This is a genomic window from Trichococcus ilyis (assembly GCF_900109135.1).
In the GTDB taxonomy this organism is placed as follows: Bacteria; Bacillota; Bacilli; order Lactobacillales; family Aerococcaceae; genus Trichococcus; species Trichococcus ilyis.
Map to the genome: position 1 here is coordinate 1 of NZ_FNYT01000022.1, position 52,292 is coordinate 52,292.

The following is a 52,292-nucleotide window of genomic DNA, read 5'->3' on the forward strand; positions in this document are numbered from 1 at the left end:
TGCAACCATTCTGCGCTTGTTCGCTCCAGTGGTCCGGAGCTAAACGCGTTCTGTCCCGCTCTCTTTTGCATTCATAGAGTCTTTTCTAAGCAGTTTGGGTTTCCAGAGCAGCCGATTTTTCCTCGTTCTCAAAATCTTCCTGCCGCAATGATTTCCGTTTGACCGTATAAAAGAGGACAATCAGCAGATTGAAGGCGATCAGGATCGTCAGCAGGATGGCCAGATCCGTGGAGATGCTGCCGCCGATGCCGAAGAGCTGCCGGTAAGCATCGATCGAATAAGTCATCGGCAGATAGGGATGGATCGCCTCGAAGAAACCGTTCGACAACTGGATCGGATAGGTGCCCCCGGATCCCGATAATTGCAGGATGAGGAAAATCAGCATCAGGAAGGAGCCGACTTTATCGAACAACAGGTTGAAGAGCATGACGATCGAGACTGACACTAGCGCAGTCAAAACGGTGACCAGCAATGTTTTGACGATCGAGGACGGCGCCAAGCCGTTCACGTTCACAAGCAGCGCGACCATGATGAGGGCTTGGCAGACGCCGACAGCCGCGAGAACGGAGATTTTGCTGGCCCACCAACTGCTGCCGTTCTTCGGATATTTCTGCGGAGTAAAGGTGTCGTACATCAGGTTCAGGCTGATGGCGCCGACAAAAAGGGCAACGGACATCATGTAGGGAGCCATCCCGGTACCGTTGTTGGCAACAGGCGCCGTTTCGATCTGGTTGGCGACGACCGGTTCGGCCATCATCGCGTAGGTATTTTCCGTCGCATCGACTTCGTTCAGGGCGGCGCTGCCTTCCAGCAGCTTGGCGCCGAGTTCGTTTGTGCCGTAGAGCAAAGTGGCAAGTCCGGCATCCAGTTGCGCTGATCCATCCGCCAATCGCCCGGAACCATCACCGATTTTTACGGCACCTTCAGCAAGCTGCTTGGTCCCGGTACTCAGCAGGCTGCCGTTTTCGACAAGCTGTGTGGTTCCGTCAGCCAGTGCCTGTGTTCCTTCTTTAAGATCCGCCGCGCCTGCTGCAAGGGTCCCAGTCCGTTCGTTCAGGGTCAGCAAGCCGGCGCTGACTTGTGTACTGCCTTCTGAAAGGCTCTGTCCGCCTGCAGCCAGTTGTTCAGACCCGGATGTGAGCTGACTCATGCCGCCAGCGAGCTTCTGGGCGCCGCTTTGTGCGCTTATGAGGGCGGTCTGCAAGGATTGGGAGCCGGCCAACAGCGTCTGGCTGGCTGCGCCGATTTGCCCAATCCGTGATACAAGCGTCGTTGCTCCCGTGTAGACATTCGCATAACCGGAAGACAGGCTACTGATGCTGTTCTGGAGTGCGGCCACTTGCTGCGTGACGGCAGAGGTATCGATTCCTCCCAATCCGGAAAGGGCGGTGAAGCCGTTAGCGATCGTTTCGATCGAACCGGCTTGTGCGCTTGAGACGGTTGCCATCTGTGAAGCAACGGCCTGGCTGACTGCAGCTTCCTGATCAGGGGTCAATTCGACGCCGCTTTGTGCGATCGCAGTCATGATGGCTGCGGCATTCACGGATGGATCCGCCGCTGCCGCAATATTGTTCAGCTCGGCTTGGGCAGCTGCTACTGTAGCTGAGAGACCTTCCAGTTGGGACAAAGCGGTCGTCAAATCCGCCGAAAGACTGGATTGCTGCAGTTGGCTGTCAAGCGTTTCGATGCCGGTTTTCATCTGGTCGAGTCCGCCTTGCAACGCAGCCAATTTTTCCTGCTGCTCCGTGCTTGTCAGGTTTGTGCTCAACTCGTTCAGTCCGGCGGTTAAAGCTGCGCTGCCTTCTGCCAATTGGCTCATTCCGCCGTTCAAGGCATCCATGCCTGCCGAAAGGGTACGGCTGTTGGTGGCTGCATTTGAGAGTCCGCTTCTCAGCGTTGCGCTGCCGGCAGCCGTGGCAGCCGCTCCGTCACTCAGTTGGCTGATGCCTTTCTGCATGGCCGGCATGGCAGCTGTCAGCTGAGCTGTGCCTTCGTTCAATGCCGTAGCTCCGGCATCCAACTGAGCGACACCGTCCAGATAGGTTTGCAGTCCGACCGCAAGTGTATCAGCACCGTCACTGAAGGCGAGGGAGCTGCCCGCAAGCGTTTCGAGATTTGCAGTTAAGCTTTCGCTGCCTTCCTTGATCTGGGCGGTCCCATCGCTGAGTTGCGCGCCGCCGTCAGCCGCTTGCGTCATCCCATCCGCTACGGTCCGCAATTGATCAAAGACGGTTTCCGCATAGATGGCGGTCACTTCATCGGAGATGGTATCCTTTATTTCGTTTGCGGCCGATGCCGTCAATTTGGAGGCGATGTAACTTCTGCCTGCGCTTGTCTGGTAGGTCAGTTGCATCTGCCGGGGTGTTTCCTCCAGCAAGGTTGTTGCGTTTTCCGAGAAATCCTCCGGGATGGTGAGGGCCATATAGTAGCTGCCATCCGCCAAACCTGCATCCGCTTCCTCCTGAGAGACAAAATCGAAGGACAAGGCATCGGATTCCTGCAAGCCGGCAACAAGCGAGTCTCCGATCGCCAAGGTTTCCTCATTATAAGAAACGGACTTGTCCTGGTTCACCACAGCCACGGGAAGGTCGGCCAGTTTGCCGTAGGGATCCCACAAGGAACTGAGGAACAGCACGGTGTAAAGGGAAGGGATCAGGCTGATCCCGAACAGGATGATCAACATTTTTTTCGTTCTGAAAATCGATTGCCATTCTTGCTTCAACAAAGTCTTGCACTTCCTTCTATTAATTTTCTGCGGCGAGGACGATGGCTTCCCAATCGGCAGCACCGATCCTCTCCGAACCTTCGGCCAAAAGCGATCCGAGCGTGTATTGCTGCAGGCGGGCTTTGAACTGCTGCTCCGCATCGAAGAATACCTCGAGGACTTCCTGTTTCTTGTCCCTGATTTTTTCCGCGCGCAGGAACACCTTTTCCGCCAGATTGGTCGGCCGGACAAAGCTGTGCGTCCCTTCGATTGCCTCGTAGATATGCAGCATCGTGATCTCATCCGGCGTCCGTCTTAATTTGAAGCCGCCGTCCTTGCCCGCTTCTGAATCGACCAAGCCGGATACGACAAGGGAGCGCATCACTTTCTTCAGGTATGAATCGGAAACGGACAGACGTTTGCTGAGGATGGCGCTCCGGATGGGGCGTTGATCGATCTGGGTCGCCAGCATGATCAGAATGCAGATGGCCTGTTCGACACCGCTTTTCATTTTCATCATTTTCGCCTTCTTCCGTAGATATATTTTATCCGTGGATATATTTTATCTCTTGATGGGCACCAAAGCAAGCTTTTTGTTTTTCAGAAACAAAAAAAGGACAAACCGATTGCTGGTTTGTCCGGCTGTTCCTAAAACAGTTTTGGTCAGAAAATTTCAATTTTGCGTTTGGCCGGAGGGGTAGGTTCTTTCTTAGGCAGCACGAGATTCAGGACACCGTCGGTCAAAGTGGCGGTGATGTCGGCTTCATTGATGCCCTTCAGATAAATTTCTCTGTGGACGGAGCCAGAAGAACGTTCTTGGCGGATGATATGGCCTTTTTCGTCTTTGTCGACCTTTTCCGATTGGCGTGTTGCTGAAATGGAGAGAATGTCGTTATCGTAATCCACAGTGATATCCTCTTTGGCATAGCCCGGCAGATCGGCTGTCACCTGATAGTTGTCCTCGGTTTCATGGACGTCCATCTTGATGTCCTGGAAGAAACGGTTTTGGAACATCGAGCCGGTGTCTGACAGCAGGTCGAAGAAACTGTTGCTTCTGCGTAACTCATTTGACATTTGAAAAATCCCCTTTCTTTTTGTTGAACCTTTCGTTCACACTCAGTATAAACCTATGGCTTCAAAATTTCCACAAAAATGAAGACGGTTCCAAAGTGGCGGGAGCGATGCTAAGGCTGAATCCGATCGGGTTGTGTGGTAAACTGTTAGGGGAGTTTTGAGACAGTGGATGCCTCGCGCCGGGTAAACGGAGAGGCCGAGAAAGGACAGTCATAAATGAAAAAAATTGAGGTGGGCAGTCTTTTTCTGCAGGAACATCGGAATCTTTTCCAGTGCCCTGTATGCAAAGGAGCTTTTGAAAAGCTGGATGGTCACAGCGTCGTCTGTGCGAATGGGCACCGGTTTGATGTATCGAAGAAAGGCACGCTGCATCTTCTGATGAAGGGCGGCCAAAACGAATACGATAAGGATATGCTGTCGAGCAGGAAAAATTTGGCTGATACCGGTTTTTTCCATCCTTTGTTGGATGCCGTATACGCCCATATCGATGATCCGGGGTCAGCAACGGTTCTCGATGTCGGCTGCGGGGAAGGGTCGCATCTGCATTATTTGACCGAAAAAGGGCTACGGGGAACAAAAATAGGCTTTGATATATCCAAAGATGCGATCCAGTTGGCAGCCGGCAATTTTTTCGCGGATGCTTTCTGGTGTGTGGCCGATCTGGCGCATTCGCCTTTTGGGGAAAATGCTTTTGATGCCATCCTGAACATCTTTTCACCATCGCATTATCTGGAATTCGATCGCGTTTTGAAACCGGGCGGGAAGGTCATCAAGGTTGTGCCGAATGCCCAATATCTGATCGAACTGCGGGAACAGTTGTATGCGTTGGATACCACAAAAAGGGAGTACGACAATCACCAGGTGGTGGACCGTTTCTGTGATATATATCCCGAGGCAATCAAGGAAGAACTCAATTATACCGTGGAACTCGATGCCAAAAGCTATGGCTGGCTGATGGAGATGACGCCGTTGTCGTGGGGTGCTTCGGAAGCAGCACTGGCGAACGCAAAGGCGAATCCTTTGAAGTCCGTCACTGTGGCCGTCACGATTTTGGTTGCCAGTAAAGAAAACTGATTTCCGCAGGGATAGAAATTTGATCAAATTCCGAAAAATGTTGACACAGCGGTGTGATGTGTTATAATACGTATATCATTTTGTAGCCATTATTATCGTTTTGTTTCACAAAATGAACCAGACCAACGTATCGCATTCGCCGTGCCTGACACCGAAACGATACGTTTTTTTGTGCGCATTTTCGCAATCTTCGGGACCGACGAATGCGCCGAGTGGTACAAAAAATACTGACTGTCAGGAGCAGGAGAAAATGGATTTTGCCGCATTGAAGGCTGAAATAATAGAAGAAAGCAAAAAGCTGGGCATCGATAAGCTGGGGTTCACGACCGCCGAACCTTTCGAATACATGCTGGAAAGCCTCAAGGAGCAGCATGCGAAGGGCCATACTGTCGGGTTTGAGCATCCGGATCTGGACGAACGGATCTATCCGGAGCGGATATTCGAAAATCCGCAGGCAATCCTTTCGATAGCGCTGGCCTACCCGAGCAAAATGACCGAAAAAGCGGAGCGGGCACGCGGGGAGCGCCGCGGCAATTTCTCGCGCGCTTCCTGGGGGACCGATTACCATGTCATCCTCCGCGACAGGATGGAGCGCTTGATTGCCTTCATCCAGGAAAAAATTCCGGATGCCCGTTTCAAGCCGATGGTGGATACCGGAGAATTGATCGATACCGTGGTGGCGCAGCGGGCCGGGCTGGGCTTCATCGGCCGCAACGGCCTGTTGATCACACGCGAATTCGGCTCCTATGTCTATCTGGGGGAAATCATCACGGATATCCCTTTCCCGGCGGACGAACCGGGTGTCAACGGATGCGGGGAGTGCAGGCGCTGTGTGGATTTCTGTCCGACCGGGGCGGTCCTCGGCAACGGCCAATTGAATCCGAATATCTGCCTGTCCTACCAGACGCAGACAAAAGGGTACATGCCGGAGGAATTCCGCAAAAAAATCGGCCATGTCATTTACGGATGCGATATCTGCCAGCAGGTCTGCCCGTATAACCGGGGCATGGATCATCATTTGCATCCGGAAATGGAGCCGGAACCGGCAAGCGTCACGCCTGTGCTGCAGCCGATGCTGACGATCTCGAACCGGGATTTCAAGGAGCAGTTCGGACATCTGGCAGGCTCGTGGCGCGGCAAGAAACCGCTGCAGCGCAACGCGGTCATCGCTTTGGCGAATTACCGCGACCGGACGGCGATTCCGGAACTGCTGCGGATGATTGAGCAGGATCCCCGGCCGGTGCTGCGCGGGACGGCGGCTTGGGCCATCGCGGAAATCGTGCGCGAGGCCAACCCGGAATTGTTGGCTTTTTTCTCCGAAAGCCTTAAAACCGAAACGGATGAAGAAACCAAAGCTGAACTGGAGAAAGCATATCTGAAAATGCTCGGAACCAAGGAAGCAGATTAATAGAAAATAATGAAGGAGTGTCACTAATGACCAACCACATCGTACTATTTGAACCGCAGATCCCTGCGAATACAGGCAATATCGCGCGCACTTGCGCCGCAACCAATACAACACTGCATCTGATCGAACCGTTGGGCTTTTCGACTGATGACAAACAATTGAAACGTGCCGGTCTTGACTACTGGCATGACGTGAACATCGTCCATCACGCGGATCTGGCGGCCTTCCTCGACTATCTGGGCGATCGCCAGCTGTATCTGATCACGAAGTTCGCCGACCGCATCTACAGCGAAGCTGATTTCACGAAGGACGAAGATATTTTCTTCATGTTCGGAAAAGAGACGACCGGTTTGCCTGAATCTTTCATGCAGGAAAATGCCGAAAAATGCCTGCGCATTCCGATGAATGATGAGCATGTGCGTTCCCTGAACCTTTCGAACACTGCTTGCATGGTCGTCTATGAAGCATTGCGTCAGCAAGGGTTCCCCAATCTGGAATTGACCCACACTTATGAGAACGATAAGCTGAAGGGATAAACGGACCTGTACGGTTTTTCTGATAAAGTAGCAAAGTATATTGTATTTTTAATGCAGAAGTGCATCAAAGTAGGTACTCCACTAGTTAGAAAAATGTTTTGTGCACCTAAAATGATGTCCAGCTTCACGGGTTAGCCCTTCGGAAATTAGATAAATCGGTCCTATTGCGCTCTTCGATGCTCAGTCGGACCGATTTCCTAAATTTCTTTCAGGGCTGAACGAACCCGTTCCGCTTTTCTTTATCGGCCGAAAGCAAAAAAAGCTTCGGTCGTCTTTTTTTATGCTCAGTGAATGGGTATAATGGAAGTACCGTAAAATCGAAAAGGGGATGGAATGATGGAAAAAGCTGCATTATTGGCCTTACAGAATGGATCGGATGTTCGCGGGATCGCGATTGCGACGGAAAAACATGAAGCGACATTGACGGCGGACAAAGTGACGCGCATCGGCTATGGTTTCGTGGACTGGTTGCAAAAAGGGAAAAACATCAGCTTGAACGGCGATAAGAAAGTCAAAATTGCGATCGGGCAGGACAGCCGTTTATCCGGAGGGGATATCAAAACGGCCCTGATGTCGGGCATGGCGCCTTATGCCATCGAAATCATTGATGTCGGCCTAGCCACTACGCCGGCGATGTTCATGTCTACACAGTATGATGAGTATGCGACGGATGCGGCGATCATGATCACAGCCAGCCATCTTCCGTTTGAATACAATGGACTTAAATTCTTCACCAAAACGGGTGGAGCGGAGCATGAAGATATCGAAGAAATTCTCGAGTACGCCTACGAAATGCCTGAAGGCTTTGCGGAAAAAGAACAAGCGGCCGTTGTGATCGAAAAGGACTTGCTTTCTGCTTATGCAGCCGATCTCCAGGACAAAATCCGCAAAGGGATCGACTCCAAAGAGAATTCTGAAAAACCGTTGAGCGGCCGCCATATCATCGTGGATGCCGGCAATGGGGCGGGCGGATTCTTTGTGGATCGGGTGCTGCAGCCTTTGGGAGCCGATACTTCCGGCAGTCAATTCCTTGATCCGGACGGTACGTTCCCGAACCATGTCCCGAATCCGGACAATAAAGCAGCAATGAAAAGCATCCAGGATGCCGTGATTGCGAACAAGGCCGACCTCGGGATCATTTTCGACACGGACGTGGACCGTTCCGCAATCGTCGACAGCGATGGGAAAGCATTCAACCGCAACAATCTGATTGCCTTGATTTCAGCCGTCCTTTTGAAGGAAGAACCAGGCGCTACGATCGTGACGAATTCGGCAACCTCCGCCCACTTGGAGAAGTTCATCACCGAACTTGGAGGCGTCCAGGACCGTTATCTGACCGGTTACCGGAATGTCATCAACCGCGGCATCGAATTGAATGAAGCGGGCACCAATGCGGTGTTGGCGATCGAAACGAGCGGACACGCTGCTCTGAAGGAGAATTATTTCCTGGATGACGGTGCCTATCTGATCGCCAAACTGCTGATTGCCGATGCGCAGCTGTCGACGGAAGGAAAACATTTAGGGGATCTGATCGCGACGCTGGGACAACCGGCGGAAACAATGGAATACCGCTTCACGATCATCGAGGAACCGATTTTTGAAGTGGGCAATGCCATCATCAAAGATTTCGCCGCTTTCATCGCAGCGACAGAGGACATGTACTTGGTAGCCGATCACCTTGAGGGGGTGCGTGTGAATCTGAGCGGACAGTACGGGGAAGGGTGGTTCATCCTGCGCTTGAGCTTGCATGAGCCGCTGCTTGTATGGACGATCGAGAGCGATGAGGTCGGCAAATTGCCGTTGATCGCGAAGACCGTGTTGCCGTTCTTCAAGGGCCGTCCGGAATTGGATACGGGCCATCTGCATTAAGCTTACCTGATGCACCCAAAAAAGACTTTGCGCTGAGCCGCAAAGTCTTTTTTTGGTTATTCGATTATTTTGATTTCTTCTTCGTCTTCTTCCGAGGCTTCATGGTTTTTCGGTTTCTTTGTCGTGAAGATGTCGATGACGATGATCGAATTTTTCTCTTTTTGGATGGCCTTGAAGAGGTAGCCGTGGTAGGTGATTTCTTCGCCTTCCTTGATGTCGTATTTTTGGTCAAGCATCCAGCCGCCCATCGTGTCCACATTTTCATTGTCGATGTCCAGGCCGAAAAGGTCGTTGACATCGTCGATCAGCATGCGGGCGCTGATGCGGTAATGGTTGTCCCCCAGCATGATGAATTCCGGACGTTCCTTTGTTTCGAAATCATCGCTGATGTCGCCGACGATCTCTTCCACGATGTCTTCCATCGAAACGAGGCCGCTTGTGCCGCCGTATTCATCGATCAGAATCGCGACTTGGTTACGTTCCTTCTGCATCTTGACCAGCAGTTCCTTGATCGGGATCGTCTCGATGACCGTGATGACAGGGCGGATGAAGTCGGTGACGGTGAATTTGCTTTCATCTTTCTTTTGGACAGCTTCAACGAAGGCGGCGAAAACTTCCTTCGTGTTGATGACCCCGACGATCGAATCCTTGTCCTCACGCATGACCGGATAGCGGGTGTACTTTTCCTGTTGGACGACATTGGCGATATCGCTCAGCGTCATGTCGAAATCGACGGCCACAATCTCTGTGCGCGGTATCATGATTTCGCGCGCCATCCGCTCATCGAAGTTGAAGACATTTTCCACGAATTGGTATTCCTCGCGGTTGATTTCCCCGCTCTTCAGGCTCTGGCTCATGATCAGGCGCAGCTCCTCCTCGGAAACGTTGTCATCCGATTCGCCGATCGTCTTCATGCCGATTGCTTTGGAAATGCCGTTGGCGGTTTTGTTCAGCACGAAAATGAGCGGATACATCACCCGGTACCAGATGTTCAATGGTTTTGCGATGCGCAAGCCCAATTTTTCGGTGCGGCTCAAGGCAACGTTTTTCGGGACGAGCTCTCCGATGATGACCTGGATGGATGTCAAGACAGCGAAGGAAACGACAAAGGAAAGAAGCGTCGCGATTGCATCCGGAATCGGCAAATTGCCGAAAAGCGTGTCGAACAGCCGCTTGAAGGTGGGATCCCCCAACCAACCAAGTCCAAGGGAAGTGATCGTGACGCCCAGCTGCGTCGCCGAAAGATAGCTGTCCAGTTTCACGGTCATCGATTTCAATAATTTGGCTTGCTTATTGCCGTCCTCCACCAAAAAATCCAGCCGAGAAGGGCGGATCCTGACCAGCACGTATTCCGACATGACGAAAAACGAAGCGATGAAAAGGATAAGGAAAAATAAAAATAACCCGGTTGTAATTGACATGATTGTTCGTCTGCATCCTGAAAAAGCAGACGTCACCTCCTGTGAAATAATGATCCTGAATAGGAAATTTCTTCACGAGATCTCTGGTTTCACGCTGAAACAAATGAATGCGACCAAAAGAATCCCTGAAAATGCGCGTTTTCGAAAATTCTTTTGGTCTACAGATGATTGCCATCTGATGTAATCTGTCCCACTGGTGCCACCTACCTTAATAATTATTTAAGCAAAATTCGGTTAATTCAAAACGATACTTATGCTAAAATTATAAATCAAAATAGAGAAATTGCAATAAGCGCGCATTTCTGCGACTTTAGGCGGTTTCTTATTTGGCTGATTGCTGTTACTATGGAACGGAAACCTCTTGCCGAGAGGCAAGATCAGTCCGTGGCCCTGGAGCCGCGCGTACAGTCAAAGCTTTTTCGACAGCCTGTGGGGGGATGGATTAAATGAAGAAGGATGAAAAAATGCAAAACAAACCAATCAAAGAAATACTGAAAGCCGGGTGGGTCCGTTTCAACGGGAAACGCAAAAACCTTTGGCGGAAATACCGCATCAACAAATTTATTGTGTTGTTCTTATTGATCGGTACGCTGATCAGCAGCACCTATCTTGTTTTCCTGGCCAAGACCGCCAATGTCGAAAATCTGAAGGCCGGCCTGGAACAGACGACCGTCATCTATGACCGCTACGGCAATGAAGCCGGGGAACTCTATTCGCAGAAAGGGACGTTCGTGTCGATCGATCAGGTTTCCCCGAACATCCAGACTGCCGTCGTATCGACGGAAGACAAGCGCTTCTATACGCACACCGGGGTCGACCCGATCGGAATCGGTCGCGCCGCTGTCGGCTTTGTTCTGAACGGCGGTAACATCGTCGGCGGGGGCTCGACGCTGACGCAACAGTTGGCGAAAAATGCCTATCTGACTTTGGATCAGACGCTCACCCGGAAAGCCAAGGAGTTGTTCCTGGCGTTCGAAATCGAAAACAAATACACGAAGGACGAAATCCTGGAGATGTATCTGAACAATGCCTACTTCGGTTCCGGTGTCTGGGGTGTCGAGGACGCTTCGCAGAAATATTTCGGAAAAGCGGCGAGTGAAGTCAGCCTTTCGGAAGCGGCTGTGTTGGCTGGTATCCTGAAGTCGCCGAGCTACTACAACCCGATCGACAATATGGAAGCAAGCACGGATCGAAGGAATACCGTCCTGCAATTGTTGGCGGACAATGGTTTCATCGACCAAGCGACGGCTGACGCCGCAATCGCCGAAGACATCATCGTTGTGGACGGTTATTATGCCGATAGCGGCTACAATTATCCTTATTATTTTGACGCAGTCATCAACGAGGCAATCAATACATACGGCCTGGATGAAGAGGATTTGCTGAACCGGGGCTACAAAATCTACACCGGTTTGGATCAGGACTATCAGAATCAGATGAGTAACGCCTATGCGAATGCCTATCTGCCGGCAGCTGAAGACGGAACCTTGCTGCAGAGCGCTTCCGTCGCATTGGAACCGACTACAGGCGATGTGCTTGCGGTCGTCGGCGGAACAGACTATGAAGGCTTCCGGACCTACAATCGCGCGACCCAGATGACCATGGCACCGGGTTCGACGATCAAGCCGTTGTCCGTCTACACCCCGGCTCTTGAGGCGGGATATGCAGTCGATGCGGCAGTCATGGATGATGATTCCTTGACGTACGGCGATGACGATTATGCCGTCTGGAATTATGATCAAGTCAGCCTGTACGATACTTTGCCGATGTATCAAGCGCTTGCCGAGAGCAAGAACACCGCTGCTGTCTGGCTGCTGGACAAATTGGGCATCCAGAAAGGGATCTCCAAATTGGAGGATTTCGGCATCCCCATCGGTGAAGCGGATGAGAATCTGGGCGCCATTGCGCTCGGCGGGATGAGCACCGGTGTTTCGCCGGTGCAACTGGCCAGTGCCTACACGACTTTCGTGAATGAAGGGGTGCGCACAAAAGCGCGCTTCATCACGAAAATCGTCGATGCGACCGGGGCGGTTATCGTCGACAACACGAAACCGAAGACGAATCGGGTCACGACTGCCGCAGTCGCGGAGGAAATGACGAGCATGCTGATGGGCGTATACGCAGAGGGCGGGACCGGAGCATCGGCGCAGCCAACGAACGGGATGTTGATCGCCGGAAAGACCGGAACGACGGAACTTGACAGGGAAACCGGCTACATCAAATCGCAATGGATGGTCGGGTATACCCCGGACATAGTCGTCGCCACTTGGCTGGGATATGACGAAACCAATGAAACCCACAACCTGAACAACGCCGGGAAGACGATGGCGAATCTGTACAGTGCCGAGATGGGCTCCTTGTTGTCGATCAGCCCGCAGACCGAATTTGCGGTCGCTGCCGCTGAGGATACCTATGACACAGGCATCATGGGCAGTCTGAAAAAAGGCATGGAGGAATGGCTCAACGGGATGGATTCCTTCGGCCAGACCGTCGGAGAAGGGTCGAAGAAGTTGTTCGACTGGGCCAATGAGGCATTCGGGCAGTAGAGAGTGAGTTGAGGAGAGAGGCTGGGACTAAACTCCCAGTCTCTTTTTGTATCCGAACATAGTGTGCGTAAACGCGGGACAGAACGCAGCCCCTGGCTCCACTTCACGAACAATGCTCGAATGGCCTGCAGCCATTCTGCGCTTGTTCGCTCCAGTGGTCCGGAGCTAAACGCGTTCTGTCCCGCTCTCTTTTTTTGACAGGCTTGTTGAGAAATGTCCGATAATTGTAGGGAATCGGACAACCAGAGCATATCGTTCTATGGGATCGCCCGGCCTAATAATGAGTTTGCGAAAGACCTCAAACGTCACAGTGCTAGTCCTCTTAGTGCTCATCCCCTGAGCGCGTATCATCACGCTCTGCGAAAACGCGTTCGAAAAGTCAGCTCCCGCTAACGTTTTGCTTCCCCCGTAGTGAACAAAAGAGGTTCCCTTCGTGGGATGCTCCAACGTACGGGGAGCTAAGCGACTTTTCTCACGCTCTGCGAAAACGCGTTCTGAATCCCAGAAATCTCCGCCTAAGTTGACTAGCACAAGCGGCCAAAAAGCGGCCGCTTTCTGCTAGTCCTCTTAGTGCTCGATTTCTAGAGCGGGATTCATCACGCTCTGATTTTTGCGAACGTATTTTCGGGTTTTTGATGGCTTTATTGTTCGGATAATGTTATAGTTTATATAATATGTGAATGGAAGGAATGGGATAATGAGTAATATTTATGATACAGCTTATGAGTTGGAAAAGAATCTGCGCGAGGCTGCTGTGTTCACAGAGTTGTCTGCTGCTTATACAGCTATGAGAGAAGATCAAGTCGCTTTTCAATTGTTTGAGGAGTTCCGTAATGTGCAGATCGGTCTGCAGCAAAAGCAAATGACCGGCGCGGCGATCACGGATGATGATGTGGCTTCTGCGCAAGCGGTCGCTGAGAAAGCATCCGGCAATGAAGTCATCCAATCTTTGATGGCTAAAGAGCAACAGTTGAGCCAATTGATGGAAGAAGTCAATGCCATCATCACGAAGCCGTTGCAGGAATTATACGCACCTGCACAAGATTAAGACTTAGTTATTGACGATAAGCTGTGACCATTTCCGAAAAAATGGCCGGATGATAGATAAGGACAGGGTTCAACGCATTGCCTATCAATGCCATCCGATGTCCTTCATCCGATCTTCGAAGGAAATGGCGCAGTTTTTTTTGATTTTTTATGGGTGTTCCAAAGCAAACTTGCTTTGTCAGATTGAGTATGAATGCAGAAAGAAGGACAGCTTGTGATCACATTTATCCATACAGCGGATCTCCATTTGGACAGCCCCTTCAAAGGGATCAAACAGCTGGAGCCGCAACTTTTTGAAGCCATTTACCAGTCCACTTTCGATTCTTTCCGTGAATTGGTGACGCAAGCCATAGCGGCTGCAGTGGATTTCTTCCTGATCAGCGGGGATATTTACGATGAAGAGAATCAGAGCGTCAAAGCCCAGGCCTTTTTGAGGGATGAACTGGGCAGGCTGGATCGTGCCGGTATTCCGGTTTATTTGTCGCACGGGAACCATGACTTTCTCGGTAGGGAAGCGCTGAAACTGCAGCTTCCGGAGAACGTGACGGTCTTCGAAAAGGAAGTCGCGACAGAAATCCTGACCACCAAAACCGGGGAGCGCGTGGCCATTACCGGCTTCAGTTATGCTTCCAGGTGGGTCGAGGAGCGGATGATCGTCGAATACCCGAACCGGAATCACACTGTGGATTACCACATCGGCATGCTGCATGGTTATCTTGAAGGATTGAACGCTTCAGAAGGCGTTTATGCGCCATTTTCTTTGGGCGAATTGAATGCGAAAAACTATGATTATTGGGCATTGGGGCACATCCACAAAAGACAGGAGCTGCAATCGGCTCCGCCAGTCGTCTATTGCGGAAATACGCAAGGCCGGAATCCGAATGAGACCGAAGCAAAAGGAGCCTATCTGGTGACTCTCCGGAAAGGAATGGCACCTGCGTTGGCTTTTCTCCCGACGGCGCCGATTGTATGGGAAAAAGAGACTTTGTCGCTGCTCGGATGCAAAAACCTGAATGATGTGTCTGCGCGCATCGAGGAGCGGATGGAACACTATTGCTCCCGGCATGGAGCGAGTGTGCTGTTGTCGCTGCTCTTCACGGATATCCAGGAGCTTCATCCGGATGTCGTCAAAAAAATCGAGGATGAAGAAATCCTGGATGGTGTCAGACAATGGCTGGACCGGCCTTTCGTATATTTGTACCAGACAAAAATTGCGGTCGATACGGAAAAGGAACTGTTTTCTTTTGATCAGGTCATGAAGGAGAGTTTTTCGAAAAGTTGGGCGGAAATCAGCGCCGATGACGTATTCTATCAACAGTTGGACAGTTTTTTCCAGCATCCGCTGGTCCGGACGACATTCCCTGATTTAAAAAAAGACCGGCGTTTCAAAGAGGAAGTGCTGGCAGCCGCAAAGACGATGCTGGTGCAGGCGGTCGCATTCGAGGAGGATGACAGTGAAGATACGGAAGATTGAAATATATGGCTACGGAAAATGGGTGGACCGGCCTTTTGATGATATGCAGGATCTTCAGGTGTTCCACGGCAAAAATGAAGCCGGGAAAAGCACCTTGTCGTCCTTCATCAACAGCGTCCTTTTCGGATTCCCCAGCGCCCGCAAGAAAGACCAGAATCTGTACGTCCCGAAACAAACGCAAGCATACGGAGGCCGGTTGTTTCTGGAAGGAACGCGCTTCGGGGATGTCATCGTTGAACGGGTGAAAGACCGCAACAAAGGGCAGGCCGTCGTCACGTTGCCGGATGGCGTGCAGCAGACGACAAAAAATCTCGGGCGTTTCTTGTTGGGGATGGACAGTGAGACATTCGAGTCGTTGTACACATTCAAAATTGACAGCCTGCTTTCCTTGAAAAAGACCCAGAAAGAGGATCTGAACCATTATCTGTTGAGCATCGGCACCAGCGGGAGTGAGCGCTTGCTGCAATTGGCGAAAGAATACCGGGACGAAGCCGCAAAACGCTTCAAACCAAGCGGCAGCGTCCCGCCTTTGAACAAGAAAATCCAGGCCGCCGAAAAACTGCAGCGGAAGCTTCAGCAAGCGAAAGCGAAAAATGCGACGTATGAAGCTTCGCTGCTCCAGTTATCGGACAGCCAAAAACAGCAGACTGAACTGCTGGCGCGACAGCAACACCTGGAGCAGGAACAAACCGCAATCACCGAAAGCCTGCGATTGGCGGACAGTTATCAGGAATGGAAACGGCTGAACAAAGAAATTACGGCTGTCGATTACAGCGAGGTGCCGGAAGATGCCCGCTATCAGTGGCAGAACCAGCAGGAAAAAATAGCCGCTTTGATCCAAGCGCAGACGCAACTGCAGGAAAGGTCAGCGCAACTTCAGAAACAGCTTGACGAATATGCCCATGTCGGTTGGTACAAGGAGCACCAATCAGAGTTTGCGGCTTTGCAGCACGGTGCGGCCAGAACCCAAGCACACCTGAACAAGATCACTTACCTGGAAAATGAAATCAGTACCAACAAAGCCGATTTGGCCAAACAAAAACTGGCCTATGGGCTGAATCTGGCCCTTCCGGCACCGGAGCCGCTGAAAGAGGACGAACGCGGCAAACTCCAGCAGCTGGGCCAAGACATCACGCAAGTAGAAGAGCAGCTGCTGCGGCTGGACCACAGCATCAGTTTTCATGAGGAACAGCTGGAAAGCCTCCAACAGGAGGAAGGAAGGCTCCGGCACGAGAAGCTGGCTGATGATGCCTATGCAGCGCTGCAGCGCGAAGTGCAACAACCGGATCAGCCAAGCAACGCAACGGCTCCGACTAAACCGAATCCGATCGGCACGGCATCATTGATCGCGGCCGCTGGATTCGTGGCCCTGTCCTTTCTTCTTCCCGGATTCCGGACGGTTGCCTGGGCGTTGGCGGCCATGCTGGCTGTCTTGGGGGTGTTCCTGGCGGCAAGGAAGCCGGCGAAAAACAAGGACGAAGCTGCTTCCCCGCAAAGATCCCGCGAACAAGCGATGGAGCAGTTTCTCAAGCAAGCCGCTGTCCGGGAAAGAATCGAAGCCGTATCCAAAGAGCTCGAGGCTTTGCAGGATAAGTTCCTGAAACTCCTGAACAGCCGGGAAGAGGCGGAAGAGCAAGGAAAAGTGCTTCAAACCGAATGGACATCCTTCCTCCAGAAGAAAGGCTACCCCGCCCGCATGACGGCCGCGGAACTATTGCAAGCCGATCCCGGGGCCATGTTGGCGGAAAAAGCCGACCTCATCCTGAAGCAGGAGGCCGAAATAAGCGAACTGAAACTCGCCGTCGATCGATGGAATGAACAGACGGCTTTCATCCGCAGCCGTTTCCATTTGGAGCATCTCGGGGCGGCGGAAATGGTCGCGCGTTTTTCCGAAATACAGACTGCTGTTGTTGTGGAGGAAAACATGGCTGGGCATGTTCAAGAAAAAATCAATGAACTCCAGCAAGAGTTGGGGCAGGTGCAGCGCGATTTGGCTGAATCCCATCAGCTGAGACAGCGGTTGTTGGATCAGGCCAACGCCAAAACCGAAGCCGATTTCTACCAGTTGTTGGCCCTGAAGGAAAAGCAGGAGCAGAACCTCAAACGCAAAGAATTTTTGGATGAGCAGGTCAGTGGGCGCGAGCAACTTTTGAACCGGTACGGAGACGTGAAGAAAAGTACGGCCCTTAAGGAAAAAAATGAACTGGAACTGCAGCGGATCAAGGCCGAACTGGCGAAACTGCAAAGGACCGAAGTGGAACTGAGGCACCAGTTGGAACAGCTGGAAGAAGGCGGCACCTACAGCGCTTTGCTGCAGGAGTTCGCTTTGGCCGAAACCGAACTGAGGGAGCTTGCCGTCGAGTGGGCCGGCTTGGTTACGGCGGGAGAATGGATCGAAGGGGCATTGCGTTACGGAAAAGAGGATCGCCTGCCATTGATGCTCGAGGATACGATCACCTACTTCAGCCGATTGACGGAGGGTGCCTACACCAGCATCGCGTTCCAAAAGAATGGCATGAAAGTGCAGCGGAAGGACGGAACGACCTTTTTCCCGAACGAATTGTCCCAAGGAACAGTGGAACAACTCTACATTGCGCTGCGGCTGGCTTTTGTGAAGAACACTGCCGACATCGTCAGCATGCCGATCTTGATCGATGATGGTTTTGTGAACTTCGATAACGACCGGAAGAACATCATGTTCACGTTGTTGGATGAGCTGAGCAAGGATGTCCAGGTGCTCTTTTTCACGTTCGATGATGCTTGCATGCAACGATTTCCACAGGAACAGGTATACATGTTAAAATAAGAGCGAAAGGGGCTGATAGGCGTGGCCAAAAAAATATATGAATACGAAATCGATGATAATTTTGAAATTTACGTCCTGATCAAGAGCGCGGACGTCCGGTTGGCAAAAAATGGAAAGAAATTCATCGCTTTTACGTTTCAGGACCGCAGCGGTCAAATCGACGGCAAGTATTGGGATGCAAAAGAGGAGGACATCCGGCAATTCCAAGCTGGCCAAGTCGTGGCGGTAACCGGCAAAAGGGAGCTTTATCAGAACAATCCCCAACTGCGCATCACCAAGCTAAGAGTGGCACGGGAAGGGGAGCCGAACCGGCCGGAGCTTTATATGGAGCGCGCTCCGCTGAAATCGGAAGAGATGGTGGAGGAAGTCAGCCAGATCCTTTTTGAAATCACGAGTGCACCTATCAACCGGATCGTCCGCTTTATCCTCAAAAAATATCAGCGCGAATTTTTCGAGTATCCCGCTGCGAAACGGCATCACCACGCGATCGTCGGCGGCTTGGGATTCCATACGGTCTCGATTTTGCGCTTGGCAAAAACGGTCATCCAGCATTATCCTACAGTCAATAAATCTTTGCTGTATGGAGGGGTGATCCTTCACGATATCGGTAAAACGATTGAATTGAGCGGCAGCATGTCTACCGAGTATACGCTGAAGGGGAATATGATCGGGCACATTGTATTGATCGATGAGGAAATCACGAAAGCTTGTCTGGCGCTCAACATCGACGAAGACAGCGAGGAAGTCATTCTGCTGAAACACATCGTTTTGGCGCACCACGGCAAACAAGAATTCGGATCACCCGTGACGCCGCATCTTTTGGAAGCCGAAATCATCCATCATCTGGATAATTTGGATGCTTCCATCAATATGATCGATACGGCATTGTTGCGCACGACGCCGGGAACGTTCAGCGAACGCATCTTTGGGTTGGAGAACCGCAGCTTTTATAAACCGCTCTTCACCCAAACATCCGAAGAAGGCCAATAACAAGAACACGCAAGTTACCAGGCGCTGATGCCGGTAGCTTGCGTGTTTCGTATTGTCTATCCTAGTTTGCTGATTCAGCAGTGGCAGATTCTGATGTTGCTGATGCTGCTTCTGAACTGGCTGCTTCGGAAGTCGCAGCCGATGAGCTTGTTTCTTCAGCAGGCAAGAATTGGTCGATTGCTGCTGCCAAGTCTTCATCCTTGATTTCTACATTTGCTGCCTGGACAATTTTGGACATGACGGAAGTCAAGTAATCATTGTCGGCAAGTTTTTCGTCCATCATCAATTTTTCGATGTTTTCACGTTCTTCTTCCAATGTTCCTTTTTCTGTCTTCTCGATCATCTTGATGACGTGGTAGCCGTATTCGGTAGCGACCGGAGTTTGCGTGATTTCGCCTTCTTCAAGCGCATAAGCGGCATCCTCGAATTCCTGGACCATGTCGCCTGCGCCGAACATGCCGGTTTCTCCGCCATTTTCAGCAGTAGCTGTATCCGTGGAGTTGGCCTTGGCCAATTCCGCGAAGTCCGCGCCTGCGTTCAGTTGGTTGATCAGATCTACAGCAGTAGCCTCATCCGCAACCAGAATATGCTGCACATTGATTTGCGGTTTGTAAGTTTCATAGTAGGCTTCCACTTCTTCGTCCGTGAAGGTTGTTTCCTGTTTGACGGCTGCTTCGATCAGTTTGTTCAAGTAAAGCACGTCTTGGTATTCGTCTTTATTTGCGAAGCCGGATTGTGACAAGATATAGTTGAATGTTTCTTCGCCGCCGTATTGTTCGATGGTCGTCAACAGTTCAGCTTCCGTCTCAGCTTCCAATTCATTTTTTCCGATTGCGTCATTCAATACGTCGATCAAGATCAGGCGTTGCAATACAGTTTCGCCGATTGATGCTTTCATCGCGTCATATAATTCATCTTTTGTGATATCGCCTGCCGGAGTCGTTGCGACCGTTTCGCTGGTCGAGCAGCCCGCCAGCGTGATGGCCGTCAGGAAAGCGACGGACGTCAATACTAATTTCTTTTTCATGAATGTGGCACTTCCTATCTAATTTCTATTTATGAATCCCATGAATAACCAGTTATAAATATATCATAAACGCCGGGATTATGGAAAATATTCCTTAAAAACGCTAGCAAACTTCTCAGAAAATTCATATCTGCGGCCCGAACCGGAAGCGGGCAAAAACCGCAACATCGAACAAAAAAAGACTGCCCTGCCCGTAATCGGTACAGCGTAGTCCTCTTTTTGCCGGATTGTTTTAAGCGGGGCGGATCGAAGTCCGGCTCAGGAATTCCTGGTCGTCGGGATGCCCGGAAAATCTTTCGCCGGTGTTGAGGGTCGCGATCTTGCCCATGTCCTCCGTGGTGAGGCCGAAGTCGAAAATAGCGCGGTTTTCCCGGATGCGGCTAGGGGTCACCGACTTCGGAATGACGACGATGCCGCGTTCGATGTGCCAGCGCAAAACGATCTGGGCCGGTGTTTTTCCGTATTTTTCGGCAAGTTCAAGCAAAACCGGTTGCGCCAACAAGTCATTTTTGCCTTGGCCCAGCGGACCCCAAGCTTCGTGGACGATGGCATGCTGCGCCATGAAAGCGCGCAGTTCATCCTGCGGAAAGGCGGGGTGCGTTTCGACCTGATTGATCATCGGGATGATTTCCGTGTGCGCCATCAGATCCTCAAGGTGATGGATCTGAAAATTGGAGACTCCGATGGCTTTGATTTTGCCTTCGTTGTAGAGGTCTTCCATCGCTTTCCAGGTTTCGATGTAGTTGGCGGAAGCCCAGTGGATCAGGTACAAGTCGAGATAGTCCGTACCCAAGCGGTCCAGACTGGCTTGGAAGGCGGCTTTGGTTTCCTCGTAGCCGTGGTCATAATTCCAGACTTTTGAAGTCAGGAAAAGCTCTTCCCGGGGAATGCCGTTCTCTTTCAAGGCTTTCCCCAAAAACGCTTCGTTTTCGTAAATCATTGCGGTGTCGAAGTGACGGTAGCCCGCCTCCAAGGCAACGCGGATCGCTTCACTCAATTCGTTTTCGTCTTTCATCTTGAAAACACCCAAGCCGAGCTGCGGGATGGTTACGCCGTTGCTGAAGGTGACCTTCGTGATTTCGTTTCCCAAATTGAACACTCCCATCTTGCTTGATATATGCGTGTGCATGCTTTCAGGGTAACACAGCTGATCAGGGCAAGCAAATCATCCGCGCCGCACCGTGACAGATTGCTCAAAATGCAAATGTTTGATATCATAGAGCAACGAATCGAAAGGAAAAGGGGAATCATTGTGAGGTGTGAAATGAGTTCTGCGTTTTGCCGATGGCTGGAGATCAACAATTTTCATCTGAAAGTCGAGACCGCATTGGAGAGAAGCCTGCAGACGAACCATAATCTTTCTTTGAAAGAGTTCTATGTCCTTTATTTCTTGTCGCAAGAGCCGGAACGGAAACTGAAACTCCAGGATCTGGAGGAGAAGGTCGGCTTAAGCCAAAGCGCTGTATCCAGATTGGTCAGCAAGTTTGAAGCAAAGGGGTGCGGAGCTTTGGAGCGAAACATCTGCGATGCAGATCGGCGGATCGTCTATACTTCCTTGACGGAAACAGGGGCGGCGAAGCTGGAGGCAGCGGCTGCGACCGTGGAGAAGGTGCTTGCGGAGTCTTTTTCGGAAATGCCGATACAGAAACTTATCGAAAAGGCCGATGACCAAAATAAGTAACCATTTTTTGATTCGGCTGTGCCCACCTATAACTAAAATAAGACGCTCCTAATGACCGGTCGTCCGGTGCGCATTTTGGAGCGTCTTTTTTTGTGGTTCGGCTATTGGTTCGGCTTATCGGCCGCAGCGGGCGGCTGCGTTTCCATGTTTGCTGTGGCTTTTTCGATATCTTCCGTCAATACGGCAAGCTTGTCGTTGATGCGGTTGATCCTGGGTTGGGCCTGTTGCGTGAAGCTTTCGATCGATCTTGTGATTTCCTCCGAGACGGCATTGACGGAAGCCAGACCTTCGTTGGTCAACGATTGGATCGCTTTGCGCAACCCTTGGACGCTTTCGTTCAGATCTTCGACAGCCAGGGTGTTGTCCGCAAGGTAGGCTTTCGCCTTTTCGCGATTTTCCTTGCCGCTGTGCGGAGCATTCAGCAATCCCAACAGACCACCTACTACTGTGCCGAATAATAATCCTTCCATGAATGAGCGCATATCTAGTCCTCCAGACTCTCTTTGATGGATGCAATCACTTTTGCCAATTCTTCCTGCGAATATTTTCCTTCATGCGTCTTCCACTTCAAGCCGAAACCATCCGTATCCGAATCTTCATAGCGCGGCAAGAAGTGGATATGCGAGTGGAAAACGGATTGGTAAGCGATGGAACGGTTGTTGTTCAGGATGTTCAAGCCCAAAATGTCGTCGCTGGAGCGTTCGATTGCGCGTGCGATTTTTGGGATGCGGGAAAAGACTGCTTTCGCCAATTCCTCATCGAATTCAAAAATGTCAGCGACATGTTTCTTGGGCACCAACAGCGTATGCCCTTTTGTGACTTGGGATAAATCCAGAAAAGCGATGACGACATCATCTTCGTAGACGATGTTGCTCGGGATTTCATGGTTCGCGATTTTGCAAAAAATACAATCTGTCATATTCTTGACCTCTTTCTGTCCGTAATCTGATTATTCTATGCCTTAACTTTATCATATTTGCGTTTCTTTTCATATCGCAAGGTCGAAATGCCGGACCTGTCAGGAAGATTTTTGGGATAAGCCAGGGCTATGCTATAATGTAAGGCACAAACGCATACGAAAGGGACGGTCGAATGTCACTATTACTTGAGAATGTCACGGGCGGCTATACGCAGCTGCCTGTCATCAAAAATATAAATTTTGAGGTCAAACCCGGCGAATTGACCGGATTGATCGGGCTGAACGGAGCGGGAAAGAGCACGACCATCAAGCACATCATCGGACTGATGCTGCCTTTCAGCGGCAAAATCGCGATCGCAGGCAGGACGTTGCGCGATGACACGGAACGCTATCGCCAGTCCTTCGCTTTTATCCCGGAAACGCCGGTGCTGTACGAGGAGCTCACTTTACGGGAGCATCTGGAGATCACCGCGATGGCTTACGGAATCGCGGAAACAGTCGCCTTGGAAAAGGCGATGCGCTACATTCGGGAGTTCCGCCTGGAGGACAAACTGGACTGGTTCCCGGCCTATTTTTCCAAGGGCATGAAACAAAAAGTGATGATCGTTTGCGCATTCATGCTGGATGTGCCGGTATACGTCATCGACGAACCGTTCCTGGGGCTGGATCCGCTGGGCATCCACTCCTTCCTCGAGATGGTCAGGGAGAAAAAAGCGCAGGGAGCAGCCATTTTGATGTCTACGCATGTATTGGCCTCCGCCGAGAAAGAGTGCGATAATTTCGTCCTGCTCCATCATGGCGAAGTCAAGGTGACGGGCACGCTGGCGGACTTGCAGCGCGAAATGGGGATGCCGGGAGCGAGTCTTGATGAGCTTTACATCAGCCTGACGAAAGAAGTGGCGCACCCATGAACCTGGACAGCATCTGGAAAAAAAGGCAGCACATGCATCTGAAGAAATTCAGCCGCTACAGCAAGTACATCTTCAACGACCATTTCGTCCTGGTGCTCCTGTTTCTGATGGGAGCATTGGCATACCAATATTCCGAATTCGTGAAAACCATTACCCCCGATTTCCTGTTGGGAAAACTGCTGATCGTAATCCTCTTTTCCGGCAGTATCTTCATCGGCAAACTGGCCACTTTCCTGGAACCGGCCGATCAAGTGTTCCTTTTGGCGAAGGAAAAAGAATGGGGGAGCTATTTCAGGAAAGCGAAAAAATACAGCCTGATCCTGCCGTCCGTGCTTTTGTTCTTTTTGGCAGCCGCAGCGATGCCGATGCTTTTTGCAGGGAGAACGATCGGAGCGATTGATTTCCTTCCCATTTATGCAACCTTGATTCTGTTGAAAAGCATCCATTTGGATCTGCAAGAATGGGGCCTGAAGATAGGCGAAAGGAAAGTTCAGCGAAAAAACAACCTTTACTTGTTCGGGGCCGCGATTTTTTCGTTCAGTATCGCGATATTTTTCAATCCATGGGTTGCGCCCGTTCTTGTAACGCTGTATACTATGTTTCTGCGTAAAAAAGTACAAGTGGCGTTTGAGGCGCGCTATCCGCTCTATCAATGGGAGCGGATGATCGCCTCTGAAGAACAACGGAAAGCTCGGATAAACCGGATCATCAACCTGTTTACCGATGTTCCCCAAGTGCAGAGCAAGGCAAAAAGAAGAAAATATTTGGACGCCTTGTTGCGGTTGGCGGGAGGCGACAGCAATCCCTATCGCTATTTATTCGCTCGGGCGTTTATCAGGGGGACTGATTACAGCGGCTTGTTTTTCCGTTTGGCGGGCATCGGGGCGGTATTGCTTCTGTTCACGCCATCAGCCGAATTTTCTCTGGGCCTCAGTCTGCTGTTCCTTTATTTGACAGGTTTCCAATTGCTGCCGTTATATTTCCATTTCAATGAGAATGTGATGTACCGGCTTTATCCTGCCAGGCAGGCTGAAAAATTTGCCGGCTTTAAACGGCTGCTTGGCAGCCTGTTGGGAGCGGAGGGGCTCCTTTTTGCGGCAATCATTTTTGCCAATAACGGCTGGCAAAGCGGATTGGCCGCCTTAGCCTTAAATGCCGGATTCATCTGGTTTTTCAGCCGATTCTACATGGTCAGGCGCACGCAAAAAAGGGATACGGCCTTGCACTGAGGCTCAGCGGATCCCCGCCTCGGCACCGAAAGAACATGGAATATTCTTGACTGAATATGTAAAGAAATCTAAAATGATAGTTGTATGCGAGTGGGTGTCTTTGCGCTTCGGAAGCAAATTGATCTGCATCGCCAAGCGGGCACGTAGCGTGTGAACAGAAGAGCAGACCGAGATAGCTGGGGCTTTCGTCCCGGCTCCTTCTTTTCAACAGGACAAAGCAAAATCAATGACAGGGTAAGGAATGAGCTCGATGGATTATAAAATGGACTCAGGGTGGCGGCTATATCCCATCGGAGGAGACACAGGACAAGCTTATATGGGCACCAGAGCCGAGGAAAGAGTCTTTTTGAAAAGAAACTCTTCACCTTTCTTAGCTGCGCTTTCCGTCGAGGGGATCACGCCGCGCCTGATCTGGACCAAACGGGTCGGCAATGGGGATGTCCTGACAGCTCAAGAATGGCTTAACGGCAGGGAACTGAATCCGGATGAGATGAAAGGGAAGCCGGTGCGTGATATCCTGCATCGGATCCATCATTCCGAAAATCTCCTGAAGATGCTTCAGAAGGTGAAGGGGGAAGTCTTCAACCCGATCAATTTCTATAATCTTTATGTAGCGGACCTGCCCGATGACCTGAACTCAAATACGGTCCTGCAGCAGGTGACGGAATACGTGAAGAACAGCATCGCCAGTGTCGATGACTCGCACAAGACGGTCTGCCACGGAGACGTGAACCGGAAAAATTTCCTGTTGGACGAGGAAGCCCGGCTGTATCTGGTGGATTGGGAGATGGTCAAAATCGCCGATCCGTTCTACGACATCAGCACTTTGCTGGTGCAATACGTTCCTTATGAAGATTGGGGAGCATGGTTGCACCAATATGGTTTGCGGATGAATGACAATATGGAGCGCCGGTTGGAGTGGTACAGCATGATGGTGTGCTTGTGCATGATCAAAAAGAGCCATTCCCAGGAACGCAATAAGGAAATGAACCAGCTGATCCTATTGCTGAAGCAGCTTTACCAGAACCGCATCAACAGTTATCTATGAAATCCTCTTCGTCCGACACGAACGGAAAGGATTTCTTTTTTCGAAAAAACAGATCAGAAAGAGGAGAATTATGCGCGTAAGAAATAAACCATGGGCTGCCGAAAAATTGGCTGAGAACACCCAATATGTAGTGATGGAACCAGCAGATTGGAAAGGGAAATGGCGGGAGCGCTTCGGCAATGATCAACCGATCCATGTGGAAATCGGCTCCGGCAAAGGGCAGTTCATCGTGGAGATGGCCCGTATGCATCCCGAAGTGAACTACATCGGCATCGAACGTCAGACGAGCGTGGCGGTCATGACGCTGGATAAGATGCTTGAAGCGGGCCTGACAAATGTCCAACTGCTGAATACGGACGGAGAAAACGTAGCGGATTTCTTTGCGGAGGGCGAAGTGGACCGCATCTATCTGAACTTTTCCGATCCTTGGCCAAAATCCAAGCATGATAAACGCCGTTTGACCTACAAAAAATTCCTGCGCAACTATGAGCAGATTCTGGTCTCGGGCGGGGAAATCCATTTCAAGACGGACAACCAGGGCTTGTTTGAATATTCGTTGGCGAGCTTCTCGCAGTACGGCATGACTTTGAAACAAGTCTGGTTGGATCTGCACAAGAGCGACTTTGAAGGGAACATCATGACGGAGTACGAAGCGAAGTTCTCTTCCCGAGGAGACCGCATCTACCGCGTCGAAGCAGCTTTTCCGAAAAAAGCAACGGTTGATCCAGAAAAATAAAACCCAAAACAAAAGCGAAGGAATGGAGCTGCGATGCTCTGTTCCTTCGCTTTTTCGGTTTTTTTAAAGTTTATAAAGATCCAATATAGTGCCTGTATAGGCATCGGCGATGAATTCGTATTGCACCAAAACGCCATCTTCTTTGCGGGAAATTCCCCCGTAATACACATCCGTCTTGGAAGAAAAACGGCTGAGAGGGACAGGGTGCAGCTCGATCCAGGATCCTTCGATGGGAGCTTCAGCCAAGAACATCTTCTTGACGTTTTCCAGGATTTTGTCGCCGTTCACGGTCCGTTTCTGTTCATAGCAAAGGGCCGTCACGACTGAACCAAGCACAAGTCCGGCTCCGAACAAAATGCCGCCCAAGATTTCTTCTTTGTGTTTTTTGCACATGCATTTTTCCAAAAAGTTCATCTTCTGTTCCTCCTCAAAGTAATGCGCTTTCTTGTTTTCTTCTTTCAGTATAGCAATAATACGCATAAAATAATAGGGAAATGTCACAGCCCCGGACCGCAGGAAGGAAACGTTTGCGGAACCGGAGGCTGTTTCGGAACGAATGGAATCGTTGCTATGACAAGGATGCTGCGCTATAATGGAAAGGATAGCCAGACAACAAAGGGGGATCGGGAGCGGCAAAAGCAGAGGATACGTGCTGCTCCATTCAAATATGGAAGACAAAACATTTGCATTGATCAAAGAATTGACTGAATTGCAGGGAACAAGCGGAAACGAACGCACTATCCGCAACTATATGCGCGAGAGAATGACGCCTTTGGTGGATCGCGTCGAGACGGATGGCTTGGGCGGCATTTTCGGGATCAGAGATCATGAGGACGGATCGGCACCGCGCATCATGGTTGCGGCGCACATGGATGAAGTCGGCTTCATGGTGGCCGGCATCACGGATCGCGGGCTCTTCCGGGTCGTTCCGTTGGGGGGCTGGAATGCTTACGTCGTTTCGGCGCAACGCTATACACTGCAGACTTCTAAAGGCGATGTTCCGGTGATTTCTTCTTCCGTTCCGCCACACTTGTTGCGGGGGGCCAGCGAAGGCCATAAAGTCAAAGTCACGGATATCCTGTTCGACGCCGGCTTCGATTCAAAAGAAGAGGCGCTTGCGTTCGGAGTCCGTCCCGGCGATACGATCGTTCCGCAAACCGAAACGATTTGGACCGCCAACAAGAAGAAAATCATCGCAAAAGCCTGGGACAACCGCTATGGGAATACGGTCGTTCTGGAAACGCTGGAAGCACTGAAGGATGAAAAGCTGCCGAACACATTGATTGCCGGCGCCAACGTCCAGGAAGAAGTCGGCCTGCGCGGCACGAAAGGAGCTGTCCATAAATTCAAACCTGATCTGTTCTTCGCGGTGGACTGCTCCGCTGCGGACGATCTGACGACCACAAAGGACACGTTCGGGCACCTGGGCGAAGGCTTCCTTTTGCGGATCCAGGATCCCGGCATGATCACGCTGAAGGGGATGCGCGAATTCCTGCTGGATACGGCGGAGACGCACGCGATCCCGTATCAATATTTCGTTTCCAAAGGCGGAACGGATGCCGGTGCCGCCCATGTCATGAATGACGGGGTGCCGAGCGCGGTCATTGGCGTCTGCGCCCGCTACATCCACACGCATCAGACGATGTTCCATATCGATGATTATGCTGCTGCCAAGGAAATGGTCGCGCAAGTCATCAAAGCATTGGACAAGAGCACGTATGAAACCATCATGGCGATGAATTAGTAAGGAGGAAGAGACTTATGGAGAAGCTGAAAGAGTTGGATCAATTCAAAGAGTTGCGTGATTCGGGAAAAACGGTGTTCGTCTTTATGACAGGCTGGTGCCCGGATTGCCATTACATCCGCCCATTCATGCCCGAGGTGGAGGACCGGTTCGCGGATTTTCGTTTCGTCTAAATAGATCGCGATGATTTCGCTGCGTTGGGCGAAGCTTTGCAGATTTCTGGAATTCCGAGCTTTGTCGCCTATGATAAAGGACAGCTTCTGGGGCGTTTCGTTTCCCGCAACCGGAAGACCCAAAAAGAGATTGAAGCCTTTTTGGCAGAATTGTGATACTATTTCGTTTGGACAAAAATACAGAAGAAGCAAAAAGGGGCAAACAGAATATGTGGTTAAGTTTTTATAATCGTGAAGCAGTCGGGGATACATTGATGTTGACGAAAGGGGATATCGCCGTCCGCCAGGAACAAGCTTGCGAATCAAAAGGCAATGTGACGCGCATTTTCAACAACCGCACGGATGAAACGATGGGATACAACCTTTTTTCGATTTCCGAATCGTTGCCAATGGATGCAAACGGCCAAGTGCTGTTATCCGATGAAGAGGTCGCCAAAGTCAATGAATTGATCCAAGCGGCAGGTTTCAGCGATGCGGTCGTCGTCGATCGTTCGCCTAAATTTGTCGTGGGCTACGTCAAGGAATGTGTGCCGCATGAAGATTCCGATCATCTCTCCGTAACGCAAACGGAAGTGGACAACGGCGAAGTGCTGCAGATCGTTTGCGGAGCGGCGAACATCAAAAAAGGGCAACGCGTCGTCGTAGCCAAACCGGGCGCCGTCATGCCCAACGGTCTGATCATCTGGCCGGGTGAATTGCGCGGCGTTGCCAGCCAAGGCATGATCTGTTCTGCGAAAGAATTGCAGCTGGAAAATGCCAGCCCCAAAAAGGGAATCCTGGTCTTGGATGACAGTTATACGACAGGCGCAGCGTTTTTCAAATAACACTATGGAATTTTGATTGAAAAAGAAGTACTATTATAAAGGAATTTCATTGATGCCGGGCACAAGGGTGTCGGGAGCAGAACAAGAGAGGAGCAGACTGGATGAGTCGCTATGATGGACCAAGTTTTTTTCGGCATGACCATCGTTCGGGAACGGAAGGAAGTCATCCTGCAACACATAAGTTTGATTTTCCGAATTACCTGAAAAAAGAGAATGAAGAGCATGGCAGCCTGGAAGAAAAAGGCGATTCTGCGCAACCATCCGCCTACATCTCGCAAGATTTGCTGCAACCGATGGATACAGTCCCATTCATCCGCCACAACAAGGATGCTTTTGTTTCTTTCAGGGATCAAGCTGTGAAGCCTGTGGAAGGCGTTTTTGCAGCCGAGAAAAAGCGGCTGAAGGGTGAGAAGCAGAAGGAGCGACGCACTGAGCTGGGCATGCATCCTTTCGCCTCGTACAAAAGCAGAAGGCCTTTCCAATTGACCGAAATACCGGAACCGTTGAAAGGCTGGGACAATCTGAAGCAAAAGAAAATAGACTACCGCGCGCTTGCGGCAGCATTGAGGAAAAACAGCTCGGATCTGCTTGTTTTCGAGCTTGCATCAGCTGTCGACGGCAATGCGATCCAAGGGGAAGACAGCATTGAAAAAAGTGATCTGTCGCCGTTGGAAGGCAAAGCCAAACGGGCGATGAACCGCTCGTTGTTGGGAATCATGGAGCAGGAACGCTCCTACGATGTTGCCGAAAAATTTGTTCATGAGCCTGACGAGACTGCCGAAACGGCTGGGTCCTCGTATTTTTAGTTATTGATTTGCAATATTCGGCTGGTTTATGCACTGCGTTTGACGATGCAATGAAATGATTGACATGTTTGAAACTATCTTTTAAACAATTTCATGTATTTTCTTAATCCGTGCGTGCTATACTGATGGCAATTCAACAGCTGGACTGCATGTCATCAGGTCCTAAGCGAATGTTTGAGAGACAAACATCAGAAGGTAGCCGAAAGACTAACCTTCCTTATTCATTTGGAGGTAATTATGGAAACGGAAACGATTTATCATTTTGTCGGCATCAAAGGTTCTGGGATGAGTGCATTGGCATTGATCCTGCATGGGAAAGGTTACCGTGTACAAGGATCGGATGTCGAAACCTATTTCTTCACGCAAAAAGGTTTGGATGATGCAGGCATCAAAATCATGCCCTTCAGTGAAGCAAATATTGCGCCAGGTCTGACGGTCATTGCAGGGAATGCTTTCCCTGACTCGCATGAGGAGATCGCGAAAGCGATAGAACTGGGCTTGCCGGTTATCCGCTACCACGATTTTATCGGCGGTCTGATCAAGAACTACAAGAGTGTGGCCATTACCGGGTCGCACGGCAAGACAAGCACAACCGGATTATTGTCCCACGTTTTGGACGGGATCGCTCCGACAAGCTATCTGATCGGCGATGGCACTGGTTTCGGCCGGGAGGACGCGGAGTACTTTGTGTTGGAAGCTTGCGAATACAGACGGCATTTCTTAGCGTATTCACCGGACTATGCCATCATCACGAACATCGATTTCGATCATCCGGATTACTATCAGGACATCAATGACGTATACAATGCCTTCGATACGTTTGCGTCCCAAGTGAAAAAGGGTGTCATCGCCTGCGGAGAAGATGCCTATGTCCGTGAATTAAAGGGCAAGTATCCGGTCACATTCTATGGCTTTGGTGAAGACAATGATGTCATCGCCAAAAATATCACGAAAAACACAAACGGCAGTCAATTCGACGTGGAAATAAATGGCGAAAGCTTCGGTCATTTTGAGATTCCGTCATTCGGCACGCACAATATCCTGAATTCCTTGGCCATCATCACATTCAGCTGGCTGGAAGGTTTGGATAGAGACAAAGTCGCGGCGCAACTGAAGACTTTTTCGGGTGTCAAACGCCGCTTCAGCGAGAAGATCATTTCCGATATGGTCGTCATCGATGACTATGCGCACCATCCGTCAGAGATCCGCGCAACGTTGGATGCAGCCAGACAGAAATACCCAACCAAGGAAATCATCGCGATTTTCCAACCGCATACTTTCACTCGTACGGTCGCCCTCTTGAGCGAGTTCGCCGAGTCGCTGGAATTGGCCGACAAGGTCTTCCTTTGTGACATCTTCGGTTCCGCACGCGAAAAGGACGGCCAGGTTTCGATCGGTGATTTGGCCGATAAAATCGAAAAAGGCGCAACGGTTTTGAACGTCAACAATATGTCGCCGCTGTTGCAGTTCCATGACGCAGTCGCTATTTTCATGGGTGCGGGGGATGTTCAGAAATTCGAAATGGCCTATGAGGAACTTTTGAGCCACAGTGTACCGACAAAAAATTAATTCAGTAGAACGGTTCTGATTCGCAGATACCGCTCCCGTTTCGCAAACAGTGGATGGCCACAAAAGAGGTGGCCATCCACTGTTTGCTCCAACGACCGGGTATCTAAACGCGAATCATCACCCATTTATTTAGAACGGTTCTGAATCCTCAGTAAAAAGTGCCTCAACGGTCTCTGTACTTAGAAGGCCAAAGACCTCAAACGTCGCACTGTGACGTTTGAGTGCCTAACGCTGAGCTCAGGATTCATCACACACTATTAGCCCAGGGATTGTTTCCTGGGCTTTTTCCAATAAATGGGACCGGAGAGCTAAACGGCTTTTATCGGAAGGGCGTTTTTGATATGATAGACATATATGTGTTCAAAGAAAGGAAAAGTGAAAATGGGTCTGAAAGACATAAAGCTTGGGAAATCGATTGATGAAATTCAAGAGGGGGATTCGTTGACCGTCACGGAAATCATCGAAGACAAAGATATTTTGCTGTATCTTGGTTTGACGAACGATGGGAATCCGCTCTATATTCAACATGATTATTCGCAGACGACTCGGTTCCAAAAGCCGATTGTGCCAACCGTTTTGTTGGTGGGGATCTTGACGAGCAACGTTTCCAAACATTTACCGGGTCCTGGTTCACATATTGTGGATGTTTCTTTGAATGTAATCGAACCGATCTACCACAACAGCACGATCACGTTCAACTTCGAAGTGGAGCGCGTGGATGAGCGCCGCGAACAAGTGACCATCAGTGTCGTCGGCACAAATATGGAGAATGAACGGGTCTTGGATGCCGAATTGATTGTGGAGACGCCCCGCAAGTTGGTTTTTGATGAGGAAGAGAATATGATCGGGGACGATCAAAAAGAAGACGATGCAACTGTCGATACGGGCGCAAACCCCACATCCAAGACAGAAAGCGAATCAGAATAAGCAGAGTTAGGATGTTGACAGATGACTGACAAAAAGAAAAAACTAGTATTGGTGGACGGCAGCAGTGTGGCGTTCAGATCCTTTTTTGGATTGCCGAATCTGGATGGATTCCGCAACAAAAATGGATTGCATACGAATGCACTTTATGCCTTCAACAACATATTGGAACGCATTTTCCAGACGGAGGAACCTACCCATCTGTTGGTGGCGTTCGATTCAGGAAAAACGACTTTCCGTAATGACCTTTATGGCGATTACAAAGGGGGCCGTGCCAGCATGCCTTCGGAATTGTCGGAACAATGGCCTTATTTCGGCGTGTTGGTCCATGCTTTCGGAGGGAAGACATACGAGCTGGTCAATTATGAGGCGGACGACATCATCGGAACCTACTCGCGGTTGGCCGATCAGGCCGGCTATGAAGTCGTCATCATTTCAGGCGACAAGGATATGATCCAATTGACGACAGATAATATCCGGGTCGATATCACCGTCAAAGGCGTTTCGGAATTGAAATCCTACACCCCGGACGTCATCCGTGAAGAATACGGCATCGAACCGAAACAGATCATCGACATGAAGGGTCTGATGGGGGATTCGTCGGATAATTATCCGGGCGTCACCAAAGTCGGCGAGAAGACCGCTTTGAAGCTCTTGACCGAATACGGCTCCATCGAAAACCTTTACGAGCATATCGATGAACTGAAGAAAAGCAAGATGAAAGAGAACCTCATCAATGACAAAGACAATGCCTTCATGAGCAAAACGTTGGCCACGATCGATCTGGATTCGCCCGTGACATTGGCGCTCGATGAACTTGCGGTTGAAGGCAAGCAGATGGACAAGCTGACCGATTTCTATCGCGAAATGGATTTCAACAGCTTCCTGGACAGACTGGGCGTGGCTTCGGAAGACCGCTCGGAATCTTTTGGGGATATCCATTTCGAAGTGCTGACCGAAATCGGTCCCGATCATTTCACGGACCGGATGGCACTGTATGTGGAGATGCTCGAAGACAACTACCATGAGGGCAAAATCCTCGCAGTCAGCTGGGGGACGGATGAGGAAATCTACACGGCTTCATTGGAAACGGTATTGGCGAGTGCCGCCTTCAAGGGATGGGCTGAAAATGCCGAAGCCAAGAAAATTGTCTACGACGGCAAACGGACGATGGTCATGCTGCATTATGCCGGCATCGCATTGGCGGGCATCGATTTTGATATCCTGCTGGCTTCCTACATCCTGAATGCGAAGGACAACAGCAAAGACCTGGCGCAAGTCGCCCAGGAATATGGCTACAACGATGTCTCCTTTGATGAGGCCATCTACGGAAAAGGCGCCAAAACTGCCGTTCCCGAAGACGCCGTGCTCCATGATCATTTGGCGCGCAAAGTTAAGGCGATCCAGGCACTGTTTGCCCAATTGAATTCTGAACTGGAAAGCAATGTGCAAAAAGATCTGTATTACGAAATGGAACTGCCGTTGTCGTTTGTGTTGGCGCACATGGAAATCCAGGGGATCAAGGTGGAACCGCAGCGTCTGCTGACGATGAAAGAGGAATTCGCCGGCCGTTTGCTTGAAATCGAGAAGACCATCTATGCCGAAGCGGGGGAAGCGTTCAACATCAACTCGCCGAAGCAGCTGGGTGTCATCCTGTTCGAGAAGATGGGCTTGCCCGCCATCAAAAAGACGAAAACGGGCTATTCGACGGCGGTGGACGTGCTGGAAAAACTGCAGGCGCAAGCGCCGATCGTGGAGCATATCCTAAATTACCGCCAGTTGGCCAAGCTGCAATCGACCTACGTGGAAGGTCTCCTGAAATTCATCAAACCGGAAACCGGCAAGATCCATACGCGTTATCAACAGACATTGACGCAGACCGGCCGGTTGAGTTCCGTCGATCCAAACCTGCAGAACATCCCGATCCGGATGGAGGAAGGCCGAAAAATCAGGCAAGCCTTTGTTCCCCAACAAGCGGGCTGGAAGCTTTTCGCATCCGACTATTCACAGATCGAATTGCGTGTCTTGGCGCACATTTCCGGGGATGAGCATTTGCGCGAAGCCTTCCTGGAAGGCCAGGATATCCATACTTCGACTGCGATGCGCGTTTTCGGCATAGAGCATCCGGAAGACGTCACCGCCAATCTGCGCCGACAAGCGAAGGCCGTCAATTTCGGGGTTGTCTACGGCATCAGCGACTACGGTTTGTCCCAAAACCTGAACATCACGCGAAAAGCCGCTCAGGAATTCATTGACCGCTATTTCGACAAATATCCGGGAGTGAAACAGTACATGGAGGACGTCGTCAAAGAAGCGAAAGAGACCGGCTATGTCGAGACGCTTTTACACAGACGCCGCTACCTGCCCGACATCCATAACCGCAATTTCAATCTGCGCTCGTTCGCGGAACGGACCGCGATCAATTCGCCGATCCAAGGCACGGCTGCCGATATCATCAAAGTCGCGATGGTCCGGATGGATAAAGTCCTTAAGGAAAAAGGTCTGCAGGCCAATATGCTGCTGCAGGTGCACGATGAACTGATCTTCGAATGCCCGGAAGAAGAAATTCCGGTATTGGAGAAACTTGTTCCGGAAATCATGGAGCACGCCGTCTCCTTGGCTGTGCCGCTCAAAGTGGACAGCAACTTCGGCGACAGCTGGTATGAAGCAAAATAAACAGCCACAAAATGACAAAAGAAAGGGGGATTGCTTATGCCGGAATTGCCGGAAGTAGAAACGATCCGCAAGGGGCTCATCAACCTTGTAGGAGGAGCCGTCATCACGGATGTGGCCGTCTTTTGGGATCGCATGATCACGCCGCCTTTTTCCACGGAACGGTTCAAGACGGTGTTGCGCGGTGAACAGATCCACACCATCGAACGCCGCGGCAAGTATCTGATTTTCTTGCTGGACCACTGGGCGATGATTTCCCATCTGCGGATGGAAGGCAAATATGAGGTGAGCGAATCCGGCGAGCCGCTCAAGAAGCATACCCATGTCATTTTCTATCTCGCCGATGGCCGCCAATTGCGTTACCTTGACGTGCGCAAGTTCGGCAAATTCACCTTGCTGCCGATCGAAAAGCGGGATGATTATGAACCTTTCAAAAAGATGGGACCGGAGCCGACCGTAGATTTCTTCAAATTGAGCAAATTCAAAAAAGACCTTTCCAAGTCGCACAGGGCGATCAAAGCGGTCATCCTCGACCAAAACATCGTTGCCGGCGTAGGGAATATCTATGCGGATGAATCGCTCTTCCAGGCCCGGATCCACCCGCTGCAAGCGGCTGATACAATCGGGCCGGCTGCAGCCAAAAGATTGCACGAAGCCATCATCGATGTGATCAGCAGATCGGTGGAAGCCGGAGGGTCGACGATCCGGACCTACAAAAACACGTTGGGGGAGGCCGGAAAATTCCAAGTCTCCCTTGCCGTTTACGGCCAGACCGGGCAACCTTGTCCGAATTGCGGCCATCAGATCGAAAAAATAAGGGTTGCACAGAGAGGAACGCATTATTGTCCGCATTGTCAACAAATGCCAAGGGTCCGTACGAAGGCGACAGACAGCACCGACATTGCGTACAAAGGGGCGAGATAAACGAACATGAGCTATATATTGGGTCTTACAGGAAGCATCGCTACAGGGAAATCGACTGTAGCGAAGCTGTTTTTGTCTGCAGGCATACCGGTCGTGGATGCGGATCTGGGAGCAAGAGCTGTCGTTCTTCCCGGAACGCCGGGATTGGCGGAAATCATCCGGCATTTCGGGACTGCCTACCTGCTTCCGGACGGCACGCTGGACCGCAAGCGTTTAGGGGCGCTGATCTTTTCGGATGAAGAGAAGCGAGCCGAGCTGGACGCACTGATCCACGAACGCATCAGAGAGTGGATTCATGCAGAAAAAGCGCGCTATATCGCAGCAGGCCATCGACTGGTTGTGCTGGACATCCCTTTGCTGTACGAAGGTGGCTACCAGCAAAGTTGCGATGCCGTGATGGTCGTCTATGTTCCGGAAGAGCTCCAATTGCAAAGGCTGATGATCCGCAACCATTTGGATGAAAAGGAAGCCAAGCGCAGAATCAGCAGCCAACTTTCGATCGAAAAGAAAAAAAAGCTGGCTGACTTTGTCATCGATAATTCCGGGACGATCGCGGAAACCGGAAAACAAGTCAGCGACTGGCTGCGCAAGTATGGCTACGCCTAGCCTGACGGTCCCGGAAAGACCATCTTTTCAAGGTTTTTGAGCCACAAGTATGTTATAATGAAGCGATAATAAACGAAAGAAAAGGGGGAAAGCCGATGCAATGCCCAAAATGTCACTATCACGGGTCGCGTGTTGTCGACAGCCGTCCAGCAGATGAGGGGAAAGCCATCCGTCGCCGGCGCGAGTGCGAACAATGCCATTTCCGCTTCACTACATTCGAAAGGATCGAGCAGACACCGTTGCTTGTCATCAAGAAAAATGGTGCGCGCGAAGAATTCAGCCGTGAGAAGTTGTTGCGGGGATTGATCCGCTCCTGCGAAAAACGGCCGATCGCCCTTGAACAATTGGAGACGGTCGTCAATGAAGTGGAAGCCGAAATCCGTGCCCTCGGGGAAAACGAAGTATCCAGCATCGTCATCGGGGAATACGTCATGGATAAGTTGGCCAAAATAGACGATGTCGCCTACATCCGTTTCGCGAGCGTTTACCGCCAATTTTCGGACCGGAAAACCTTCCTTGACGAACTGAAGAACATGGAGAAGAAGAAAGCCGAACAAGCGGCTGCCGAACATTCAGTCTTCCCATCATCCGATGCTCATCCATCCGAGGCAGGCCCCGGAAAGGAAGAGCCTGAATGAGCTATCCATGGCAAAACATCAGTCCCAAGGATCCGTTCCGGGCAAGCCAGACCAGCTTGATATCCGATGTGGACCGCAAAATCCTGACACAACTGTACCAACCCATCATCGGGCCGCATGCATTCAGCCTATACTTGACGCTGCTCGCAGAGATTCCGCAGGATACCTATTGGAGCAGGGATCTCCTCCATGCCGAACTATTGGCTTTATCCAATGTCGGAATCCCGGAATTCTACCAAGCCCGCGTCAAGCTGGAAGGGATCGGGTTGCTGAAGACGTTCCTTGTGAACGAGCCTGCGAAGCAGTATCTGTACGAATTGCAGCAGCCGCTTTCCAGTCATGCCTTTTTCCGCGATGACCTGATGGGCCTGCTGCTGTACGAGAAAGTCGGCGAACGGAAATACCGCGAACTGCAGCAGCGGTTCAGCCGGCAAGCCAGTGCTGCCCCAAATGCCGAAAACATCACCAAATCCTTTTTGGATGTTTTTTCTTTCTCGGAAAGCGCCTTTGCGGAGCAAGCGCGCATGCGGCAGAACGAGAAAACCTTGTTGGGAGACAGCGGCGCGAATCTTCCCCTGATCGAAAACACTGGCTTTGATTTCGCATTTTTCCGGCAACTGTTGAACAAACAGTTCGTCAAACGCGAATCAATCACCAAAGAACTGGAACACACGATCACGATCCTGCATACGCTGTTTGGTTGCGACGAGCTGCAGATGGCGCAATTCATCCTGGAGGCGGCCGATATCGAATCGGGCAAAGTCGACGGGGAGGCGCTCAAAAAAATCGTGTCCGATGCCTATGAACAGAAACACAGCACCCGTTTGGAGGTAAAGGATAAAGTCACCCAGAGCATCCAAACGGCTAAGGATACTGAAAAAGTCCGGGAGCAGAAGTTGATCCAAGCGCGCTTTTCCAATGAAGAGATCACTTTCATCAAAGCGTGTGAGCAATTGACGCCGCATCAGTTTTTGACCAGCATCAAAAAACAAAAGGGCGGCATCGTGACCTCCTCGGAAACACAATTGCTTCGGACCTTGATGGAGAAGGCCGATTTCAAACCGAGCGTACTCAACGTGCTGACGCACTACGTTTTGGTCATCCTCAACAATCCGCACCTGTCGAAGGCCTATGTGGAAGCAATCGCAAACGATTGGCTGCAGGATGGTGTCGATTCGCCCGAAAAAGCGTTGGCGAAGGCGAAACAATTCGCCGGCGAGATGAAAGCGAAAGCAGAGAAGCGGGCAGCCGGCCGCACGACTGCAAAAAACTACGGCAAGACCGTGGTCCGGAAAAAAGAGAACTTGCCGGAATGGGCCACGGCAGAGAACAAAGCGGTTGTGGAAACGCCGCTGACGCCGGAAGCGCAACAAAAATTGAACGAACGCATCAAGAAATTAAAAAGTAGCGGAAAGGCAGGGGAGGAATGATGGATCATATCGGAAGAGCTTTTTACAAATACATGAATGACCCCGACATCAGCCAACGCTATCAAGGCATGATCGACACGATCATGAAGGATGCCGACGTCCAAGCCTTTTTCCGGAAGCACGAGGAACGCCTGACGCAGGAAATCGTCGAGAGAAGCTATTCGAAGCTGCACGAATATGTGCAGGAAAAGGAGAAAATCAGGCTCGGGAAAGCTTCACAGAATCCGGGCTATGAGCCGAACCTTGTGTTGAATGCCGGGTACATCGATGTCGTCTACACGCCTACCGATGAGACGGTGGCACGGGAGAGGGAAAAGGAATTAAGGAGCCGGGTCCATTCGATGTCGATGCCGAAGGATGTCCGTACGGCGACGTTGGATCGTTTTGTCCAATCGAATGAACGGATGCCGGCCATTCTGGAGTCGTTGAATTTCATCGATGCTTTCAATGCCAATCCGAAAGCGCACCATCAAGCGCTGTATTTCTATGGTCCTTTCGGGGTCGGGAAATCCTATCTCTTGGGTGCGATCGCGCATGAACTGGCGATGGGCGGGCATCTTACGACGCTGATGCATTATCCGACCTTCACGATGGAGATGAAGCAGGCGATTCAGAGCAACACGGTCAACGAAAAAATCGATGCCGTGAAGAAGGCGGAAATCCTGATGCTGGACGATATCGGGGCGGAAGCCAATTCGACTTGGATCCGCGATGAAGTCCTCGGTGTCATCCTCCAGTACCGGATGCAGGAAGACTTGCCGACATTCTTCAGTTCCAACTTCACGATGCAGCAATTGGAGGAGCACTTGCGCATGGGCAACCGCGGCGATGACGAGCCGATGAAGGCAAAACGTCTGATGGAACGGATACGCTTCCTGTCGCGCGAGGTCCCCTTGACCGGGAAAAACCGCCGTTTCGAACAATAGGCCGACGCTCCGCCGTTCTGCAATCAAAAGAGTTGGCTAGCTTTTCTGAAATTAAACTTGAAAACAATTATTTTTTGTGTTTAAATGAAACTCAGATGAAGTGAAAGACAAATCGATGAGAAAGACACCGATGAATGAACTGATTTTTAGCGAGGGATGGCTTGGTGGAACATCCTAATCAATCATGCATTGACCCCTTTCGAGAGATTCCCTGAATTTGCAGTAAGGGAAAACGGTACGCTCGTTATCGCGTTCAAGTCAGGATGATGAGAAGCCAGGAATGCTTCGTTGTCGTTCTTTGAATTTGGGTGGAACCACGTAGACACGTCCCATTTCCGGCATTAGCCGGGAATGGGCTTTTTTGTTGCATTTTTGTCTCAGCCATCAAACATATTAAGTAGGAGGAATCAGCATGTCAGAAATCAAAATCACTTTCCCTGACGGCGCCGTAAAAATATTCGAAGCCGGCGTCACAGTGGAAGAAGTAGCGAAAAGCATCAGCAACAGCCTGGCCAAAAAAGCTTTGGCCGGAAAATTCAACGGGGAATTGGTCGACTTCACGCGTCCGTTGGAGACGGATGGTTCACTTGAAATCGTGACACCGGATCATGCCGACGGTCTGGGGATCCTGCGCCACTCGACTGCCCATTTGATGGCGCATGCCCTGACGCGCCTGTTCCCAGGCATCCATTTCGGTGTGGGACCAGCGATCGAAACCGGCTTCTACTATGATACCGATATGGAAGTGCAGCTTTCCGAAGAGGATCTGCCGAAAGTCGAAGCGGAAATGATGAACATCGTGAAGGCGAATTATCCAATCGTCAGACGCGAGGTGAGCCGTGCGGAAGCATTGGGAATCTTCGCAAACGATCCTTACAAAGTCGAGCTGATCACAGCTTTGCCTGAGAATGAAACCATAACTGTCTACACCCAAGAGGACTTCACAGACCTTTGCCGCGGGGTCCATGTACCGACTACCGGGAGAATCCAAGTCTTCAAGCTGTTGTCGTTGGCGGGTGCCTACTGGAGAGGCAATTCGAACAACAAAATGATGCAGCGCGTATACGGAACCGCCTTTTTCGACAAGAAAGCCTTGGCTGAATTCATCAAAATGCGCGAAGAAGCCAAAGAGCGCGATCACCGCAAATTGGGCAAAGAATTGGACTTGTTCATGGTTTCTCCTGAAGTCGGGTCCGGCTTGCCGTTCTGGTTGCCTAAAGGCGCAACGATCCGCCGTACACTGGAACGCTACATCGTCGACAAAGAAGTGAGCTTGGGTTACCAGCACGTCTACACACCGATCATGGCGAACGTGGAATTGTACAAGACTTCCGGACACTGGGACCACTATCATGAGGACATGTTCCCGCCGATGGACATGGGTGACGGCGAAATGCTGGTATTGCGCCCGATGAACTGTCCGCACCATATGATGGTCTACAAGAACGACATCCACAGCTACCGCGAATTGCCGATCCGCATCGCCGAATTGGGCATGATGCACCGCTATGAAAAGAGCGGCGCCTTGTCCGGTCTGCAGCGTGTGCGCGAAATGACGCTGAACGACGCGCATGCCTTTGTCCGTCCGGACCAGATCAAAGATGAGTTCAAACGGGTGCTGCAGTTGATCATGGATGTCTATCAGGACTTCCAGATCAGCGATTACCGTTTCCGCCTGAGCTACCGCGATCCGGAAGACAAAGTGAAATACTTCGATGACGACGATATGTGGAACCGCGCGGAAGCGATGCTGAAGGAAGCGATGGACGAATTCGGTTTGGAATACTTCGAAGCCATCGGCGAAGCTGCTTTCTACGGACCGAAATTGGACGTGCAGTTCAAGACGGCGATGGGCTTGGAAGAAACCATGTCCACGATCCAATTGGACTTCCTGTTGCCTGAGCGCTTTGACCTGACTTACGTCGGCGAAGACGGCGAAAACAATCACCGTCCGGTCGTCATCCACCGCGGCGTCATCTCCACGATGGAGCGTTTTGTGGCCTATTTGATCGAAGAGTACAAAGGCGCGTTCCCGGTCTGGTTGGCTCCTGTTCAAGCGACGATCATCCCGGTCAACTTGGATCTGCATGCCGATCAGGCGTTTGAACTGAAAACCGTAATGGAACAGTTGGGCATGCGCGTCGAAGTCGATGACCGCAACGAGAAGATGGGGTACAAGATCCGTGCTTCCCAGACACAAAAAATCCCGTATCAGTTGGTCATCGGGGATCAGGAATTGCTGAACGGCACTGTCACTGTCCGCCGCTACGGCTCGAAAGAAACGGCGACTGTCAGCATGGATGATTTCTTGGAAAACGTTCAAGCGGAAATCAAAAACTTCAAATAATCTTATCAAATCCACATTTTTCTGAGCAAATCATGATACAATATGTATCAGTGATGTAGCTTTGATTCTGTTAGCTTGATGAAGGCCCGGAACATGGCGCTTTGTGTTCCGGGCCTTCATTTTCTGTTTAATTTACTGGATAGGAGAGGATGAGTAGATGTTAAGGGATGAATTGATGAACATGCTGGACGGCCGCGAAGATGATATGATCGCTCTGCGCCGTCATTTCCATGAACATCCGGAATTGTCGTTCGACGAAAAAGAAACGGCTGCGTTCATTGCGCGTTTCTACCAGGGCAAACCGGTTGATGTGCAGACGAATGTAGGGAATGGTTACGGGATCATCGTCACGATCAACGGGAAGCAGCCCGGCCGGACCATTGCGTTGCGGGCTGATTTCGATGCGCTGCAGATCGAGGAGCAGACCGGCCTGCCGTTTGCATCGAAAAATCCGGGCGTCATGCATGCCTGCGGACATGACGGACACACCGCTTATCTGATGGTCTTGGCGGACTGCCTGATCCGCTTGAAGGACCAATGGGCAGGCACAATCAAAATCGTGCACCAACATGCTGAAGAGATGGCACCGGCCGGAGCCAAAAGCATCGTGGAATCCGGCTTGCTGGACGATGTCGATGAAATCTACGGCATCCATTTCTATCCGGACCACGAAGTCGGGACAATCTTTTATACCAGTGGTTACGCCTATGCCGGCTGCAGCGACATCAAAGTCGCGATTCAAGGGACAGGCGGGCATGCTTCGCAGCCGCATCGTTCCAATGATACGATTGTGGCGGCATCCAGCTTCGTGATGAACCTGCAGACGATCGTTTCCCGCCGCATCAATCCTTACGATATGGCGGTCGTGACGATCGGCTCCTTCGAAGCCGCCGGCAGCAGCAATGTCATCAAGGACAGCCTGATCCTGCGCGGGGATGCCCGCTACATGGATCTCGAGGTCGGCAAGGTCATCGAGGAGCATTTCCATCGGATCGGCCGCGGCCTGGAGGAGATGTACGACGTGAAGGTGGACATCGACTACAATTCCGATTACCCGCCCTTGTACAACCATCCGCAGGAGACGGCGAAAGCGGTGGCGGCGTTGGAAATGCATGGCATCGGCGCGTATCTGGATCAGGTCATCGCCGCACCGGCCAACACCGGCGCTGAGGACTTCGGGCAATACTTGCTGAAGATTCCCGGAGCCTTCCTCAACGTCGGCGCACGCCCGGAAAAAGCTGAGGTTTTCAACAATCATCACCCGAAATTCGATATCAATGAAAAAGCTCTTTTGGTAGCGGCCAAAGCGGTCGGCGACATCACGCTCACAGCTTTGGAAGCAAAATGAGCGTTTAGGAGGCAGTCAAGAGAATGGATTTAGAGAAAATAGAATCCGCCGTCCAAATGATTTTGGAGGCGATCGGGGAAGACCCGAACCGCTCGGGCATCAAAGATACGCCAAAACGCGTGGCGCGCATGTATGCGGAAATTTTTTCGGGAATTGAAAAGGACCCCACCCGGCATGCCAAAGTCGTTTTCCATGAGGAGACCGATGAAATCGTACTGGTGAAGGACATTCCTTTTTACTCCACCTGTGAACACCATCTGGTCCCTTTCTTCGGCGTAGGCCACATCGCCTACATGCCGAAGGATGGACAGGTGATCGGCCTGAGCAAATTGGCGCGCATCCTTGATGACGTCAGCAAGAGACCGCAGATACAGGAACGGATCACGACAACCGTAGCCGATATCCTGATGGAATTCCTGGAGCCGCAGGGGGTCATGGTCGTGCTTGAAGCCGAGCATATGTGCATGACGATGCGCGGCGTCAAGAAACCGGGCAGCAAAACGGTCACATCCGCCGTCCGCGGTGCTTTCGAGAACTCTTCAAAGTCCAGAAGCGAAGTGCTGGAATTGATCAAACTGTAGACGAAAATGTTGACGAGGAGCAAGCAACTTGAAACTAAAGACGAAGACGAAGGTGTATGACCTTTCGCAGCGCAGTTATATCATGGGGATCCTGAATGCGACGCCGGATTCGTTCTCCGATGGCGGAGAGTGGAACACTGCCGAAAAAGCCGTCGCCCACGCACTGGAAATGGTTGCGGATGGCGCCGACATCATCGACATCGGCGGGGAATCCACCCGTCCTGGACATGTCCAAATTTCTGATGAAGAGGAAATCGCGCGGGTTGTGCCGATCATCAAGGCCGTCAAGGCTGCGGTCGATGTGCCGCTTTCGATCGATACCTACAAATCGGCGGTGGCCCGCGCGGCTTGCGAAGCCGGCATCGATATCATCAACGACATCTGGGGCTGCAAGTACGATCCCGAGATCGCTGTGGTTGCCGCGGCATTCGAAGTTCCGATCATTCTGATGCACAACCGGGAAAAAGCGGATTATGCCTTTCTGATCGAGGACATGCTCGAGGACTTGGCGGAGAGTGTGCGGATCGCAACAGCCGCAGGCGTCAAGAGGGAGAACATCATCCTGGATCCCGGTTGCGGATTCGCAAAAACCTACGAAGACAATCTGAATGTGGTCCATCAACTGAAGCGCTTTGCCGATTTGGGTTATCCGCTGCTCTTGGGGACATCCCGGAAACGTTTCATCGGAACGGCACTCGGGGATATCCCTTTCAAGGAGCGCGATCTGGGGACGGCGGCAACCACCGCTTTGGGCATCGTGAATGGTGCGCAGCTGTTCCGGGTGCACAATGTCAAGGCCAATGCGGAAGTGGCACGGATGATGGACATCATGCTGAAAAAAGGAGAGAGTCCGATTGGATAAAATCTATTTGAACAATCTGCAGTTCTATGCCTTCCATGGATTGAACGCAGAGGAAAAGGTGCTCGGTCAACGTTTCAACGTAGATGTTGTCCTGCACACCGACACAAAAAAAGCCGGCTACAGCGACAAAATGGAGGATTCGATCCATTACGGCCATGCCTACAAGGCGGTCAAAGCGGTAGTGGAGGGTGAAAATTTCAATCTGATCGAAGCTTTGGCGGAGCATATCGCGATCGCTTTGTTCGCACGCTTCGGCGGGCTGCAGGCTTGCCAAGTGAAAGTGATCAAACCGGATCCGCCGATCGTCGGCCATTATGATTCCGTTGCAGTGGAGATCTACCGCGAAAGGGAAGGGAGCTGAGAGGCGTGCCTATCGCATACATCGCACTAGGGACGAATCTGGAACCGCGGGCGGCGCATCTTGATGAGGCTTTGGCACTTTTCCGCGCTTTGCCCGGCGTCACGGTGAGACGCGTATCGTCCATCTATGAATCAAAACCGGTCGGCTATCTCGACCAGCCGGATTTCCTGAACCTTGTTTTCGAAGCGGAAACGGATTTGCTGCCTTTGGATCTGCTGGATAAGTGCCAAAACATAGAACAGGAGCTCGGAAGAGTGCGCACGATCCGCTTCGGACCCCGCACGCTGGATGTTGATATCATTCTTTACGGGCTGGAAAGTTTAGAGGAAGAGCGGCTGACCGTTCCGCATCCTAGGCTGCGGGAGCGCACCTTTGTGCTGTTGCCGCTCTTGGAGTTGAATCCGGAACTGGTTGTTCCGAAGTGGGGCAAGACCGTCAGAGAATTGGCGGCGGATTTGCCGGAGCAGGACCTGGAGGAAATCTGGAAATACGCGCCGGCTTCCTGATGCAGGGAACCGATCATCAGCCCAAAATGATGATTTCACCGAAAAAGCCTTGACGTTTCCGCTGCAAGAGGGTATACTATAAAAGTTGAGAAATTAAGCAGAGGCACCCGCTTCTCGCCTGAGTGGACAATCGCGTCCCTGGGCCGGATATGTACAAGTAACTTGCAGCAATGCAAGTATTGTCGGCGGGTTATTGTAATCCGCCGACTTTTTTCTGCGTTCTTTCTCTCAAATATCATGGAGGTGAACGACCATAGCAAAAGATATGATGGTTAACGACGGCATTCGTGCTCGTGAATTACGTGTCATTGGCAGTGATGGCGAGCAACTGGGAGTCAAATCGAAAAATGATGCATTGCAACTTGCAGAAGCAGCAAATTTGGATTTAGTTTTGGTATCGCCTAATGCAAACCCGCCCGTTGCCCGTATTATGGATTACGGCAAGTTCCGTTTCGATCAACAAAAACGCGAACGTGAAGCCCGTAAAAACCAAAAAGTGGTAAGCCTTAAAGAAGTACGCTTGAGTCCTTCCATCGACGAAAATGATTTTCAAACGAAATTGCGTAACGCACGCAAGTTCTTGGAAAAAGGTGACAAAGTGAAAGCATCGATCCGTTTCAAAGGGCGTGCGATCACTCATAAGGAAATCGGACAAAAAGTCCTGGATCGCCTTGCATCTGAACTTACTGACGTTTCGACGATTGAATCTCATCCTAAAATGGACGGCAGAAGCATGTTCTTGATGTTGGCGCCAAAAGCCGATAAATAATTTGTAACTTAATTTAGGAGGAAAGACAAATGCCAAAACAAAAAACTCACCGTGGTTCAGCTAAACGTTTCAAAAGAACTGGTAACGGCGGACTAAAACGCTGGAGCGCTTTTACAAGCCATAGATTCCACGGAAAAACGAAGAAACAAAGACGTCAATTGCGTCAAGCTTCAATGGTCAGCGCATCTGATATGAAACGTATCAGCCAACAATTAGCACAAGTCAAATAAATCAAAACACAACTACAATACGAGATAGAACCTTGGTTCTAATAAGGAGGAAATCACTATGCCACGTGTTAAAGGTGGGACAGTAACCCGTAAACGCCGCAAAAAGATCATCAAATTGTCTAAAGGTTATTACGGTTCAAAACACACATTATTCAAAACTGCTAAAGAACAAGTAATGAAATCTTATACTTATGCTTACAGAGACCGTCGTCAAAAGAAACGTGACTTCCGCAGACTGTGGATCGCGCGTATCAATGCGGCTGCTCGCATGAACGGCATGAGCTACAGCACTTTGATCCACGGATTGAAACTTGCTGGCATCGAAATGAACCGCAAAATGTTGGCTGACTTGGCTGTTACCGACGCTGCAGCTTTCACTGCAGTAGCTGAACAAGCTAAAGCTGCATTGGCTAAATAATTTTGGAATCGCCGCTTCTCCGGTCTTGACCGAGAGTGCGGCGATTTTTTGTTTTTCTTGCAGGTAATGTTATACTGAAGTTATGTCAGTAAATCAATTGGAGGTATCATTTTGGAAGAGAAAGAACTACAGATGCTGGTCGACTTGACGGATGCCAGAGGCGTTCCGGGCAACGAAGGAGAGGTCCGTGGAGTCTTCAGACGCTATGCCGAACCTTTCGCGGAAAGCTTCGCGCAGGACGGTTTGGGCGGCATCTTCGCCAAACACACCGGCACAGAAGCGGGACCGACCATCCTGTTGGCGGGCCACTTGGATGAAGTCGGGTTCATGGTCACGGCCATAACCGAGAAAGGTTTCATAAAATTCCAGACGTTGGGAGGCTGGTGGAACCAGGTTATGCTGGCCCAGCAAGTGGAAATCACCAGCTCGAAAGGAGTGCGCTATCATGGTGTCATCGGCTGCAAACCGCCGCATGTATTGACGCCGGAAGCCCGCAAAAAGCCTTATGAAATCAAGGATATGTTCATCGATATCGGGGCTTCGTCAAAGGAACAGGTGGCGGAATGGGGAATCAGACCTGGCGACATGATCACGCCCTATATTTCCTTCCAACGCATGAACGATTCGAAATTCCTGTTGGCGAAAGCTTGGGATAATCGGATCGGACTGGCCGTAGCCTTGAAAGTACTGGAAAACGTGGCAGAAACAGGGCACCCGAATGTGATTTTCAGCGGCGGGAATGCCCAGGAAGAAGTCGGGCTGCGCGGCGCGAAGACAGCTACCCACATGATCCGGCCGGATATTGCGTTCGCCTTGGACACAGGCACTGCCGGGGATACGCCGGGTATGACGCCGCAAGAAGCGGATTCCGAACTCGGAAAAGGCCCGCAATTGTTGATTTATGATGCATCGATGATACCGCATCGCGGCTTGCGCGACTTCATTGTCGGGGTAGCGGAAGAATGCGGCATTCCTTTCCAGTACACGGTCATCACGGGCGGCGGTACGGACGCCGGTGCCCAACACCAGAGCCTGGACGGGATCCCGTCGTTTGCGATCACGGTGCCGGTGCGGTATCTGCATTCGCACACGTCCATGATCCATGAAGATGACTATCTGAATGCAGTCAAACTGGTCACGGAGCTGGTCAAACGTCTGGATACCGCAACGGTCGAGCAGATCCGCGAAAATGTCTAAAAGAATAACAGCGTGAATATCTGTCGAAAAATATCCACATATTTTCGTTGCGGGATAGAGTAAGATAGAGATAATAAGAACGTGAACAGCAAGAAAGCGAAAGGAGGGGACGGCAGGATGGAGAAGTTGAAAAGACGCATCGCAATCATCGGCAGCGGTCTGAGAGGATTGACGGCGGCTTATGAGATCGATAAAGCCATCCGGGAACAAAACCTTCCGTTTGAATATGTTCTTCTCGAGGAGAGGGCTGGTGTCGGCGGCATGATCCATACGATTGAAATGGATGGCTACGCGATTGATGTGGGCGCATCAGCTTTCGATTCGAGACGGGCGGATATTTCCGATTTTCTGCAGGGATTGGGTCTGGAAGAGGAACGGCAATTCAGTATCGGCGGGAAATTGGTGCTGTTCGACGGCAACGCGGTCATCGAAGACACCATGCCTACCTATCACGGCATGCCGCTTTTTCTGCATGACATTTGGCAAGCCGGCGGGCTGACTTTGGACGCTAAGCTGAGAGCATTCATGAACGGTCTTTTCCTTTCCAAAAACCTGCACGAGAACCCGGAATACTCCACCGATAATTTTTTGGAATTCCGTTTGGGACGTGAAGTCGTCGATTACATGGCGGAGCCCTATTATCCGGATAATGTCTACGGCTCCATGGAGTTGCTGCCGGTGAAACTGTTCGATGAGAATTTGGTGACCATCTATGGGAAAACCCATATCGGGAAACAGAAGCGGGAGCATCTGTTGCGTTATGCGGACGGCTCCGGTCAGGAGTATACCTTCAGAAAAGGCTTGGCTGCCTTGACCGGACGCCTTGCGGAGCGCCTGGAAGGGCACATCTACCTGAACCAGAAAGTAAAATCGGTGGGCAGATTGCCGGAAGAGCTTTTGCTGGTCGAACTGAACGGACGGGAGTCCATGCGCGTGGGCAGTGTCGTCGTCACAACGAACCCGCAGGAATCGCTCGGCTTCCTGGAAAGCTTCACCCGGGAAATAGCTTTTCCGAAAGCCCAAAGCACAAGTGTCGGCACGGCTTTTTTCAAGCTCGACAAAAAGACGGTCAAAAACTTGCCTGATGGGCAAGGCTATGTGATCCCCCGGAGGAGTTCTTTCCACAGCACCAAGATTGTCGTGCTGAACAGAAAGTGGCCGCTTTTTGAGCACGCGGAACACTATTACGTGCTGGTGGAATTCGGCAGACGTTTGGAAGAGACTTTGATAGAACTGGCGGATGATCTTGTGATGGACATCATCAAGCATGAATTGAAAGAAATGCTTGATTTGACAGCGGAGCCGTTGCAGGCGACTTTCTATCGTTGGGAAAAGGCTGTGCCGCATTTCAGCCTGCAGCAACGGCAGGAAATGCTGGATGAGGGCTATCAAGTGTGCGCAGCCTACGCAAAAAACGGTATTTTTGTCGGAGGGAACGGAATCACCGGTTACGGCATGGAAAATGCCATCAAAGAGGGCAAACGCTTAGCTGACGAGACCATCCGCTACATGAAAAATCTGGAAGAGCACGCGAATCCCTAAACAATATGAAACAGCCCGCCTATCTGTTTGAGTACAGTTGGCAGAGGGCTGTTTTTTCTTTTCGAGTAGCCTTTGGCGATAGTTGGTGTTATAATGAAAGCGTAAAATTCGATCTGTTTTGTTTTTGGTATTTAACTGTCTCTGTTTTGGGGGCGAACAGAGATAGTCGTTGAGCGTGGCCGCAGTCATGCTATAATCTAACTAAGATTCCTGGCTTATCAAATATTGGATTGGGGGACGATTTATGAAATTGACAATTTTGGGCTGCATGGGCGGCTATCCTACAAAAGATGTCGGCACGACAGCCTACCTGCTGACATCCGGGGATTTCAAACTCTTGATCGATGCTGGCAGCAACGCCTTGTTGTCATTGGAGCATCATCTGGACCCGCTGGATCTGGATGCGGTCATCCTGACGCATTATCACGCCGATCATATCGCTGATTTGGGTGTCCTGCAATACACTTTTCAGCTGAAAGAGCCTGCAGCGGGAAAGTCAAAAAAAATACTGCCGATCTACGGACATGACGAATCGGATTTCTTCCGGCTGCTGGAAATGCCCGGAGTGAGCGAAGGGATTGCCTATAATCCAACCGAATCCTTGGAACTGGGCCCGTTTCGGATCCGCTTTTTGAAAACCATCCACCCGGTTCCGTGCTATGCGCTGCGGATCGAAGAAATCGCCACCGGCAAAGTCTTCGTTTTCGGGGCTGATTCAGCTTATTTACCGGCGCTTGTGCCTTTCGTGAAAGCGGCTGACCTGTTTCTGGCTGATGCGAATCTGTTCAACGGCAACGAGCGGCACCATGCGCATATGACAGCAGGTGAGGTCGGGGCGATCGCAGAAGAAGGGGCCGTCAAGCAGTTGGTCCTGACGCATTTGCCTCAAAAAGGCGAGCTGTCCGTCCTATTGGATCAAGCAAAAGAAACTGCGCCTTCGGTAGAAGTCACACTGGCGGAAAAGGACAGGATCTTCGAAATCTGACCGCAACAACCGAAAAGAAACGACAAATCGATTCAAGAACAGGAGAGGAATGAGTATATGTATTTTGTGGATAATCAAGGGCAATTGGATCCCAGCGTAAACATCGCACTGGAGACATTTTTATTGAAGGAAAAAATTTTGGATGAGCCGATTCTGCTGTTTTACATCAATGAGCCGTCGATCATCATTGGCCGCAACCAGAATACGATCGAAGAAATCAATGCGGATTATGTGGAAGCGAATAAGATCCATGTTGTCCGGCGCATGTCCGGTGGTGGCGCAGTGTATCACGATCTGGGGAATTTTTCTTTCTGCTTCATCACAAAGGATGACGGGGATTCATTCCGCGATTTCGGAAAATTCACAAAACCGGTCATTTCTTTTCTGCACAGCGTCGGCGTGAAGGATGCCGAGCTGAAAGGAAGGAATGACTTGGTCATCGGGGAGAAAAAATTCTCGGGAAATGCCATGTACGCAACAAACGGCAGGATGACAGCCCATGGAACGATCCTGTTCGACTCCGATTTGGACGCAGTGACAGGTGCTTTGAAACCGCGCAAAGAAAAAATCGAATCGAAAGGAATCAAGTCAATCCGCAGCCGCGTTACCAATATCAAGCCATTTGTTGATGAGGCTTATCAAAATCTGACGACTGAGCAATTCCGCGATTTGATGCTGCTGTCGATTTTTGGCGTCAAAACGCGCGAAGAAGTCAAGGAGTACCATTTGACCGATGCGGACTGGAAGCGCGTATATGAAATCCGCGAAGAGTACTTCGGCAACTGGGATTGGAATTACGGCAAGTCCCCTAAATTCGAAATCCAAAAACACCATCGTTTCCCGATCGGATCCATCGAAGTCCGCTTGAATGTTGACGAGGGCCATATCCAGCAGCTGAAAATTTTTGGCGATTTCTTTGGATTGGGGGAAATCAAGGACGTTGAGGATGCCTTTATCGGAGTCCGCTATGCCAAAGAGGACATCCTGGACAAGTTGAACGAACTTGATGTAAAGAAATACTTCGGCAATGTGACGGCGGAAGAATTACTTGAAGAATTGTACTGAAAAGAAAAGAGAAGCGTAAGCGCCAAATAATCAGGTAGCTTATCAGGATGATTAATTCCATTTATACTTCAGTTATCATAGATAACGGAGGTACCCAAATGGAAAGACAGCCGGACATTGTCCCTATTCAGTTAGATAGTCAAAACGACTTTGATCCAATGCCACACGAGCGAAAACTTGCTTTTGAAATAAAGGATATGGATCGAAACCGAACGGTTTCAGTATATCAAGGCATTGAAAAATACATCCTATACGCTTTATTGAAGGAGCTGTGATGGATGATTGTTGATTACACCAAGGTTAAGCACATTTATCTTGTTTGCGGAAAAACCGATATGCGTAAG

The 52,292-nt window shown here is 50.8% G+C and carries 49 protein-coding genes; 40 read left to right on the plus strand and 9 right to left on the minus strand.

Going from position 1 to position 52,292, the window contains the following annotated elements; translation table 11 throughout:
* Positions 1-85 precede the first annotated feature (85 nt).
* The 3 genes from BMX58_RS10320 to BMX58_RS10330 all read right to left on the minus strand — a co-directional run bounded on the left by BMX58_RS10320 (position 86) and on the right by BMX58_RS10330 (position 3,778).
* Positions 86-2,725 carry a YhgE/Pip domain-containing protein gene (locus BMX58_RS10320; RefSeq protein WP_068621154.1) on the minus strand — a complete coding sequence of 880 codons (2,640 nt, stop codon included), beginning with the start codon at positions 2,723-2,725 and terminating at the stop codon, positions 86-88.
* A gap of 19 nt (positions 2,726-2,744) precedes the next feature.
* Entirely contained in the window at positions 2,745-3,224 is a 480-nt protein-coding gene (locus BMX58_RS10325; protein WP_338061245.1) for an RrF2 family transcriptional regulator, read from the minus strand.
* A gap of 143 nt (positions 3,225-3,367) precedes the next feature.
* Complete coding sequence (locus BMX58_RS10330; RefSeq protein WP_068621158.1) at positions 3,368-3,778, minus strand: Hsp20/alpha crystallin family protein; 411 nt, start codon at positions 3,776-3,778, stop codon at positions 3,368-3,370.
* Between the two features lie 216 nt (positions 3,779-3,994).
* Between BMX58_RS10330 and BMX58_RS10335 the strand changes: the two genes are divergently transcribed.
* The 4 genes from BMX58_RS10335 (at position 3,995) to BMX58_RS10350 (ending at position 8,665) form a co-directional block, all read left to right on the plus strand.
* Entirely contained in the window at positions 3,995-4,852 is an 858-nt protein-coding gene (locus BMX58_RS10335) for a methyltransferase domain-containing protein (RefSeq protein WP_068621160.1), read from the plus strand.
* A gap of 250 nt (positions 4,853-5,102) precedes the next feature.
* Positions 5,103-6,260 carry a tRNA epoxyqueuosine(34) reductase QueG gene (gene queG, locus BMX58_RS10340; RefSeq protein WP_068621163.1) on the plus strand — a complete coding sequence of 386 codons (1,158 nt, stop codon included), beginning with the start codon at positions 5,103-5,105 and terminating at the stop codon, positions 6,258-6,260.
* Positions 6,261-6,286: 26 nt separating this feature from the next.
* The gene (trmL, locus tag BMX58_RS10345; RefSeq protein ID WP_068621165.1) at positions 6,287-6,796 is read left to right on the plus strand and encodes a tRNA (uridine(34)/cytosine(34)/5-carboxymethylaminomethyluridine(34)-2'-O)-methyltransferase TrmL; all 510 of its coding nucleotides are present in this window, start codon (positions 6,287-6,289) and stop codon (positions 6,794-6,796) included.
* A gap of 336 nt (positions 6,797-7,132) precedes the next feature.
* Positions 7,133-8,665, plus strand: coding sequence for a phosphohexomutase domain-containing protein (locus tag BMX58_RS10350; protein ID WP_420855194.1), 1,533 nt, complete (start codon positions 7,133-7,135; stop codon positions 8,663-8,665).
* 56 nt (positions 8,666-8,721) lie between these two features.
* Here BMX58_RS10350 and BMX58_RS10355 read toward each other — a convergent pair whose 3' ends face one another.
* Positions 8,722-10,086, minus strand: a complete 1,365-nt coding sequence (locus BMX58_RS10355; RefSeq protein WP_068621169.1) for a hemolysin family protein — start codon at positions 10,084-10,086, stop codon at positions 8,722-8,724.
* 446 nt (positions 10,087-10,532) lie between these two features.
* On the opposite strand from BMX58_RS10355, the gene BMX58_RS10365 reads away from it, so the two are divergent.
* The 5 genes from BMX58_RS10365 to BMX58_RS10390 all read left to right on the plus strand — a co-directional run bounded on the left by BMX58_RS10365 (position 10,533) and on the right by BMX58_RS10390 (position 18,949).
* Complete coding sequence (locus BMX58_RS10365) at positions 10,533-12,632, plus strand: PBP1A family penicillin-binding protein (protein WP_068621172.1); 2,100 nt, start codon at positions 10,533-10,535, stop codon at positions 12,630-12,632.
* 697 nt (positions 12,633-13,329) lie between these two features.
* Positions 13,330-13,680, plus strand: coding sequence for a YlbF/YmcA family competence regulator (locus tag BMX58_RS10375; protein ID WP_068621176.1), 351 nt, complete (start codon positions 13,330-13,332; stop codon positions 13,678-13,680).
* 213 nt (positions 13,681-13,893) lie between these two features.
* On the plus strand, positions 13,894-15,153 hold the full coding sequence (locus tag BMX58_RS10380) for a metallophosphoesterase family protein (protein WP_068621179.1): 1,260 nt from the start codon (positions 13,894-13,896) through the stop codon (positions 15,151-15,153).
* Complete coding sequence (locus BMX58_RS10385) at positions 15,134-17,959, plus strand: ATP-binding protein (protein ID WP_068621180.1); 2,826 nt, start codon at positions 15,134-15,136, stop codon at positions 17,957-17,959. The genes BMX58_RS10380 and BMX58_RS10385 overlap by 20 nt, the downstream gene beginning before the upstream one ends.
* 21 nt (positions 17,960-17,980) lie before the next feature.
* Positions 17,981-18,949 carry a 3'-5' exoribonuclease YhaM family protein gene (locus BMX58_RS10390; protein ID WP_068621182.1) on the plus strand — a complete coding sequence of 323 codons (969 nt, stop codon included), beginning with the start codon at positions 17,981-17,983 and terminating at the stop codon, positions 18,947-18,949.
* Between the two features lie 61 nt (positions 18,950-19,010).
* On the opposite strand, the gene BMX58_RS10395 is transcribed toward BMX58_RS10390, so the two are convergent.
* Together BMX58_RS10395 and BMX58_RS10400 are read right to left on the minus strand one after the other, a co-directional pair.
* Positions 19,011-19,976, minus strand: a complete 966-nt coding sequence (locus BMX58_RS10395; RefSeq protein ID WP_068621184.1) for a peptidylprolyl isomerase — start codon at positions 19,974-19,976, stop codon at positions 19,011-19,013.
* A 232-nt stretch (positions 19,977-20,208) separates the two neighbouring features.
* The gene (locus BMX58_RS10400; protein WP_093088843.1) at positions 20,209-21,066 is read right to left on the minus strand and encodes an aldo/keto reductase; all 858 of its coding nucleotides are present in this window, start codon (positions 21,064-21,066) and stop codon (positions 20,209-20,211) included.
* Between the two features lie 174 nt (positions 21,067-21,240).
* Between BMX58_RS10400 and BMX58_RS10405 the strand changes: the two genes are divergently transcribed.
* On the plus strand, positions 21,241-21,657 hold the full coding sequence (locus BMX58_RS10405; RefSeq protein WP_068621187.1) for a MarR family winged helix-turn-helix transcriptional regulator: 417 nt from the start codon (positions 21,241-21,243) through the stop codon (positions 21,655-21,657).
* Positions 21,658-21,758: 101 nt separating this feature from the next.
* Here BMX58_RS10405 and BMX58_RS10410 read toward each other — a convergent pair whose 3' ends face one another.
* The gene (locus BMX58_RS10410) at positions 21,759-22,139 is read right to left on the minus strand and encodes a YtxH domain-containing protein (RefSeq protein ID WP_068621189.1); all 381 of its coding nucleotides are present in this window, start codon (positions 22,137-22,139) and stop codon (positions 21,759-21,761) included.
* A 2-nt stretch (positions 22,140-22,141) separates the two neighbouring features.
* Entirely contained in the window at positions 22,142-22,576 is a 435-nt protein-coding gene (locus BMX58_RS10415; RefSeq protein ID WP_068621191.1) for an HIT family protein, read from the minus strand.
* 173 nt (positions 22,577-22,749) lie between these two features.
* Between BMX58_RS10415 and BMX58_RS10420 the strand changes: the two genes are divergently transcribed.
* The 4 genes from BMX58_RS10420 to trmB all read left to right on the plus strand — a co-directional run bounded on the left by BMX58_RS10420 (position 22,750) and on the right by trmB (position 26,500).
* Positions 22,750-23,487 carry an ABC transporter ATP-binding protein gene (locus BMX58_RS10420; RefSeq protein WP_068621193.1) on the plus strand — a complete coding sequence of 246 codons (738 nt, stop codon included), beginning with the start codon at positions 22,750-22,752 and terminating at the stop codon, positions 23,485-23,487.
* Positions 23,484-24,716, plus strand: a complete 1,233-nt coding sequence (locus BMX58_RS10425; protein ID WP_068621195.1) for an ABC transporter permease — start codon at positions 23,484-23,486, stop codon at positions 24,714-24,716. Before BMX58_RS10420 ends, BMX58_RS10425 begins: the two co-directional genes overlap by 4 nt.
* Positions 24,717-25,062: 346 nt before the next feature.
* Complete coding sequence (locus tag BMX58_RS10430) at positions 25,063-25,764, plus strand: phosphotransferase family protein (RefSeq protein WP_338061246.1); 702 nt, start codon at positions 25,063-25,065, stop codon at positions 25,762-25,764.
* A gap of 70 nt (positions 25,765-25,834) precedes the next feature.
* Positions 25,835-26,500 (plus strand): tRNA (guanosine(46)-N7)-methyltransferase TrmB, encoded by a 666-nt coding sequence (trmB, locus tag BMX58_RS10435; RefSeq protein ID WP_068621199.1) that lies wholly within the window; start codon positions 25,835-25,837, stop codon positions 26,498-26,500.
* Positions 26,501-26,563: 63 nt separating this feature from the next.
* Here the strand turns inward: trmB and BMX58_RS10440 are convergent, their stop codons facing one another.
* Positions 26,564-26,914 (minus strand): PepSY domain-containing protein, encoded by a 351-nt coding sequence (locus BMX58_RS10440; protein WP_239420505.1) that lies wholly within the window; start codon positions 26,912-26,914, stop codon positions 26,564-26,566.
* Between the two features lie 253 nt (positions 26,915-27,167).
* On the opposite strand from BMX58_RS10440, the gene pepA reads away from it, so the two are divergent.
* The 26 genes from pepA (at position 27,168) to BMX58_RS14695 (ending at position 52,223) form a co-directional block, all read left to right on the plus strand.
* Positions 27,168-28,244: a glutamyl aminopeptidase gene (pepA, locus tag BMX58_RS10445; protein ID WP_068621294.1), complete on the plus strand. Its 1,077-nt coding sequence runs from the start codon at positions 27,168-27,170 to the stop codon at positions 28,242-28,244.
* Between the two features lie 17 nt (positions 28,245-28,261).
* Positions 28,262-28,417 carry a thioredoxin family protein gene (locus BMX58_RS14940; RefSeq protein WP_239420506.1) on the plus strand — a complete coding sequence of 52 codons (156 nt, stop codon included), beginning with the start codon at positions 28,262-28,264 and terminating at the stop codon, positions 28,415-28,417.
* 209 nt (positions 28,418-28,626) lie between these two features.
* Positions 28,627-29,241 (plus strand): YtpR family tRNA-binding protein, encoded by a 615-nt coding sequence (gene ytpR / locus BMX58_RS10455; protein WP_068621201.1) that lies wholly within the window; start codon positions 28,627-28,629, stop codon positions 29,239-29,241.
* Positions 29,242-29,342: 101 nt separating this feature from the next.
* On the plus strand, positions 29,343-30,047 hold the full coding sequence (locus BMX58_RS10460; RefSeq protein ID WP_068621203.1) for a hypothetical protein: 705 nt from the start codon (positions 29,343-29,345) through the stop codon (positions 30,045-30,047).
* 237 nt (positions 30,048-30,284) lie between these two features.
* On the plus strand, positions 30,285-31,616 hold the full coding sequence (gene murC, locus BMX58_RS10465; protein WP_068621205.1) for a UDP-N-acetylmuramate--L-alanine ligase: 1,332 nt from the start codon (positions 30,285-30,287) through the stop codon (positions 31,614-31,616).
* A gap of 381 nt (positions 31,617-31,997) precedes the next feature.
* Entirely contained in the window at positions 31,998-32,543 is a 546-nt protein-coding gene (locus tag BMX58_RS10470; RefSeq protein ID WP_068621207.1) for a MaoC/PaaZ C-terminal domain-containing protein, read from the plus strand.
* A gap of 21 nt (positions 32,544-32,564) precedes the next feature.
* Complete coding sequence (polA, locus tag BMX58_RS10475; RefSeq protein WP_068621209.1) at positions 32,565-35,216, plus strand: DNA polymerase I; 2,652 nt, start codon at positions 32,565-32,567, stop codon at positions 35,214-35,216.
* Positions 35,217-35,252: 36 nt separating this feature from the next.
* Positions 35,253-36,137, plus strand: coding sequence for a DNA-formamidopyrimidine glycosylase (gene mutM, locus BMX58_RS10480; protein ID WP_068621211.1), 885 nt, complete (start codon positions 35,253-35,255; stop codon positions 36,135-36,137).
* Positions 36,138-36,143: 6 nt separating this feature from the next.
* A complete protein-coding gene (gene coaE, locus BMX58_RS10485; protein ID WP_068621214.1) occupies positions 36,144-36,743 on the plus strand; it encodes a dephospho-CoA kinase in 600 nt (199 codons plus the stop codon).
* 95 nt (positions 36,744-36,838) lie between these two features.
* Entirely contained in the window at positions 36,839-37,381 is a 543-nt protein-coding gene (gene nrdR, locus BMX58_RS10490; RefSeq protein ID WP_084253755.1) for a transcriptional regulator NrdR, read from the plus strand.
* Positions 37,378-38,811 (plus strand): replication initiation and membrane attachment family protein, encoded by a 1,434-nt coding sequence (locus BMX58_RS10495; protein WP_068621216.1) that lies wholly within the window; start codon positions 37,378-37,380, stop codon positions 38,809-38,811. Before nrdR ends, BMX58_RS10495 begins: the two co-directional genes overlap by 4 nt.
* Entirely contained in the window at positions 38,811-39,737 is a 927-nt protein-coding gene (gene dnaI, locus BMX58_RS10500) for a primosomal protein DnaI (RefSeq protein ID WP_068621218.1), read from the plus strand. Before BMX58_RS10495 ends, dnaI begins: the two co-directional genes overlap by 1 nt.
* Positions 39,738-40,149: 412 nt before the next feature.
* A complete protein-coding gene (thrS, locus tag BMX58_RS10505) occupies positions 40,150-42,084 on the plus strand; it encodes a threonine--tRNA ligase (RefSeq protein WP_068621220.1) in 1,935 nt (644 codons plus the stop codon).
* 157 nt (positions 42,085-42,241) lie between these two features.
* On the plus strand, positions 42,242-43,432 hold the full coding sequence (locus BMX58_RS10510) for an amidohydrolase (protein WP_068621222.1): 1,191 nt from the start codon (positions 42,242-42,244) through the stop codon (positions 43,430-43,432).
* Between the two features lie 23 nt (positions 43,433-43,455).
* A complete protein-coding gene (gene folE, locus BMX58_RS10515) occupies positions 43,456-44,013 on the plus strand; it encodes a GTP cyclohydrolase I FolE (protein ID WP_068621224.1) in 558 nt (185 codons plus the stop codon).
* Positions 44,014-44,095: 82 nt separating this feature from the next.
* Complete coding sequence (gene folP, locus BMX58_RS10520) at positions 44,096-44,875, plus strand: dihydropteroate synthase (RefSeq protein WP_084253765.1); 780 nt, start codon at positions 44,096-44,098, stop codon at positions 44,873-44,875.
* On the plus strand, positions 44,868-45,236 hold the full coding sequence (folB, locus tag BMX58_RS10525) for a dihydroneopterin aldolase (protein WP_068621227.1): 369 nt from the start codon (positions 44,868-44,870) through the stop codon (positions 45,234-45,236). Before folP ends, folB begins: the two co-directional genes overlap by 8 nt.
* A gap of 5 nt (positions 45,237-45,241) precedes the next feature.
* Positions 45,242-45,742: a 2-amino-4-hydroxy-6-hydroxymethyldihydropteridine diphosphokinase gene (folK, locus tag BMX58_RS10530; protein ID WP_068621229.1), complete on the plus strand. Its 501-nt coding sequence runs from the start codon at positions 45,242-45,244 to the stop codon at positions 45,740-45,742.
* A gap of 265 nt (positions 45,743-46,007) precedes the next feature.
* Entirely contained in the window at positions 46,008-46,511 is a 504-nt protein-coding gene (gene infC, locus BMX58_RS10535) for a translation initiation factor IF-3 (protein ID WP_068621231.1), read from the plus strand.
* 29 nt (positions 46,512-46,540) lie between these two features.
* Positions 46,541-46,741, plus strand: coding sequence for a 50S ribosomal protein L35 (gene rpmI, locus BMX58_RS10540; RefSeq protein ID WP_068621233.1), 201 nt, complete (start codon positions 46,541-46,543; stop codon positions 46,739-46,741).
* Positions 46,742-46,799: 58 nt separating this feature from the next.
* Positions 46,800-47,159, plus strand: coding sequence for a 50S ribosomal protein L20 (gene rplT, locus BMX58_RS10545; protein ID WP_068621235.1), 360 nt, complete (start codon positions 46,800-46,802; stop codon positions 47,157-47,159).
* Between the two features lie 111 nt (positions 47,160-47,270).
* Positions 47,271-48,356: a M42 family metallopeptidase gene (locus tag BMX58_RS10550; RefSeq protein WP_068621237.1), complete on the plus strand. Its 1,086-nt coding sequence runs from the start codon at positions 47,271-47,273 to the stop codon at positions 48,354-48,356.
* A 117-nt stretch (positions 48,357-48,473) separates the two neighbouring features.
* Positions 48,474-49,898: a protoporphyrinogen oxidase gene (gene hemG, locus BMX58_RS10555; RefSeq protein WP_068621239.1), complete on the plus strand. Its 1,425-nt coding sequence runs from the start codon at positions 48,474-48,476 to the stop codon at positions 49,896-49,898.
* 244 nt (positions 49,899-50,142) lie between these two features.
* Positions 50,143-50,883, plus strand: coding sequence for an MBL fold metallo-hydrolase (locus BMX58_RS10560; protein WP_068621241.1), 741 nt, complete (start codon positions 50,143-50,145; stop codon positions 50,881-50,883).
* Positions 50,884-50,940: 57 nt separating this feature from the next.
* Positions 50,941-51,948, plus strand: coding sequence for a lipoate--protein ligase (gene lplA, locus BMX58_RS10565; protein ID WP_068621243.1), 1,008 nt, complete (start codon positions 50,941-50,943; stop codon positions 51,946-51,948).
* 98 nt (positions 51,949-52,046) lie between these two features.
* Positions 52,047-52,223, plus strand: a complete 177-nt coding sequence (locus BMX58_RS14695; RefSeq protein ID WP_157077219.1) for a hypothetical protein — start codon at positions 52,047-52,049, stop codon at positions 52,221-52,223.
* The last annotated feature ends 69 nt before the right edge of the window (positions 52,224-52,292 follow it).

Coding starts and splice junctions, on each gene's coding strand:
- BMX58_RS10325 (WP_338061245.1), bottom strand. CDS start 3,224: ATGATGAAAATGAAAAGCGGTGTCGAACAGGCCATCTGCATTCTGATC.
- BMX58_RS10330 (WP_068621158.1), bottom strand. CDS start 3,778: ATGTCAAATGAGTTACGCAGAAGCAACAGTTTCTTCGACCTGCTGTCA.
- BMX58_RS10335 (WP_068621160.1), top strand. CDS start 3,995: ATGAAAAAAATTGAGGTGGGCAGTCTTTTTCTGCAGGAACATCGGAAT.
- queG (WP_068621163.1), top strand. CDS start 5,103: ATGGATTTTGCCGCATTGAAGGCTGAAATAATAGAAGAAAGCAAAAAG.
- trmL (WP_068621165.1), top strand. CDS start 6,287: ATGACCAACCACATCGTACTATTTGAACCGCAGATCCCTGCGAATACA.
- BMX58_RS10350 (WP_420855194.1), top strand. CDS start 7,133: ATGGAAAAAGCTGCATTATTGGCCTTACAGAATGGATCGGATGTTCGC.
- BMX58_RS10355 (WP_068621169.1), bottom strand. CDS start 10,086: ATGTCAATTACAACCGGGTTATTTTTATTTTTCCTTATCCTTTTCATC.
- BMX58_RS10365 (WP_068621172.1), top strand. CDS start 10,533: ATGAAGAAGGATGAAAAAATGCAAAACAAACCAATCAAAGAAATACTG.
- BMX58_RS10375 (WP_068621176.1), top strand. CDS start 13,330: ATGAGTAATATTTATGATACAGCTTATGAGTTGGAAAAGAATCTGCGC.
- BMX58_RS10395 (WP_068621184.1), bottom strand. CDS start 19,976: ATGAAAAAGAAATTAGTATTGACGTCCGTCGCTTTCCTGACGGCCATC.
- BMX58_RS10405 (WP_068621187.1), top strand. CDS start 21,241: ATGAGTTCTGCGTTTTGCCGATGGCTGGAGATCAACAATTTTCATCTG.
- BMX58_RS10410 (WP_068621189.1), bottom strand. CDS start 22,139: ATGCGCTCATTCATGGAAGGATTATTATTCGGCACAGTAGTAGGTGGT.
- BMX58_RS10415 (WP_068621191.1), bottom strand. CDS start 22,576: ATGACAGATTGTATTTTTTGCAAAATCGCGAACCATGAAATCCCGAGC.
- BMX58_RS10420 (WP_068621193.1), top strand. CDS start 22,750: ATGTCACTATTACTTGAGAATGTCACGGGCGGCTATACGCAGCTGCCT.
- BMX58_RS10425 (WP_068621195.1), top strand. CDS start 23,484: ATGAACCTGGACAGCATCTGGAAAAAAAGGCAGCACATGCATCTGAAG.
- trmB (WP_068621199.1), top strand. CDS start 25,835: ATGCGCGTAAGAAATAAACCATGGGCTGCCGAAAAATTGGCTGAGAAC.
- BMX58_RS10440 (WP_239420505.1), bottom strand. CDS start 26,914: ATGAACTTTTTGGAAAAATGCATGTGCAAAAAACACAAAGAAGAAATC.
- pepA (WP_068621294.1), top strand. CDS start 27,168: ATGGAAGACAAAACATTTGCATTGATCAAAGAATTGACTGAATTGCAG.
- BMX58_RS14940 (WP_239420506.1), top strand. CDS start 28,262: ATGGAGAAGCTGAAAGAGTTGGATCAATTCAAAGAGTTGCGTGATTCG.
- ytpR (WP_068621201.1), top strand. CDS start 28,627: ATGTGGTTAAGTTTTTATAATCGTGAAGCAGTCGGGGATACATTGATG.
- BMX58_RS10460 (WP_068621203.1), top strand. CDS start 29,343: ATGAGTCGCTATGATGGACCAAGTTTTTTTCGGCATGACCATCGTTCG.
- murC (WP_068621205.1), top strand. CDS start 30,285: ATGGAAACGGAAACGATTTATCATTTTGTCGGCATCAAAGGTTCTGGG.
- BMX58_RS10470 (WP_068621207.1), top strand. CDS start 31,998: ATGGGTCTGAAAGACATAAAGCTTGGGAAATCGATTGATGAAATTCAA.
- polA (WP_068621209.1), top strand. CDS start 32,565: ATGACTGACAAAAAGAAAAAACTAGTATTGGTGGACGGCAGCAGTGTG.
- mutM (WP_068621211.1), top strand. CDS start 35,253: ATGCCGGAATTGCCGGAAGTAGAAACGATCCGCAAGGGGCTCATCAAC.
- coaE (WP_068621214.1), top strand. CDS start 36,144: ATGAGCTATATATTGGGTCTTACAGGAAGCATCGCTACAGGGAAATCG.
- nrdR (WP_084253755.1), top strand. CDS start 36,839: ATGCAATGCCCAAAATGTCACTATCACGGGTCGCGTGTTGTCGACAGC.
- BMX58_RS10495 (WP_068621216.1), top strand. CDS start 37,378: ATGAGCTATCCATGGCAAAACATCAGTCCCAAGGATCCGTTCCGGGCA.
- dnaI (WP_068621218.1), top strand. CDS start 38,811: ATGGATCATATCGGAAGAGCTTTTTACAAATACATGAATGACCCCGAC.
- thrS (WP_068621220.1), top strand. CDS start 40,150: ATGTCAGAAATCAAAATCACTTTCCCTGACGGCGCCGTAAAAATATTC.
- BMX58_RS10510 (WP_068621222.1), top strand. CDS start 42,242: ATGTTAAGGGATGAATTGATGAACATGCTGGACGGCCGCGAAGATGAT.
- folE (WP_068621224.1), top strand. CDS start 43,456: ATGGATTTAGAGAAAATAGAATCCGCCGTCCAAATGATTTTGGAGGCG.
- folP (WP_084253765.1), top strand. CDS start 44,096: ATGGGGATCCTGAATGCGACGCCGGATTCGTTCTCCGATGGCGGAGAG.
- infC (WP_068621231.1), top strand. CDS start 46,008: ATGATGGTTAACGACGGCATTCGTGCTCGTGAATTACGTGTCATTGGC.
- rpmI (WP_068621233.1), top strand. CDS start 46,541: ATGCCAAAACAAAAAACTCACCGTGGTTCAGCTAAACGTTTCAAAAGA.
- rplT (WP_068621235.1), top strand. CDS start 46,800: ATGCCACGTGTTAAAGGTGGGACAGTAACCCGTAAACGCCGCAAAAAG.
- hemG (WP_068621239.1), top strand. CDS start 48,474: ATGGAGAAGTTGAAAAGACGCATCGCAATCATCGGCAGCGGTCTGAGA.
- BMX58_RS10560 (WP_068621241.1), top strand. CDS start 50,143: ATGAAATTGACAATTTTGGGCTGCATGGGCGGCTATCCTACAAAAGAT.
- lplA (WP_068621243.1), top strand. CDS start 50,941: ATGTATTTTGTGGATAATCAAGGGCAATTGGATCCCAGCGTAAACATC.
- BMX58_RS14695 (WP_157077219.1), top strand. CDS start 52,047: ATGGAAAGACAGCCGGACATTGTCCCTATTCAGTTAGATAGTCAAAAC.